The sequence below is a fragment of the Campylobacter lari subsp. lari genome, from assembly GCF_013372185.1.
GTDB classification, from domain to species: Bacteria; Campylobacterota; Campylobacteria; order Campylobacterales; family Campylobacteraceae; genus Campylobacter_D; species Campylobacter_D lari.
The window spans coordinates 1,036,179-1,093,849 of sequence record NZ_CP053830.1; the positions used below are offsets into that span (position 1 = coordinate 1,036,179).

At 29.9% G+C, this 57,671-nt stretch carries 63 protein-coding genes and 1 pseudogene (2 of these 64 cut by a window edge); 29 read left to right on the forward strand and 35 right to left on the reverse strand.

Translation table 11 applies throughout. From position 1 onward, the window contains the following. Both CLLT_RS05465 and CLLT_RS05470 read left to right on the forward strand, forming a co-directional pair. Positions 1–36 carry the final stretch of a threonine/serine exporter family protein gene (locus CLLT_RS05465; RefSeq protein WP_012661790.1) on the forward strand. 741 nt of this gene lie to the left of the window's left edge, so 36 of the gene's 777 nt are visible here — the last part of the coding sequence; the start codon falls outside the window, past its left edge; its stop codon occupies positions 34–36. Then, complete coding sequence (locus tag CLLT_RS05470; RefSeq protein WP_039618755.1) at positions 33–551, forward strand: threonine/serine exporter family protein; 519 nt, start codon at positions 33–35, stop codon at positions 549–551. Before CLLT_RS05465 ends, CLLT_RS05470 begins: the two co-directional genes overlap by 4 nt. Here CLLT_RS05470 and argS read toward each other — a convergent pair. The 12 genes from argS to mnmG all read right to left on the reverse strand — a co-directional run bounded on the left by argS (position 548) and on the right by mnmG (position 12,968). Then, positions 548–2,143, reverse strand: a complete 1,596-nt coding sequence (gene argS / locus CLLT_RS05475) for an arginine--tRNA ligase (RefSeq protein WP_074691644.1) — start codon at positions 2,141–2,143, stop codon at positions 548–550. The two genes, CLLT_RS05470 and argS, sit on opposite strands and share 4 nt — an antisense overlap. Before the next feature lie 9 nt (positions 2,144–2,152). Further along, complete coding sequence (locus CLLT_RS05480) at positions 2,153–2,392, reverse strand: twin-arginine translocase TatA/TatE family subunit (RefSeq protein WP_012661793.1); 240 nt, start codon at positions 2,390–2,392, stop codon at positions 2,153–2,155. A 1-nt stretch (position 2,393) separates the two neighbouring features. Next, positions 2,394–3,008 carry a guanylate kinase gene (gene gmk, locus CLLT_RS05485; RefSeq protein ID WP_074691641.1) on the reverse strand — a complete coding sequence of 205 codons (615 nt, stop codon included), beginning with the start codon at positions 3,006–3,008 and terminating at the stop codon, positions 2,394–2,396. Beyond that, positions 3,005–4,570, reverse strand: coding sequence for a hypothetical protein (locus CLLT_RS05490; protein WP_176316454.1), 1,566 nt, complete (start codon positions 4,568–4,570; stop codon positions 3,005–3,007). Before CLLT_RS05490 ends, gmk begins: the two co-directional genes overlap by 4 nt. A gap of 68 nt (positions 4,571–4,638) precedes the next feature. After that, entirely contained in the window at positions 4,639–5,409 is a 771-nt protein-coding gene (gene fliR / locus CLLT_RS05495) for a flagellar biosynthetic protein FliR (RefSeq protein ID WP_074693065.1), read from the reverse strand. Next, positions 5,396–6,031, reverse strand: a complete 636-nt coding sequence (locus CLLT_RS05500; protein WP_012661797.1) for an ABC transporter ATP-binding protein — start codon at positions 6,029–6,031, stop codon at positions 5,396–5,398. Before CLLT_RS05500 ends, fliR begins: the two co-directional genes overlap by 14 nt. Positions 6,032–6,033: 2 nt before the next feature. Beyond that, positions 6,034–7,110, reverse strand: a complete 1,077-nt coding sequence (gene tsf, locus CLLT_RS05505) for a translation elongation factor Ts (RefSeq protein ID WP_012661798.1) — start codon at positions 7,108–7,110, stop codon at positions 6,034–6,036. Then, positions 7,110–7,895, reverse strand: coding sequence for a 30S ribosomal protein S2 (rpsB, locus tag CLLT_RS05510; RefSeq protein ID WP_012661799.1), 786 nt, complete (start codon positions 7,893–7,895; stop codon positions 7,110–7,112). Before rpsB ends, tsf begins: the two co-directional genes overlap by 1 nt. Before the next feature lie 173 nt (positions 7,896–8,068). Beyond that, positions 8,069–9,196, reverse strand: coding sequence for a c-type cytochrome (locus CLLT_RS05515; protein WP_070255592.1), 1,128 nt, complete (start codon positions 9,194–9,196; stop codon positions 8,069–8,071). 2 nt (positions 9,197–9,198) lie between these two features. Continuing rightward, positions 9,199–10,443 carry a cytochrome b gene (locus CLLT_RS05520; RefSeq protein WP_012661801.1) on the reverse strand — a complete coding sequence of 415 codons (1,245 nt, stop codon included), beginning with the start codon at positions 10,441–10,443 and terminating at the stop codon, positions 9,199–9,201. 1 nt (position 10,444) lies between these two features. Further along, complete coding sequence (locus tag CLLT_RS05525; protein ID WP_012661802.1) at positions 10,445–10,948, reverse strand: ubiquinol cytochrome c oxidoreductase, 2Fe-2S subunit; 504 nt, start codon at positions 10,946–10,948, stop codon at positions 10,445–10,447. A 166-nt stretch (positions 10,949–11,114) separates the two neighbouring features. Next, entirely contained in the window at positions 11,115–12,968 is a 1,854-nt protein-coding gene (gene mnmG / locus CLLT_RS05530; protein ID WP_074693064.1) for a tRNA uridine-5-carboxymethylaminomethyl(34) synthesis enzyme MnmG, read from the reverse strand. Between the two features lie 123 nt (positions 12,969–13,091). Here mnmG and ribE point away from each other — a divergent pair, with 123 nt between their 5' ends. From ribE to CLLT_RS05545, 3 genes are read left to right on the forward strand one after another with little or no spacing between them, the layout of a single operon-like run. Next, positions 13,092–13,700 (forward strand): riboflavin synthase, encoded by a 609-nt coding sequence (gene ribE / locus CLLT_RS05535; protein ID WP_012661804.1) that lies wholly within the window; start codon positions 13,092–13,094, stop codon positions 13,698–13,700. Then, a complete protein-coding gene (gene pgeF / locus CLLT_RS05540; protein WP_074693062.1) occupies positions 13,664–14,344 on the forward strand; it encodes a peptidoglycan editing factor PgeF in 681 nt (226 codons plus the stop codon). Before ribE ends, pgeF begins: the two co-directional genes overlap by 37 nt. Beyond that, positions 14,337–14,543, forward strand: a complete 207-nt coding sequence (locus CLLT_RS05545) for a hypothetical protein (RefSeq protein WP_074693060.1) — start codon at positions 14,337–14,339, stop codon at positions 14,541–14,543. Before pgeF ends, CLLT_RS05545 begins: the two co-directional genes overlap by 8 nt. A 2-nt stretch (positions 14,544–14,545) precedes the next feature. On the opposite strand, the gene CLLT_RS05550 is transcribed toward CLLT_RS05545, so the two are convergent. Both CLLT_RS05550 and dccR read right to left on the reverse strand, forming a co-directional pair. Further along, positions 14,546–15,799 (reverse strand): sensor histidine kinase, encoded by a 1,254-nt coding sequence (locus CLLT_RS05550; RefSeq protein ID WP_159427741.1) that lies wholly within the window; start codon positions 15,797–15,799, stop codon positions 14,546–14,548. Then, complete coding sequence (dccR, locus tag CLLT_RS05555) at positions 15,762–16,427, reverse strand: two-component system response regulator DccR (RefSeq protein WP_012661808.1); 666 nt, start codon at positions 16,425–16,427, stop codon at positions 15,762–15,764. Before dccR ends, CLLT_RS05550 begins: the two co-directional genes overlap by 38 nt. Before the next feature lie 136 nt (positions 16,428–16,563). Between dccR and CLLT_RS08065 the strand changes: the two are divergent. The 14 genes and pseudogenes from CLLT_RS08065 to lepA all read left to right on the forward strand — a co-directional run bounded on the left by CLLT_RS08065 (position 16,564) and on the right by lepA (position 31,480). Beyond that, a pseudogene (locus tag CLLT_RS08065) lies at positions 16,564–17,152 on the forward strand (bacteriohemerythrin). A gap of 67 nt (positions 17,153–17,219) precedes the next feature. Then, the gene (locus CLLT_RS05565; RefSeq protein WP_012661811.1) at positions 17,220–17,783 is read left to right on the forward strand and encodes a bacteriohemerythrin; all 564 of its coding nucleotides are present in this window, start codon (positions 17,220–17,222) and stop codon (positions 17,781–17,783) included. A gap of 10 nt (positions 17,784–17,793) precedes the next feature. Then, the gene (locus CLLT_RS05570) at positions 17,794–18,015 is read left to right on the forward strand and encodes a ribbon-helix-helix protein, CopG family (protein WP_012661812.1); all 222 of its coding nucleotides are present in this window, start codon (positions 17,794–17,796) and stop codon (positions 18,013–18,015) included. A gap of 377 nt (positions 18,016–18,392) precedes the next feature. Then, positions 18,393–19,628, forward strand: a complete 1,236-nt coding sequence (locus CLLT_RS05575; protein WP_074692569.1) for a major outer membrane protein — start codon at positions 18,393–18,395, stop codon at positions 19,626–19,628. Between the two features lie 289 nt (positions 19,629–19,917). Beyond that, positions 19,918–20,355 carry a c-type cytochrome gene (locus tag CLLT_RS05580; protein ID WP_012661814.1) on the forward strand — a complete coding sequence of 146 codons (438 nt, stop codon included), beginning with the start codon at positions 19,918–19,920 and terminating at the stop codon, positions 20,353–20,355. 16 nt (positions 20,356–20,371) lie between these two features. Continuing rightward, the gene (locus CLLT_RS05585) at positions 20,372–21,484 is read left to right on the forward strand and encodes an ABC transporter substrate-binding protein (RefSeq protein ID WP_012661815.1); all 1,113 of its coding nucleotides are present in this window, start codon (positions 20,372–20,374) and stop codon (positions 21,482–21,484) included. A gap of 10 nt (positions 21,485–21,494) precedes the next feature. Continuing rightward, positions 21,495–22,610, forward strand: a complete 1,116-nt coding sequence (locus CLLT_RS05590) for an ABC transporter substrate-binding protein (RefSeq protein ID WP_074692985.1) — start codon at positions 21,495–21,497, stop codon at positions 22,608–22,610. Between the two features lie 20 nt (positions 22,611–22,630). Then, positions 22,631–23,527, forward strand: a complete 897-nt coding sequence (locus CLLT_RS05595) for a branched-chain amino acid ABC transporter permease (protein WP_012661817.1) — start codon at positions 22,631–22,633, stop codon at positions 23,525–23,527. A 1-nt stretch (position 23,528) separates the two neighbouring features. Beyond that, on the forward strand, positions 23,529–24,560 hold the full coding sequence (locus CLLT_RS05600; RefSeq protein ID WP_074692984.1) for a branched-chain amino acid ABC transporter permease: 1,032 nt from the start codon (positions 23,529–23,531) through the stop codon (positions 24,558–24,560). Next, complete coding sequence (locus CLLT_RS05605) at positions 24,557–25,327, forward strand: ABC transporter ATP-binding protein (RefSeq protein WP_012661819.1); 771 nt, start codon at positions 24,557–24,559, stop codon at positions 25,325–25,327. Before CLLT_RS05600 ends, CLLT_RS05605 begins: the two co-directional genes overlap by 4 nt. Further along, positions 25,314–26,009 carry an ABC transporter ATP-binding protein gene (locus tag CLLT_RS05610; RefSeq protein WP_012661820.1) on the forward strand — a complete coding sequence of 232 codons (696 nt, stop codon included), beginning with the start codon at positions 25,314–25,316 and terminating at the stop codon, positions 26,007–26,009. Before CLLT_RS05605 ends, CLLT_RS05610 begins: the two co-directional genes overlap by 14 nt. A 3-nt stretch (positions 26,010–26,012) precedes the next feature. Continuing rightward, complete coding sequence (ccsB, locus tag CLLT_RS05615) at positions 26,013–29,243, forward strand: c-type cytochrome biogenesis protein CcsB (RefSeq protein WP_012661821.1); 3,231 nt, start codon at positions 26,013–26,015, stop codon at positions 29,241–29,243. 11 nt (positions 29,244–29,254) lie between these two features. Continuing rightward, on the forward strand, positions 29,255–29,680 hold the full coding sequence (locus CLLT_RS05620) for a hypothetical protein (protein ID WP_012661822.1): 426 nt from the start codon (positions 29,255–29,257) through the stop codon (positions 29,678–29,680). Positions 29,681–29,689: 9 nt separating this feature from the next. Next, the gene (gene lepA, locus CLLT_RS05625) at positions 29,690–31,480 is read left to right on the forward strand and encodes a translation elongation factor 4 (protein WP_012661823.1); all 1,791 of its coding nucleotides are present in this window, start codon (positions 29,690–29,692) and stop codon (positions 31,478–31,480) included. A gap of 29 nt (positions 31,481–31,509) precedes the next feature. Here lepA and CLLT_RS05630 read toward each other — a convergent pair whose 3' ends face one another. Beyond that, complete coding sequence (locus CLLT_RS05630; protein WP_012661824.1) at positions 31,510–32,130, reverse strand: hypothetical protein; 621 nt, start codon at positions 32,128–32,130, stop codon at positions 31,510–31,512. Positions 32,131–32,404: 274 nt separating this feature from the next. Between CLLT_RS05630 and CLLT_RS05635 the strand changes: the two genes are divergently transcribed. Next, a complete protein-coding gene (locus CLLT_RS05635; RefSeq protein WP_041570386.1) occupies positions 32,405–33,733 on the forward strand; it encodes an MATE family efflux transporter in 1,329 nt (442 codons plus the stop codon). On the opposite strand, the gene CLLT_RS05640 is transcribed toward CLLT_RS05635, so the two are convergent. The 4 genes from CLLT_RS05640 to thiD are packed head-to-tail and all read right to left on the reverse strand — an operon-like array spanning position 33,714 to position 36,563. Further along, on the reverse strand, positions 33,714–34,355 hold the full coding sequence (locus CLLT_RS05640) for a uroporphyrinogen-III synthase (protein ID WP_049752001.1): 642 nt from the start codon (positions 34,353–34,355) through the stop codon (positions 33,714–33,716). The two genes, CLLT_RS05635 and CLLT_RS05640, sit on opposite strands and share 20 nt — an antisense overlap. Continuing rightward, positions 34,352–34,978, reverse strand: coding sequence for a thiamine phosphate synthase (thiE, locus tag CLLT_RS05645; RefSeq protein ID WP_012661827.1), 627 nt, complete (start codon positions 34,976–34,978; stop codon positions 34,352–34,354). Before thiE ends, CLLT_RS05640 begins: the two co-directional genes overlap by 4 nt. Then, positions 34,965–35,747: a hydroxyethylthiazole kinase gene (thiM, locus tag CLLT_RS05650; RefSeq protein WP_012661828.1), complete on the reverse strand. Its 783-nt coding sequence runs from the start codon at positions 35,745–35,747 to the stop codon at positions 34,965–34,967. The genes thiE and thiM overlap by 14 nt, the downstream gene beginning before the upstream one ends. 3 nt (positions 35,748–35,750) lie before the next feature. Further along, positions 35,751–36,563, reverse strand: a complete 813-nt coding sequence (gene thiD, locus CLLT_RS05655) for a bifunctional hydroxymethylpyrimidine kinase/phosphomethylpyrimidine kinase (RefSeq protein ID WP_012661829.1) — start codon at positions 36,561–36,563, stop codon at positions 35,751–35,753. 204 nt (positions 36,564–36,767) lie between these two features. On the opposite strand from thiD, the gene CLLT_RS05660 reads away from it, so the two are divergent. Continuing rightward, a complete protein-coding gene (locus tag CLLT_RS05660; RefSeq protein ID WP_012661830.1) occupies positions 36,768–37,232 on the forward strand; it encodes a low molecular weight protein-tyrosine-phosphatase in 465 nt (154 codons plus the stop codon). A 182-nt stretch (positions 37,233–37,414) separates the two neighbouring features. Here CLLT_RS05660 and CLLT_RS05665 read toward each other — a convergent pair whose 3' ends face one another. From CLLT_RS05665 to ribA, 3 genes are read right to left on the reverse strand one after another with little or no spacing between them, the layout of a single operon-like run. Next, on the reverse strand, positions 37,415–37,777 hold the full coding sequence (locus tag CLLT_RS05665; RefSeq protein WP_012661831.1) for a hypothetical protein: 363 nt from the start codon (positions 37,775–37,777) through the stop codon (positions 37,415–37,417). Then, complete coding sequence (gene rsmG, locus CLLT_RS05670; protein WP_041570388.1) at positions 37,771–38,358, reverse strand: 16S rRNA (guanine(527)-N(7))-methyltransferase RsmG; 588 nt, start codon at positions 38,356–38,358, stop codon at positions 37,771–37,773. The genes CLLT_RS05665 and rsmG overlap by 7 nt, the downstream gene beginning before the upstream one ends. A gap of 2 nt (positions 38,359–38,360) precedes the next feature. Continuing rightward, entirely contained in the window at positions 38,361–38,921 is a 561-nt protein-coding gene (ribA, locus tag CLLT_RS05675; protein WP_012661833.1) for a GTP cyclohydrolase II, read from the reverse strand. A gap of 69 nt (positions 38,922–38,990) precedes the next feature. On the opposite strand from ribA, the gene hemB reads away from it, so the two are divergent. The 4 genes from hemB to CLLT_RS05695 are packed head-to-tail and all read left to right on the forward strand — an operon-like array spanning position 38,991 to position 43,071. Beyond that, positions 38,991–39,971 (forward strand): porphobilinogen synthase, encoded by a 981-nt coding sequence (gene hemB, locus CLLT_RS05680; protein ID WP_012661834.1) that lies wholly within the window; start codon positions 38,991–38,993, stop codon positions 39,969–39,971. A gap of 2 nt (positions 39,972–39,973) precedes the next feature. Further along, positions 39,974–40,459: a DUF2603 domain-containing protein gene (locus CLLT_RS05685; protein WP_012661835.1), complete on the forward strand. Its 486-nt coding sequence runs from the start codon at positions 39,974–39,976 to the stop codon at positions 40,457–40,459. Continuing rightward, positions 40,446–41,801 (forward strand): oxygen-independent coproporphyrinogen III oxidase, encoded by a 1,356-nt coding sequence (gene hemN / locus CLLT_RS05690; protein WP_074692982.1) that lies wholly within the window; start codon positions 40,446–40,448, stop codon positions 41,799–41,801. Before CLLT_RS05685 ends, hemN begins: the two co-directional genes overlap by 14 nt. Before the next feature lies 1 nt (position 41,802). After that, a complete protein-coding gene (locus tag CLLT_RS05695) occupies positions 41,803–43,071 on the forward strand; it encodes a (Fe-S)-binding protein (RefSeq protein ID WP_074692980.1) in 1,269 nt (422 codons plus the stop codon). Between the two features lie 3 nt (positions 43,072–43,074). On the opposite strand, the gene CLLT_RS05700 is transcribed toward CLLT_RS05695, so the two are convergent. From CLLT_RS05700 to CLLT_RS05710, 3 genes are read right to left on the reverse strand one after another with little or no spacing between them, the layout of a single operon-like run. Next, complete coding sequence (locus tag CLLT_RS05700) at positions 43,075–43,284, reverse strand: hypothetical protein (RefSeq protein ID WP_012661838.1); 210 nt, start codon at positions 43,282–43,284, stop codon at positions 43,075–43,077. Between the two features lie 37 nt (positions 43,285–43,321). Next, positions 43,322–44,329 (reverse strand): alanine racemase, encoded by a 1,008-nt coding sequence (locus tag CLLT_RS05705; protein ID WP_074692979.1) that lies wholly within the window; start codon positions 44,327–44,329, stop codon positions 43,322–43,324. Next, positions 44,329–45,300, reverse strand: coding sequence for a L,D-transpeptidase family protein (locus CLLT_RS05710; protein WP_012661840.1), 972 nt, complete (start codon positions 45,298–45,300; stop codon positions 44,329–44,331). Before CLLT_RS05710 ends, CLLT_RS05705 begins: the two co-directional genes overlap by 1 nt. A 126-nt stretch (positions 45,301–45,426) precedes the next feature. Between CLLT_RS05710 and CLLT_RS05715 the strand changes: the two genes are divergently transcribed. From CLLT_RS05715 to CLLT_RS05725, 3 genes are read left to right on the forward strand one after another with little or no spacing between them, the layout of a single operon-like run. Further along, the gene (locus CLLT_RS05715) at positions 45,427–45,846 is read left to right on the forward strand and encodes a copper chaperone PCu(A)C (protein ID WP_074692977.1); all 420 of its coding nucleotides are present in this window, start codon (positions 45,427–45,429) and stop codon (positions 45,844–45,846) included. Then, complete coding sequence (locus tag CLLT_RS05720; RefSeq protein ID WP_074692975.1) at positions 45,846–46,292, forward strand: hypothetical protein; 447 nt, start codon at positions 45,846–45,848, stop codon at positions 46,290–46,292. The genes CLLT_RS05715 and CLLT_RS05720 overlap by 1 nt, the downstream gene beginning before the upstream one ends. Before the next feature lie 3 nt (positions 46,293–46,295). Further along, complete coding sequence (locus CLLT_RS05725) at positions 46,296–46,853, forward strand: SCO family protein (RefSeq protein WP_074692974.1); 558 nt, start codon at positions 46,296–46,298, stop codon at positions 46,851–46,853. Positions 46,854–46,864: 11 nt separating this feature from the next. On the opposite strand, the gene CLLT_RS05730 is transcribed toward CLLT_RS05725, so the two are convergent. From CLLT_RS05730 to mapA, 6 genes are all read right to left on the reverse strand, one after another. Continuing rightward, a complete protein-coding gene (locus CLLT_RS05730) occupies positions 46,865–48,067 on the reverse strand; it encodes an ABC transporter permease (RefSeq protein ID WP_074692972.1) in 1,203 nt (400 codons plus the stop codon). A 62-nt stretch (positions 48,068–48,129) separates the two neighbouring features. Further along, positions 48,130–48,576 (reverse strand): hypothetical protein, encoded by a 447-nt coding sequence (locus CLLT_RS05735; RefSeq protein ID WP_012661845.1) that lies wholly within the window; start codon positions 48,574–48,576, stop codon positions 48,130–48,132. Beyond that, the gene (locus CLLT_RS05740) at positions 48,552–49,070 is read right to left on the reverse strand and encodes an LPP20 family lipoprotein (RefSeq protein ID WP_012661846.1); all 519 of its coding nucleotides are present in this window, start codon (positions 49,068–49,070) and stop codon (positions 48,552–48,554) included. The genes CLLT_RS05735 and CLLT_RS05740 overlap by 25 nt, the downstream gene beginning before the upstream one ends. Positions 49,071–49,130: 60 nt before the next feature. After that, the gene (gene gyrA, locus CLLT_RS05745) at positions 49,131–51,707 is read right to left on the reverse strand and encodes a DNA gyrase subunit A (RefSeq protein ID WP_012661847.1); all 2,577 of its coding nucleotides are present in this window, start codon (positions 51,705–51,707) and stop codon (positions 49,131–49,133) included. A gap of 36 nt (positions 51,708–51,743) precedes the next feature. After that, positions 51,744–52,316 (reverse strand): ComF family protein, encoded by a 573-nt coding sequence (locus CLLT_RS05750; RefSeq protein WP_012661848.1) that lies wholly within the window; start codon positions 52,314–52,316, stop codon positions 51,744–51,746. After that, entirely contained in the window at positions 52,313–52,960 is a 648-nt protein-coding gene (mapA, locus tag CLLT_RS05755) for an outer membrane lipoprotein MapA (RefSeq protein ID WP_012661849.1), read from the reverse strand. Before mapA ends, CLLT_RS05750 begins: the two co-directional genes overlap by 4 nt. Before the next feature lie 205 nt (positions 52,961–53,165). Between mapA and CLLT_RS05760 the strand changes: the two genes are divergently transcribed. Further along, complete coding sequence (locus CLLT_RS05760) at positions 53,166–54,527, forward strand: DASS family sodium-coupled anion symporter (RefSeq protein ID WP_012661850.1); 1,362 nt, start codon at positions 53,166–53,168, stop codon at positions 54,525–54,527. 30 nt (positions 54,528–54,557) lie between these two features. Here CLLT_RS05760 and CLLT_RS05765 read toward each other — a convergent pair whose 3' ends face one another. The 4 genes in view from CLLT_RS05765 to thiF are tightly spaced (at most 1 nt apart) and all read right to left on the reverse strand, a layout consistent with a single transcriptional unit that may run on beyond the window. After that, complete coding sequence (locus CLLT_RS05765; protein WP_074692706.1) at positions 54,558–55,160, reverse strand: thiamine phosphate synthase; 603 nt, start codon at positions 55,158–55,160, stop codon at positions 54,558–54,560. Next, positions 55,150–56,283, reverse strand: a complete 1,134-nt coding sequence (thiH, locus tag CLLT_RS05770; RefSeq protein WP_074692704.1) for a 2-iminoacetate synthase ThiH — start codon at positions 56,281–56,283, stop codon at positions 55,150–55,152. Before thiH ends, CLLT_RS05765 begins: the two co-directional genes overlap by 11 nt. 1 nt (position 56,284) lies before the next feature. Further along, positions 56,285–57,043, reverse strand: a complete 759-nt coding sequence (locus CLLT_RS05775; RefSeq protein ID WP_012661853.1) for a thiazole synthase — start codon at positions 57,041–57,043, stop codon at positions 56,285–56,287. Beyond that, a protein-coding gene (gene thiF, locus CLLT_RS05780) for a thiamine biosynthesis protein ThiF (protein WP_115613995.1) crosses the window boundary here: on the reverse strand, positions 57,043–57,671 show its 3' portion. It continues 172 nt past the right edge of the window; the window shows 629 of its 801 coding nt (coding positions 173–801); its start codon lies off the right edge, out of view; its stop codon occupies positions 57,043–57,045. Before thiF ends, CLLT_RS05775 begins: the two co-directional genes overlap by 1 nt.

Genomic DNA, 57,671 nt, shown 5'->3' on the forward strand with positions numbered 1-57,671 from the left:
ACTCTTAGTATTAATGATTTTGGGATTTTAAGATGATTGATTATTCTTCTATACTTTGGGATATGTTTTTTGCGGCTTTAACAGGTTTTGGCTTTGCTTATGTGTGCAATCCACCCTTTAAAACACTCATACTCTCAGCCATATTAGCCGCTATAGCTCATGGCATGCGCTTTACTTTGATGGGGTATTTTGGCTTTCAAACCTTGGCTATTGCAACCTTTATAGCTTCTTTTAGCATAGGCTGTCTTGGTTTGTTTTTAGCTAAGATTTTTAAAACACCTGCTGAAATCATAGCTTTTCCCGCTCTCATTCCTATGATACCTGGAATTTATGCATATAAAGCCATATTATATTTGATTTCTTTTATACGCTCAGAGGATATTAGTGAAAAGACTAATTTCTTGATTCAATTTTTCGATCATTTTTTCACAACACTTTCAGTAACACTAGCCTTAGCAGTAGGAGTAAGTGTGACTTTGCTTTTGTTTTTTGAGCAAAGCTTTATGATGACAAGAAGTATTAAAAAAAGCAAGAATCACGATCAAAATTAATCGTGATTCATTTTATTTTTTGCTTCTATTCCCATAAGCGCAAAAGCTGTTTTAATACTTAAAGCACATACGGCAAAAAGTTTTAAAAGCTCATCTTCGTTATCTGAGCCAACTACTTTATTTTCATTATAAAATTTATGAAATAAAGAAGCTAAATTTTTTAAATAATCAGGAATTTTTTGCAAGGCTCTTGACTCAAATGCATCATTAAGCACTGCTTTTAAATTTAAACTTTCAAATAAAAGATTCATACCATCTTCATTTAAACTCTCAAATTTAGCATACATAACATCATCTACACTCTTACCTGCTTTAGCAAATACTTGATGAATTCTAGCATGAGCATAATTAATATAATACACAGGATTAGAGCTATCTTCTTTTTTAAACTCGTCTACATCAAACTCTAAATGTGTATCGCATTTTTTACTAATAAAAATATATCTTAGCACATCACTACCAAGCTCTTCTAAAACATCACCCATTAAGATGAAATTTCCTGCTCTTTTACTCATTTTATAAGGCTCGCTATTTTTTAATAATGAGACCATTTGTGCTAAAATAATTTCAAGATTTTGACTATCATGACCTAAAAATTCCATAGCAGCTTTCATTCTAGCTATATAGCCATGATGATCAGCTCCCCATATATTAATACACTTATCATAACCACGGCTCATTTTATCTTTATGATAAACTATATCAGCAGCCAGATAAGTTCCTTTTCCATCATCTTTGATAATCACACGATCTTTTTCATCGCCTTTAACACTTGATGCAAGCCAGATTTTACCATCTTGTTCATAAGTACCACCATGATCTTTTAAGGCTTTTAAGGTATTTTCTAATTCACTATAATAGCTTGTTTCACTTACATAAGTATCAATAAATATCTTAGCATCGGCCAAATTTTGCTTGATAATTTTAAGCATTTTATCCTTAGCCCAAAGTGCTAATTGCGGAATGTTTTCTTCTATAAAGAAATCTTTTTCAAAATCAACAAAAGCTTCTTTTGCTACATCTATGATATATTCGCCTTTATAATACTCATCAGGATATTGAACTTGCTCTTTTAAACAATGCTCTTTTACTGCAAGCAATATAGAAAGACCTAAAAGATAAATTTGATTACCCGCATCATTAACATAATATTCTGTATCAAATTTATATCCTAAATGTCTAGCAACCCTAGTTAAAGTATCGCCAAAAATAGCCCCTCTAGCATGTCCTATGTGTAAAGGTCCTGTCGGATTTGCACTCACATATTCAAGCAAAAAACTCTGCTCTTTTTTATCATCTTTTGCAAAATTTTCACTATCACTCAAAGCTTGCGTAGCCAAAGAATTTAAAAAAGCTTTTGAAAGTTTAAAATTTACATAACCATTTAAAGCCTCTACACTTTCAAAACAATCACAATCTTTTAACTTAACAACAATATCATTGGCAATTATCATAGGATTTTGCTTTAATTCTTTAGCCAAAGAAAAAGCCAAAGGTGTGGCAAAATGAGCTAGATTTTTATTCTTAGGATTTTCTAAGATAAAATCTCTTCCTAGTTTTTCTTTAATTTCTTTATAAACTAAAGTTTTCAATATATCGCCTTAAGCTTTTTTTACTTCTTCGTTATTTTCTTTTGCAAGAATATCTTTTTCATTGATTTTTTCAATTTTTTGAGCATCTTCTTGAGTGATTTTTTTATCATCTTCTGTGTTCATTTCATCTTTAAAAGTTTTAATACCTTTTCCTAAACCTTTAGCAAGCTCTGGAATTTTTTTAGCACCAAAAAGTAACACTACTATAAGCAATATAATCAACCATTGAGTTCCACTTGGCATATGCATTTTATTCTCCTTTATTCCATTGAATTTGAATTTGTTTTAAATCATGTTTTGTACTTTTTAATTTTGAAGCTTCAAAAACCGCTTCTAACTCCCTATAGCTTTTTTCAAGATCATCATTTATGATTAAAAAATCATATCGATCCAAATAAGCCATTTCATCACTAGCATTTTCTAATCTTTTGCTGATATCTTCTATTTTATCAGTATTTCGCTTAAGCAATCTTTTCTCAAGTTCTTTTTTATTTTTGGTTGTAATAAAAACAGAAGTAATATATTCAGGCATTTTCTCTTTAGCTATACAAAAACCTTGCACATCGATATCAAAAATGACACTTTTACCCTCTTGTAATGCTTTTTTCACAGGAATTAACGAAGTGCCATAATAATTTTTATGCACCAAAGCCCATTCTAAAAAATCACCTTTTTCTATACCTTGTTTAAATTCTTCTTCACTAACAAAAAAATAATCTACTCCATTTTTCTCATTTTCCCTAGGAGTTCTTGTTGTGCTTGAAATAGAAAAATAAATATTATCTTTTTCTTTAAAAAGCCTTTGAAGCAAAGTGCTCTTACCTGCTCCACTTGGCCCTGAGATGATTAAAATTTGACCACTCAATGTTTATCCTCATCAAAGCTTATATTAATGTTTATATTCATTTTCATGCCTTTTAAGGCTGCTTTTAAAGTATCATCGGTAATACTTGAAGTGATGGTTTGAGCTATGCTTTTACTAAGCTCACTTACCATTTCATCTTCTTGTAAATTTTCTGCTTTTTCTTCAGTGTTTACCTTGCTTTCTTCTTTCTTTTCTACAACAGCTGGAGCAAATTCTTCTCCTAAAGCCAACATAATATCATTTTCATTTAAATTTGCAAATTCATCTTGCATTTCTTCTAAAACTTCACTCATATTTTCCTCTATATTTTCCTCTATATTTTCCTCTATATTTTCCTCTATATTTTCCTCTATATTTTCCTCTATATTTTCCTCATTTACATCGGCTTGTGATTTCATTTGCAAATCTTCACCCTTGCTTAAATCTTGCATATCAAAATCACTCATTAAATTCTCATCAATACCACCAAATTCTTCATCTAATTCATCAATAGCGGCTAATTCTTCTTTTATTTTATCTTGAGTGCTTAACTCCTCTTCTGGCTGAAAATCATCTATACTTTCATCTTCAAAAACCTCTTCTACTAAAGGTTCATTTTCTTCTACAATACTATCATCATCTTTTGCTTCGCCAATAAATTGAGCATCTTCAGGTAAATCGTCAAAACTCATCTCTTTTTCGCTCATTTCTTCAACCACAGGTAAATCGTCAAGAGAATCAAATTTGGCGGGATTTTCTTCTACATTTTCTTCTACATTTTCTTCTACATTTTCTTCTACATTTTCTTCTACATTTTCTTCTACATTTTCTTCTACATTTTCTTCTACATTTTCTTCTACATTTTCTTCTATATTTTCTTCTATATTTTCTTCTATATTTTCTTCTATATTTTCTTCTATATTTTCTTCTATATTTTCTTCTATATTTTCTTCTATATTTTCTTCTATATTTTCTTCTATATTTTCTTCTATATTTTCTTCTATATTTTCTTCATGCTGTTCATCTGCTAATGTTAACTTATCACCTAATTCCCTATCAACATCAACTTCATTTGATAATTTAGATTTATCTTCAGCTTCTAATGAATTATCTAAATTTTCTTCAAAAAAATCTTCTTGCAGACTTAAATCATCTTCACTTAAACTTTCTTCATGTTCAGACAAATCAATACCAGCCAAAAGTTCATTTCCATCTAAAGGCATATCTTTATCAATCAAAACATCCTCATCAAAACTTAACTCATCTTCCTCTAAAGTATTATCCTTATCTTCACTTAAAGTTTTTTCATTACCCAAAAGTTCTATAAAATCAGTCGGTAAAAAAGGCTTATATAAACACTCTACACCTTCTACTTGCTCTTGGTTTCTAGGCAATAAATAAATCAATCTATTGCATTTGCTTTTCAAATCATCTAAATTAGCTTCAATATCATGATCTATGATGATAATATCATAAAAATCTTCGAGTTCTTCAGTATTTGCAAGCTCTTCAAATTCATAACCTAGCTTTTGAACTCCTAAGCTAATTAATTTTGAAACAGCTACATTAGAATTTATCAGCATAACCTTCATCTGTCATCTCCCAAGTTAAAGAAATGTATTATTTTAAAACATTTTTAATTATTTATTGCTTATATATTGAAAAACAATAACTCCATATACTCAAAACTTTTTAACATTAAATTTTTAAAATACTGCATCATGATGAGTAAAATAGCAATAAGTACTGCAAAAGATAAAAATATCTTAATAGGATAACCCACCACTAAAAGATTAAATTGTGGCATAGTTTTCATAAGCATACCAAAAATAACATCCGATAATAAAGATATTGCTAAAATAGGAAAAGCCATGGAAAAACCAAGCACAAAAATATTTACCATAGCTTTATTTAAATAAAGCATTAAATTCTCATGCGGATAAAATCCACCTAAACTAATATATTCCAATGAATTTGATATAAAAAGTAAAATCAAATGATGTCCATCAAAAGCTAAAAAAACTAACAATGCAAGTAAATTTAAAACTTGGGAAATCACTGGTGTATTGGCACCTGTAGCCGGATCTAAAATACTAGCCATAGAAAAACCCATGGTAAAAGAAATTTGTTCACCTGCCATTTGTAAAATGGCAAAAATCATTTGCAAAATTAAACCCGCAACCATCCCAAAAAGCACTTCACTTAAAAGATATAAAATAAAAAAAGAGTCAGGTGTATTATTTTCAAGTTTTGCCAAAGGATATAAAAACATTGTTAAAAATAAAGCTAAAGTTGTTTTTACTACCAAAGGTATGCTATTGTGAGAAAAAAAAGGGAAAAATACTATTAACCCGCTCATTCTGGCAAATAAAAGCATGAAAATTACAACATTTTCATCGCCTAAATAATTAACAAATTCCATAATTACTTAAATGATAAATTCTATCACATTTTTTAGCAAGTTCTTGGTCGTGAGTCACAAAAACTAAGGCTGCATTATTTTCTTTAACATAATCAATCAAAATATCTAACACATTTAAAGCATTTTTAAAATCTAAATTACCAGTAGCCTCATCAGCAAAAATGATTTTTGGTCTTTTGCTTAAAACTCTAGCTATACTTACTCGTTGCTGTTGTCCACCGCTTAATTTTGTGATCTTTTGATTCATTAAATCAACAATATCAAGTTTTTTTAATAACTCATAATCGATATTTTGCTTACTCAAAATACTTGCAAGCTCTATATTTTCAAAAGCTAAAAAGCCTTTAAATAAATAATGCATTTGAAAAATAACCCCAAAATCTTTTCTACGAATTTCTAACAAAGCTTCATCGTTTAAGGAATACAAATCCTGATTATTGTAAAAAACTTTTCCTGATTGAGGTTTTAATAAGGTAGATAAAATATGTAAAAGAGTGGATTTGCCGCACCCACTACTTCCACATATTGCAATACAATCTTTTGTATTTAAAGTAAAATTTAAATTTTTAAAAAGCGGAATATCAAAACTATGGCTTAAATTTTCCGCTTTTAAAAGTTCCATTTTTAACCAATTTGTGCAGCAACTTCAGCAGCAAAATCTTCAGTTTTTTTCTCTAAACCTTCACCCACTTCAAAACGGATAAATTCTACTATTTTAATAGTTCCACCAAATTCTTTTTCTTTTTCTGCAATTACCTGTTCAACGGTTTTTTTATCATCCATTGCATAAAACTGTCCCATTAGAGTAAGTCTACCATCAAGTTGAGAATTATCCGCTATAAAGCTATTTAGTTTACCTGGGATAATATTAGGCCAAATTTTTTCTGGTTTTCCTTGTGCTTGAAGTTCAGCTTTAATAGCTTCTTCAGCTTCTTGGATTATCTCTTGAGTTAATTGCTTTCTACTTGCGAATTTTGGAATTTTAAGTTCTGGTTTATTAGGATCTTTTAATCTTCTTCTTTCTTCATTTTCTTTTTCTAACTCTGCAACTAAAGCTTTATATTCATTTTCTACAAAATCCATATCAAGCTCTTCATAAGATAAATAACTTGGTTTCATTGCAGCAATATGCATACAAAGGTGTTTTAAAAATTCTCCACACTTATTAGCCGTAGCTTCACTATCACAAGCTGCAGCAATAATAACACCCACGCGTCCATTAGAATGAACATAACCATTTACCGCTCCATTAGCTCCAGCTTTTACGGTAGCAAATCTTCTTACAACTAAATTTTCACCTATAGTTGCAATTTGATTTTTTAAATATTCTTCAAATTTAACACCATTAATCTCACTTGAATGCAACTGCTCAACATTTTGAAGGCTTTTAGCTTGAATATGTGCTGTTGTATCTTTTGTTAAAGCAATAAATTGTTCATTTTTAGCAACGAAATCAGTTTCAGAATTAATTTCACTTACAGTTGCACATTTTAAATCATCGCTTACTTTTACACTTACCAAACCTTCAGCAGCCAAGCGATCAGCTTTTTTATCAGCTTTTCCAAGTCCTTTTTCTCTTAAAAGTTGCACTGCTTTTTCAAAATCACCATCTGTATCTTTTAAAGCATTTTTACAATCCATCATACCTGCGCCGGTATTTTCGCGCAGTTCTTTTACCATTTGTGCAGTGATTTCAGCCATTACTCTTTATCTCCTTCAAAATCTTCTTCACTCATAGCTTCTTCTAAAACTTCTTTTTTTTCTTCTTCAGAGATTGGTTGTTCTTCATTTGCTTCACCATCTTGCTCTCTTAAAGCTTTACCTTCATTGATTGCTTCAGCCATTTCTTGGCAGAAAAGTTGAACTGAGCGAATCGCATCATCATTTCCTGGAATTGGGAAATCAACTAAGTCAGGATCGCAGTTTGTATCTAGTGGAGCAACCACAGGGATTTTTAATCTATTGGCTTCTTGTACTGCAATTTTTTCTTTAACAGTATCAATAACAAAAATCATATCAGGTTGGGTTTTCATATATCTAATACCACCAAGATATGCTAATAATTTTTCTTTTTTTCTAGTAAGCATCAAAGCTTCTTTTTTAGTTAAAAGCTTAATACTTCCATCTTCTTCCATTTTTTCTATAACTTCTAATTTTCTAATTGATTGGCGGATAGTTCCAAAGTTAGTCATCATACCACCAAGCCATCTATGATTTACATAAGGCATTCCACATTTTTCAGCGTATTCTTTTATAGCGCCACCAGCTTGTTTTTTAGTGCCAACAAATAAAATTGTTTTACCTTCAGCTGCAGCATCGCGAACGATATTGTATGTGTATCTAAAGTATCTAAGTGTTTTTTGTAAATCAATTACATAAATACCTTTTCTTTCTCCAAAAATAAATTTTTTCATTTTTGGATTCCATCTTCTTGTTTGGTGTCCAAAGTGTACACCACACTCTAACAAATCTCTCATGCTTACCATGAAATTCTCCTTGAAATAAAATAATTAGGTTTATTCCTCCGCATTCTTTAACCCATAAGCAACCTAATAAGGAAATTAATGCGTGTGAAATGAAAAAATATTATATCAAATTTTATTTTATATTTAGCTTATTATTGAAGAAAAAGAACGCCACGAGGCGTTCTTTGGATAAATTAGTGTAGTTTAGACCAAACTGATCTTTTCCAACCTATAGCAAAAATACTTAAGATAGCAAAGAATATCATGATATAAATTCCTGTTTGCTCTCTTTCTTCTTTTTTACTATCACCAACTTTTTCAAGATAATCAATAACTTGAGTTTGTGCTTTTTCATTCAAACCAACTCTTGGCATAGCAGTTCCATGAATTTTCTTTTGAGGTTCATTGATGAATATTTCAAGATAATGCGCACCTTTAGAACGAATCATCATAGATAAATCTGGAGGCGTCATACCAAGATAATTTTTTAAATCACTCATATTTGAGCTTGAAATAAAGCCGTCATATTTTACATCATGGCATCTTCCACAAGCATTTTCAAATGTATGTTTGTTTTTAGCAAAATCAAATTCTTTTGCAATTAAAGCTGTTTTTGCTTGTTCTGAAAGCTCTTGATTTTTAGCATATTTTTCTTCTAAATCAGCTTTTAATTTTGCATCGAATTCTTTTTCATATTCACTAGCTGTGTTTTTAAAGAATGTAATTAAATCTGCTAAATCTTGATTATCTTGTGCTTCATCGCCACTTAAAGGATAAGCAGGCATTAAGAATGGATTTTCATCGTTAAATTTATGTGAAATTTGCAAAGCCTTAACTGGATCAACAATCAATGCTGCTAAAAATTTCTCATCATAAATAGCGCCTGCATCACTCAAATCAGGAGGCGTTACACCCAAAGAAGAATCTGTAATAGTAGCAGGAATTCCAGCAGCTTTTACACCATGGCATGCAATACAATTTCCTTCAAAAAGTTCTTTTCCTTTTTGCGCATTACCTTTGCTAAAATCGATTTTTGCGATTTTTTCCCACAATTGCTTAGTAGCTTCTTCTTGGCTTTTTGCAAGCTCTAATGCTTTTTGAGCATTAGCTATAGCTTTTTCATTTCCTGAATTTTTAGCATCCATTGCTGCTTTTTCTTTTAAAGCAACTTCACCTTTGGTAAATTCTACATCAGCTTTTGCAAAGTCAAAATTAACCGGAGTTGAAGGAGGATTCATCACTGAATGCGCATAAGGCTCAACTCCCCAATAAACTAAACCTGTGAAAAAGACAACTACAAAAAATATTTTTAATTCTCTCATTATTAGCCCCTTTTTCTTTCCATGATAGTAATAATTGGTAAGACTACTAACAATAATAGTAAAAATACCATAGAAGCGTAAAATCCTATCCAAGCATTAATTCCTGTTGGAGGAAGCTTTCCATAAACTGTTAGTACAATTAAATCTATCAATAATACCCAAAACCATACAAAAAACATCGGTCTTTCATGTGCTGGTTTTACAACATCACTTCTATCAAGCCAAGGCAATAAGAAGAAAATAATTTGTGCTATACCAAATGCTGCAAGTCCTATATCAAAAGCCTTAATGCTTCCAACATCAAAGAAAAATCCTCTTAAAACTTCATAACTCCATAAGAAATACCATTCAGGATAAATATGAGGAGGCGTTTTTAATGAATTTGCTGGATCGAAATTGATTGGATCCATTGCAAAATTGAATTTAAAACATACCAAGTAAAAGAAGAAAATCATAAATAAGGCAATATACATAAAATCTTTAGCTAAAAATCCTGGCCAAAAAGGAATAACTTTAGAACCTTTTGTATCACCTGCTAAATATTTTTCAGCCTCTAAATCAAAATCAATTTCTTCTGAAATTTCATTATTTACATGAGGAATTCTTAAAGAATAAAAGTGGAATGCAATAATTGCTAAAATCACAATAGGCAATAAACACACATGCAACATAAAAAATCTAGTTAAAGTTGGATCTGAAACCGCAAAATCCCCTCTTATCCAAATAACCAACGCATCACCTATAAAAGGAATTCCGCCAAAAAGCTGAGTAATAACTTGAGCAGCCCAAAAGCTCATTTGTCCCCAAGGTAACATATATCCACTAAATGCTTCTGCTGAAAATACAACAAATAAAAGCATACCGCTAACCCAAATCATTTCACGGCCTCTTTTATAAGAGCCATAATAAATTCCTGTTAACATATGGATATATATGATTAAAAATACAACCGAAGCAGCCACACCATGCATATGACGCCAAAGCCAACCATATTCAACCTCTTGCATGATAGTTTTATTTACACTATCAAATGCTAAAGCAACATCTGGCTTGTAATACATTACTAAAAATAGACCTGAAATAAATAAAATAGCAAAAAGAGTAGTTAAAATAACACCCATTGCCCATAAGAAGTTAATTTGTTTTGGTATCCAATATTGAGCCATTAAAACATTAAAAAGCTTATTCACAGCTAATCTTTGATCAAGCCAATCTACAATACCATTTGCTTTTTTTATCTGTGCCATATTAAGCCTCCGCGATCATTTTTTTATATTCTGGACCTTCTTCGCCTAATACTAATTTTGTTCCATCAATTCTAAAAGGAGGAATGTCCAAAGGTCTTGGAGGAGGACCAAATACATTTTTACCACTAGTGTCAAATTCACCACCATGACAAGCACACTTAAATAATTTTTCGCTTGGAGCATAAGCTGGAATACAGCCTAAATGTGTACAAAGTCCAATAACTACAGTATAAGCAACATCACCTACAACAACATCTCTATTGCTATCTTTTGCCATATCTGCATCTTTTTTTAAGATAAATATAGGCTTCTTACGCCATTCAATTGTTCTAAGCTCGCCCTCTTTCATGTCAGTTAGATCTACAGTAGTAATACCTGCTGCTTTTACACTTGGGAGTGGATCCCATGTTTTTTTCATTGCAACTAATGAAAAAGCACCACCCACAGCAGCTACTGTTCCAAAGGCAAAGCCCATAAAGCTTCGTCTACTTTCAGATGTAGCCATTTTACTTCCTTTGTTTTGATTTTTTGTAAAACTTAGCAGTTTATCTAAAAAATAATAAATTTTTTCTTTGGTATAAAAAAGCTTGATTTAAGATATGTGAATATTTATTTAGAGATAAAAATAATTGTTTGTTTTAAATCACAACAATAGATAAGTTTATTATTATCTATTGTTTTTTCATTTTGATATAAATATGCAAAATATCCAAAGCAGCTGGAGTAATACCACTAATTTGCGAAGCAGCAAAGATGGTTGGTGGATTAAATTTTTGTAATTTTTCCACTACTTCATTACTCAAACCACTTACACTCTTAAAATCAAAATTTTCAGGAATTTTTAAATCACTTAAATTTTTCATTTTTTCAATTTGTGCTTTTTGCATTGCTATATAATGATAATATTTTGCTTCACTTAATATTTCATTTAAAGAATACTCATCCATATTTTCAAATATTTTATCTAAAGCTTTTAATTTTTCTACATTAAAGCTTGCTCTAGCAACAATTTTTTGCAAATTTATTATAGAAGTGATTTTTTCTTCTTTAATGCTTTGTAAAAATTCATTATTTTTATTATTTGGTGTCCAAGTTGTTTGAAGTAAAAAATCAAGTCCTTTGCTAACATTTTGCTTTATATTATTAATATAAGCAAAATCATCATCACTTAAAAGTTTAAAATTATAACCATATTCTCCAAGTCTTAAAATGGCATTTTCTTCTCTTAAAAGTAGTCTATATTCAGCTCTTGAAGTAAACATTCTATATGGTTCTTTTGTACCTTTTAATACTAAATCATCTATTAAAACACCTATATAAGCTTCATCTCTACCTAATACAAAAGGATCTTTATTCTCTATAGATAAAACCGCATTAATTCCTGCCATAAATCCTTGCGCAGCAGCTTCTTCATAGCCAGTTGTTCCATTAATTTGCCCAGCACAATATAAATTTTTAATCTTTTTAGTTTCTAAAGTATGTCTTAATTCTGTTGGATCAATATAATCATATTCTATAGCATAACCAAAACGCGTAATTTTAGCATTTTCAAAGCCTTTTATGCTTCTTAGCATAGCAATTTGAACTTCATAAGGCAATGAAGTAGAAAAACCATTAATATAATATTCTGTTGCATCTTTAGTTTGTGGCTCTATAAACAAATGGTGGCTTTCTTTATCGCTAAAGCGATTTATCTTATCTTCAATAGAAGGACAATACCTTGGCCCTATGCCTTCAATTTGTCCTGTAAAAAGTGGTGCGCGGTAAAAATTATCTTTTATAATCTCATGAGTTTTTAAATTTGTTCTTGCTATATAGCATGGAAGTTGATTAGGAGTAAAATTTTTTGTTTTAAAACTAAAAGGTTTTGGATTTTCATCTCCATTTTGAATTTCTAAAACACTAAAATCAATGCTTTTAGCATCAACCCTAGGGCAAGTTCCTGTTTTTAATCTTCCTATTTTCAAACCACTTTGTTTTAAGTATTCACCCAAACTAACAGAAGCAAGCTCACCTACTCTACCAGCTTGTAGTTTTTTCTCTCCTACATGAATAAGTCCATTTAGAAAAGTCCCTGTGGTAAGAATAATTTTTTTAGCAAAATATGTATTTTCTAAATTTGTTTTTACACCTTTAACCTCATCATTTTCTATAATTAAAGATAAAACTTGTTCTTGAGAAATTTCTAAATTTTGTAGTTTTAAAAGTTTATTTCTAGCACAAATTCTATAAGCATCCATATCAATTTGTGCTCTACTTCCACGAACAGCAACACCTTTGCTTTCATTTAAAATTCTAAATTGAATTCCAGCTTCATCGGTAATTTGACCCATAAGTCCGCCCATGGCATCAATTTCTTTAACCAAATGCCCTTTTGCCAAACCACCTATAGCAGGATTACAACTTGCAGCACCAATTTGTTCTACCAAAGTTGTTAAAAGTAAAGTTTTTTTACCCATTCTAGCAGCTGCTGCGCTTGCTTCTATGCCAGCATGCCCACCACCAATAACTATAACATCAAACATATTTTGCCCTCATTTTTATAAAAAAGGCAAAAATTATATAATATTTTTTAAAATAAAACACTAAAAATACTTTTTGAAATTTAAAAGTTTTAGATAAAATCTCATAAAAATTAAAGGTATTGAATGTTTAATGGATTAATCCGCGAATTAGCCTTTGTCAAATCATATCAAAACAACACTTTAAGATTAAAAGCAAGCTACAAACCAAAACTAGGTGATAGCATAGCAGTTAATGGTGCATGTTTGAGTGTAACAAAACTTTTTGATGATGGTTTTAATCTTGAACTTTCTTATGAAACAAGAACTCACATAGCTATTGAAAATTTAAAAGACTATGTACATATTGAACCTGCACTAGCTTATGGCGATAGAATAGATGGACATTTAATGCAAGGACATATTGATGGTATAGGTGAAATTACTAATATTTCTAAAAAAGAAAACGGAGTTGATTTTTATATTAAATGTCCTGATGATATACAAATTTATATGGCAAATAAAGCAAGTGTAGCCATAGATGGAGTGAGCTTGACTATCAATGAAGTCTTAAAAAATGGTATTCGCTTAACTATCATTCCTATAACTTTTAATGAAACCTTGTTTAAAGATTACACCATAGGAAGACGCGTTAATATAGAAAGTGATCTTTTAGCAAGATACATACACAGACAATTAAATTATAAAAAAGAAATTTCATGGCAACAAATAGACAAGATTACATCACTTTATTAGAAAATGACTTTGCAAAAGCTTTTGTAGTTTTTGATAAAGATTATAATATTTTTAGAGAAAAAATTATTCCTCATAGCGTGTTTGACTTTGATACTAATATACAAACTTGTGTTTTTTTAAATCAAATTCATTCTAATATAGTTAGTGTTTATGATGATAATTTTAATATAAATTGTGATGGAATTATTAGCGATAAAAAAAATACTGCTTTGTGTATTTTAAGCGCTGATTGTTTGCCTTTGCTTTTATATGATGAGGATAAAAAAACAATTTGTGCTTTACATTCTGGAAGAAAGGGTTGTTTTGAAAACATCTTAAAAGAAGCTGTTTTAAAAATGCAAAAAAACTTTAACACTCAAACCAAGAATTTAAAACTTATTATTTCAGCAGGAATTTGTGCTAAAAATTATGAAATTAATGGCGAGGTTTTAAATTATAGCAAAGAAAAATTTGCACCTTTTTTACATGAAAATAAGCTTGATTTAAAAGCATTAGTTAAATTTCAAGCAAAAGAATTAGGTGTTAATGATATTTTTGATATCAATCTTTGCACTTTTGATGATGAGAGATTTTTTTCTTATAGAAAAAACCAAACCACAAAACGCATAGTAAGTGTAATTTATCTAAAGGATGAGCATGTATGAAGTAAAAAATTTACTCGCTTTAAAAATTTTACAAAAGGCTAGAGAATTTGGCGATAATGACTTAAGCAATGAACTTTTAATAAATCAAATATTAAATCACAAATACACCACTTTAAATACTGCCGAATCAAAAGAGATTGCAAATTTTATAAATACCTTAATTGATGCAAAAGAAAAAGCTAAAATGAGCAATAAATAATTTTAATTTTTCCAAGTTAAAATAAATTTTGTTCCTTTATTTAGCTCACTTTCTACTTTTATGTTAATGTTATGATCTTTACAAATTTTATCCACCAAAGAAAGTCCTATACCAAAACCACCTTGATTTTCATTAAACCTTAAATAACGCTCAAAAATATTGGCCAAATTTTCTTTTGCTATACCACAGCCACTATCTTCTATTATAAGTCTTTGCTTCAAAAGCATTATTTTAATATGTCCATTTTTTACATTGTATTTTATAGCATTATTAACAAGATTATCAAACATTTTAAAAAACTGCTCTTTATTGGCATAAATTTTTCCATCATCTTCCAAACTAAGCTCTAAATTAATATTTTTTTGCTCCAAAAATATCTTAAAATACTCCATTCTTTCTTTAATCAAATCTTTTAAAAATATCCAATCTTTTTTTGCTTCATAAGCTTGAGAAAAATTCAAAAAAGTTAAATCTGAATACAAATGGCTCAAAGTCAAAGCAGCTATTTTTACACGCTTTAAAGCTTTAACCTCTTCAAAATTCTTTTTTCTTTCTAAATTCTCTACACTCATTAGTATCGCGCTAATTGGAGTATTAATCTCATGAGTGGTATCTTTTATAAAATTATTTAAAAATCTTATTCTCATTTCTAAAGGCTTGAGTGCAAATTTTAGTATAAAATAGGCCATTATACTCACAAAAATCAAAGAAAAAACCATAGCCAAAGCTACTTTAAACCTTATAAATCCAAGTTCTTTAGAGATATCACCACCTTGTACCAAAACCCTCAAACGATTAACATCGCCTAAAACTTCTAAAGCATTTTGATTTTGAGTGTTTGCAAGCAATAAATTATTTAAATTTACATCAGCTACATAAATTAGAGTGTTATTATTGTAAATATTTGCATTATTAAGTTTAAAAAATGTTGTTTGAGCAGGCAAGTCAAGATTAGAAAAATAAACTTTTGTTCTATCAAATATTGCAAATTTTATATTAGAAATTTGAGCAATTTTTCTAGCACCTTTTTCTATAGGCTCAAAACGAAAATTTTCCATTTGTAAAATTACAAAACGATGTTCTTGTCTTAATTTTATACTATGCTCAGCTATTAATTCTTCTATTAACTTTGCATACCATACACCAAAAAGTACTATAAGAATACTTCCTATACTCACCAAATACAAAGAAAGAATTTGCCATGCAACGCGCTTGGCCTCATACATAACAATACCCTCTTCCTCTTTGGTTGACAATACTATCTTTGCCCAAAATTTTTCGTAAATTTTTTACATAAGCTCTTAAACTAAGCTCACTTGGCTCTTGATCATACTCCCAAATTTCTTCAAAAATACAAGCAGTATCTATAAATTTACCTTTATTTTTTAAAAGCAAAGATAAAAGTTTTAATTCTTTTAAAGGTAAAGATAAAGGTTTATCATTCTGATATAGAGTTTGAGAAATTAGCGCAAATTTAAAACCATTCCCCAAATCTTCATAATCTTCATTTTTATGAGAAAATGATCTTTTTAAAATAGCATTGATTCTAATTTTTAATTCTTGTAATTCAAAAGGCTTTTTAATATAATCATCACAACCACTTTCAAAACCTTTTTCTAAATCCATAGTAGTATTTAATGAGGTCATAAAAATGGCTGGTGTGTATTTACCAGCTTGTCTTAAATTTTTAAGCACACTAAAACCATCACCTTGTGGAACCTTAACATCTAAAATCCATAAATCAAAATTTTTTTCATAAGCTTTATCTTGTGCATCTTGAGCATTATCCACTAAAGTAACCACAAAACCTTCTTCTTCTAAAAATTCACTAACAATTTCTCCTAAATTAATATCATCTTCTAATAAAAGAATTTGTGTGGCCATTTTTAACCTTTTTATTATGTTTTACTCAAAAACATTATATTTTTTTTGTGTAAATTAAGTGTGAATTTAGCAAAATTAAAGACAAATATTTATAAAATATTAACTATTAAATAAACCGCTATACCTAGGATTTATTATGCTGCCTGAATGGGATCAAAAATACAATATCAACAATGTAAAAATTGACAATCAACATAAAAAACTTTTTGAACTTGCTGCTAAAGTTGAAGAAATTTCTGATCGACCTATTTATCAAGTAGAATTAAAAAAACTTATTGCTGAATTTTTTCATTATATTAAAATTCACTTTCAAGACGAAGAATCTTATATGGCTGAAATTAACTATCCATATATAAGCCAGCACAAGCTAATGCATAAACAAATAACAAAATCCATGATACAACTCATACAAAGTATAAAAAAGTACCAATGACTTAAAAGAAAAACTATATATAGTAGTAAATTCTTGGCTTTTAGAACACATCATCCAGCATGATATGATGATAGAGCATTGGAAGCGAAGCACTCAAGAGCAAAATATAACAAATTTAAATCAAGAAGAAAAACCAAAAATAAAAAAATTTTTATATCAATGTCAATGCGAAGAAAAAACTCATAAAGTTCCTTATGATATTCATTTAAAAATACAATACTCCAAAGCGCAATTTAAATGCAAAGAATGTTCTACAAATTTAATTCTGCAAAAGGAAAAAATCGAAAATTAATTATAATTTAAAAAATTGTAAATTATAATGTTTGACAAACTCTGCCAAAACAAACAAGGGGTTAAATATGCTACCAAAGTGGTGTGATAAATACAGCATTCACAATAAAGAAATCGATGAACAACACAAAAAACTTTTTGAGCTTGCTGCTAATGTTGAGATGATTTCGGATAAACCTATTCATAAAGGACAGATTAAATTTTTACTTGCGGATTTTTTCAATTACATGAAAGAGCATTTTGCCGAAGAAGAAAAATACATGGAAAAAATAGGCTACCCTGAACTTGTAAACCATCAAAAAATTCACAAAAGTATCATTCAATCCATGATAGATTTAATTCAAAATATAAAAAGCACTAATGATTTAAAAGAAAAACTTAATATAATTGCATCCAAATGGCTTTTAGAACATATTTTAAGAGAAGATATGAAAATAGAAAAATGGCATCAAGCCCAACTTAGCAAAAAAGACAAAAAGACAAACTTGGGAGAATTACAAGAATTTTATGAATACATTTGCTCCTGCGCAGATAAAATTCACAAAGTTCCTTATGATATTCATCAAAAAATACAAACAAGCAACACAAATTATAAATGCAAAGCTTGCCAAGAAGCAATAAGACCAAAATAAAGGCTAAATAATGAATAAAAGATACACTCTAACTCTTTCAGAAGAACTTTACGAACGCTTAAATCAAACTGCAAAATTTTCTAAAAAGAAAAAAGCTGAAATTTTACGCAATGCTTTAGAAAACTATCTTGATGAAATGGAAGATTTCGTTCCTGCTATAGAAGCTTTAGAGGATCTAAAAGAAGGAGATAGTAAAAAATTGGATAATATTATAAAAAAATTAAAATGCTAGCAACCCAGTTTCCAAACATTAACTATCAAAGAGCATAATTACATCTGTAAAAGCAAACATTCATAGATAACTCCTTAGTTTTTAAAGATCTAGTTTTTACTAGATCTTTAAAGATATTTAGTTTTAAATATGAATGAGATTATTTATAGAATATAAAATTAGGAATAAAATTAAATTATAATTTTAAAAATTTAATATAATATAGTTTGATTATCTAAACTATAATCATTATATACTAATAATTTATAGTACAACAACATACTATAACTTCAAATATATCCCAATAAATACATATATTTTTATTTACTTTAAGAATTCTCATATAAAACTATGGTATAATACAAGCCATAGTTTTAATTTTAATAAGGAGAATTCTCATGAAACTAGTTAAACTTAGTTTAGTAGCAGCTTTAGCTGCAGGTGCTTTTTCAGCAGCTAACGCTGTTTCACTTGAAGAAGCTATAAAAGATGTTGATGTATCAGGAATGATGAGATACAGATTTGAATCTGATAGAAGAGATATTGGAAATAATCAAACTATCGGTGGTTATAACAATCCTGGTAATAGCAACAACACACATAAGTTTAAATCTCAATTAAACTTCAAAGCAGCTTTAGATGATAACTTCAAAGCTTTTGTTCAATTCCAATATAGCACTAGCGAATTAGGCTATGGCAATACAAGAAATGAAAAAAATGAAATTACTAAAAAAGTTGGAACAAATACTCATTCAACTTTTGCTGTTCAACAAGCTTACTTAGAATACACTAACGAAGCTTATGCTACAAATGTAATCTTCGGTAAAATGGAAGTTGGTTCTATTTGGACTGATGATGCAGTAGGTACAGGAGCTAAAGTTCTTAACAATTCTATCGAAGGCTTAACTTTTGCTGGTTATTGGTTTGATAGCTTCAATGATGAAGATGATGGTGATTTTACTAGCTTAGGAATTAAAAATTCATCTTTATACGGTGCTGCTGTATTAGGTGACTTTGATCCATTTGCATTCCAAGTATGGGCAGCTTATGCTAACAGCTGGGCATTCTTATATGCAGTAGATGCTAGCTATAAATTTGCATTCAACGACATGAACTTCAAAATCCAAGCTCAATACTTAGGAAATAGCTTAGACAGCGAACATACTAAAGCTGGAAGTACTTTAGATGATGGTAATTTCTATGCAGGTAAAGTTTCAGCAGATATTTCTGCATTTGATTTACAAGCTGGTGTAGTTGGTTATGGTGATAAAAATAAATATACAGTTACTACATTGGAAGATTTAGGTAGAGTTATCGCTCCAGGTCAACAAATTTTCTATTCTGATGGCAGTGATTTAAGAGGTAGTACTGGTGAAAACTTCTTCTATTTTGCAGGTTTAGGCTATACTTTTGCTGAAACTTTAAGAGTAGGATTTGACTATATCGGTGGTAAATCTAAACAAGCTACTCATGATATAGACAAATACGAAATGGTTGGAAGCGTATCTTATGCTTATAGCCCAAAACTTACATTTAGCGGATTCTATTCTTACCTAAGTGAAGATTTCAACACAGCTGGTAAAGATAATGCTAACGATCAATTCATCAGACTTGAAGCTCTATACAAATTCTAATTATAAAAGCTAAGCCAAAAGGCTTAGCTTACTATATCTAAGATTATCTCTTCTTTTAATCCCTGTATTTTAATTTCTTTTATTTTTAAATCATTAGGTAGATTTTCTAATAAAGCTTCTTTGTCATGTATATTTTTACTTGCTAGTATTCTTAATATTTTACCCCTATAAGCCTTTGCAAAGTGACTTAAGGTTTTGGAATTTTTTAAAAAAGTGAGGGTAAGATAATATTATTTATTTTTTTTAGATATAATCGAGCTTTATTTATATATTAAAAAAGGTTATATTTATGTTACGCTTGTTTATTGTAAGTGTTTTATTTGCCAATTCACTATTGGCTTTTAATGTAAAATCTTTATTTACTTATACTTTTAATGATAATATTAGTTATGACTTAGAAAAGGCTAAAGAAATATATTTTAAAAACAAATGCAATGCTTGTCATGGAGAAAATGGAGAAAAAAATTCTTATGGTAAAAGAGCCCTTAAAGACTTAAGTCCAGAAGAAATCAAAGGCGCTTTGAAAGATTATGCTAATGGATATTTCAAAAATCAATCAAGCGATAATATCCAAATGAGTTTATATGCTAAAAAACTAAGTGATAGCGATATAAATCACATCATAGCTTATTTAAAGGGACAAAATTTTTCTATAGAGCTTAATCAAAAAGATCTTTTAGAAGAAGAGCCAGCGCCAAAAACTAAACATAACACATTTTTAAAATAGCAAAAAAGGAGTTTTCATGAAAAAAAATCTACTACTAGCTAGCTTACTTTGCGCTAGCTCAATTTATGCTGCAGAAGTAAAAATAGGAGTTGTTTTACCACTTACTGGTACTTTAGCAGCCTATGGTAATGATGTATATGAGGGCATTAAACTAGCCAATACCTTAAATCCAAATTTAAAAAATGGAGATAGTATTAAAATTATAGCTATTGATACTAAAGGCGATAAAATAGAAGCAGCAAATGCTACTACTAGACTTATCTCTCAAGATAAAGTTTTGGGTCTTATAGGTGAAGCTGTGACACCAAATACTATGCAAGTTTTATCTATAGCTGAAGAAAGAAAAATTCCTGCTATAGCTCCAGTTGCCTCAGGGGATAAACTTTTAGATAAAAAAAGCTATGCTAGTAGAGTTTGTTTTATGGATAGTTTTCAAGGAGATAAATTTGCAAACTATGCATATAAAGATTTAAATTTAAAAAGCGTGGTTGTTATAGTTGATCAAAGCAATGTATATTCATTGGGCCTAGCAAGAGCTTTTGAAAAAGAATTTAAGCAAAATGGTGGAAAAGTACTTAAAAAATTAACCATTTCTTCAGGTGATAAAGACTTTAAAGCCATTGTTTCGCAACTTAAAAGTATCAACCCTGATTTTGTTTATATGCCAATTTATCATCCAGAGGCTGCCTTAATAGCAAGACAAGCAAAGGCGGTTGGATTTAACAAACTTTTAAGCGCAGGAGATGGAGTAAATAATAAAACATTTATTGAGCTTGGTGGAGATGCTGTAAATGGAGTGGTATTTACCGATAGTTTTGATTATAACAATCCTCCAACAGCTTTGTCTAAAAATTTCATCAATGCCTATGAAAAAGATCATGGCACCAAAGAACTTCCAGCATTTTCTGCTATGGGGGCTGATGCTTATTATGTAATGGTAAATGCAATGAATGAATGCGCTAGCAATCTTAATGCACAATGCATTAATGAAAAAATTCACTCAACTAATAATTTTGAAGGCGTGGGTGGAGTTATAAGCATAGATGCTAGTGGCAATGCAAGTCGTTCTGTAGTTATAAAAGAAATACAAAATCAAAAACAAGTATATAAAACTATTATCAATCCTTGAAAGGTAAACTATGAAAAAAATTAGTATAGCTATATTATCTATCATAGCTTGCAATATCATACAAGCAAAAGAAATCAACATTGGCGTAGTTTTACCTCTGACAGGTTCTACGGCAGCATATGGACAAAGTGCTTTAGATGGAGTGAAAATTGCAAATTCTATGAAAAACACACTAAACAATGGAGATAAAGTAAATTTAGTAGTAGTAGATACAAAAGGTGATAAAATAGAAAGTGCCAATGCTAGTACAAGATTAGTTTCACAAAACAAAGCTTATGCACTAATTGGCGAAATGCTAACAGCTAATACTTTGCAAGTAATAAGAATTGGCGAAGAAAAAAAGATCCCAGTGGTTGCTCCTGCAGCTACTGCTGATAAAATTTTAAATAAAAAATTATATGCCAGTAGGGTTTGTTTTATGGATAGCTTCCAAGGCTCATCTTTGGCTAGTTATGTAAAAAATAAACTAAACTATACTAAAGCTGTGATAATCAGCGATCAAAGCACGGATTATTCTTTGGGTTTAACTAGAGCCTTTGAAAAAGAATTTAGCAAGCAAGGTGGAAAAATTTTAGATAAATTTAGAATCACAGCAGGTGATAAAGACTTTAAAGCTATTCTTGCACAAATTAAAAATTTAAAACCTGATTTTATTTATCTTCCAGTATATTATACCGAAGCTTCTTTATTTGCACGCCAAGCAAAAGCAATGGGCATAAATATCCCTATGGGTTCAGCAGATGGAGTGGCTGATGAAACCTTTATTAATCTAGCTCAAGATGCTGCAGAAGGATATTTATTTACTGATAGCTTTGATTATAACAACCCTCCAACACAACTTTCAAAAGACTTCATACTAGCTTATGAAAAAGAAAAACAAAACAAAGAGGTTCCAAACTTCACAGCTATGGGCGCAGATGCATATTTTGTAATTTTTGAAGCTATGCAAAAATGTGTTGATAATTTTAACAGTGAATGTATCAACAACAATATCCATACTACTTCAAAATTTGAAGGTGTTAGCGGAGTAATTAGCATTGATAAAACGGGCAATGCTACGCGTTCAATTGTTATAAAATCAATAGAAAATCAAAAGCAAATTTACAAAGATACGATTCTTCCGTAAATAAAATTTTAAGAGGTTCAATGGATAGTTCTTTAATTTTACAGCAAGTTATAAATGGTTTTAGCTTGGGCAGTATGTATGCACTTATTGCTATAGGCTATACAATGGTCTATGGTGTTTTAAGATTAATTAATTTTGCGCATGGTGATATCATGATGGTAGGTGCATACTCAGCTTTATTTTGTGTTACAAGTATGAATGTGCCTTTTTTAGGAGCTCTTTCTTTGGCTATGTTATTTGCGGCAGCTTTAGGTATAGCTATTGACAGAGTAGCTTATAAACCTCTAAGAAAAGCACCTAGAATTTCTTTACTTATTACAGCCATAGGTATAAGCTTCTTAATACAAAATGTATTTAATGTCTTATTTGGCTCAACACCAAAATATTTTCCTGTACCAAGTTATCTTGAAACGGTGATTAATTTTAATAATATCAGTATTAGTATTAATAATATTTTAGTACCTATCTTAACATTTTTTATACTATTAGTGGTTTTATTTATACTCTATAAAAGCAAATATGGCATTGCTATTAGAGCTTTAGCTTTTGATATTCATACTGTAAATTTAATGGGAATTGATGCAAATCGTATTATCGCTATTGTATTTGCATTAGGCTCAGCTTTAGCTGCTATTGGTGGTATTTTTTGGGCCGTTAGTTATCCTTCTGTTGAACCTAGCATGGGAACTCTTATAGGGCTTAAAGCTTTTGGAGCTGCGGTTTTAGGTGGTATTGGTTCGGTTGCTGGAGCTGTTTTAGGTGGTTTGATTATAGGATTTACAGAAGTTGTTGTTGTTGCTATTTTTCCTGATCTTTCTGGTTTTAAAGATGCTTTTGCATTTATCTTTTTAGTATTGATTTTGCTTTTTAAACCAACTGGAATTTTGGGTATAAATTTTGAAAAAAGTAGGTTTTAAGATGGTTGCAAGAAAAATTACACATTTAAGTTTTTTTATCATAGCACTTGCTTTTCTTTTTATATCTCCTTATTTTTTCAATGATTATAAAATAGGAATTTTAAGTAATATTGCTATTTTTGTTATCTTGGCAGTAAGCTATAATCTTATCAACGGGGTTACAGGACAATTTTCGCTAGAGCCAAATGGCTTTGTAGCTATAGGAGCCTATGTTGCAGCTTTAGTATTGCTTACAAGTGAAAGTAAAATCGACCAGTTTTCTTTAGAAGATCCAAGTAGCTTTATTTTGATGATTCATTCACCAAGTTTTATTGTAGCCTTACTTGCTGCTGGACTTTGTGCTATGCTTTTATCTTTAGTTTTAGCTTTTGCAGTATTTAGAGTTAGAGGGGATTATTTAGCTATTGTAACACTAGGTTTTGGTATTATCATTAAGCTTATGGCGATTAACTTTGCTTCTGTTACAAATGGCTCTTTAGGTTTAAATGACATTCCTAAACACACTACTTTATACTGGAGTGGTGGGATTGCCATATTTTCAGTTATTATCATCTTAAACATTGTTAGTTCAAAATTTGGTAGAGCTATGAAAGCTGTAAGAGATGATGAAGATGCAGCATTGGCAATGGGTATAAACACCTTTAATATCAAAACCTTAGCCTTTAGTACTTCAGCGTTTTTAGAAGGTGTTGGGGGAGGCTTGCTTGCTTGTGCGCTAGCTTCAGTTTCACCTGAGCAATTTGACTTTTTATTTACCTTCCAACTTTTAATCATCATTGTTTTGGGCGGCTTAGGTTCAACCACTGGTGCTATTATCGGAGCTATTTTAGTAATAGGCGGAAGCGAATATTTAAGATTTTTAGATGAAAGTATGAATATTTTTGGTTATGAAACCCCTGCTATGCCTGGTCTTAGAATGGTTGTATTTTCCATTGTATTGATCTTGGTAATGCTTTTTGCAAGAAGAGGAATAATGGGAGATAAAGAATTAACAGATATTTTATTTAAGTTTTCTAAAAGGAAGAAAAAATGATTTTAGAGCTTAAAGAAATTCATAAAAATTTTGGTGGAGTTAGCGCCATAGCAAATACCTCATTTGCCATTAAAGAAAGTGAAATTTTTGGACTTATAGGCCCAAATGGTGCAGGAAAAACCACACTATTTAATATTATTACAGGAAATTATAAGCCAAGTAGCGGAGAAGTCTTTTTTCTAGGAAAAAAAATTAATCATTTAAAACCACACAAAATAGTTCATCTGGGTATAGCAAGAACTTTTCAAAATATCAGACTTTTTTCCAGTATGAGTGTTTTAGAAAATGTATTAATTGGCTTTGATCAAAGTATTAAATATAATATTTTCGAAGCCTTTTTACACCTTGGAAGATTTTCTAAAGCTGAAAAAAATGCAAAAAAAGCAGCTTATGAAATTTTAGAACAACTCAATATTGCCCATTTGGCTGATGAAAAAGCTACTAGTTTAAGCTATGGTCAGCAAAGAAAAGTTGAAATAGCAAGAGCTTTAGCAACAAATCCTAAGCTTTTATTGTTAGATGAACCTGCAGCAGGGATGAATTCTACAGAAAGTGACGATTTGGCTGAGTTAATTTTTAACATAAGAGATAACAAAAAAATTAGTGTTTTGCTTATAGAGCATGATATGAAATTTGTAAATAAACTTTGTGATAGAGTTATGGTGCTTGATTATGGTAAAACTATTTTTGAGGGAAAACCAAACGATGCGGTGCAAAACCCTGAAGTAATTAGTGCATATTTGGGAGATTTTAATGCTAGTAGTTAAAGATTTACATGTTTATTATGGTTTGATTGAAGCTGTTAAAGGTATTGATTTTACTATAAAAACAGGAAGCATAGTTAGCTTAATAGGCTCAAATGGCGCTGGAAAAACCTCAACACTCAATGCTATGCTAAATTGTGTTAAAAAAACCGGTGAGGTAACCTTTTTAGGCTATGACACTCAAAGACATTTACCGCACACCCTAGTTCAAAAAGGCATTGCATTAGTGCCTGAGGGAAGAAGGGTTTTTATCAATCTCACTATAGAGGAAAATTTAAAAATTGGTGCCTTTAATAATGCAGAAAATTATGAGCATTTAAAAAATCAAATGTATAGGCTTTTTCCAAGATTAAAAGATAAAAAAAATGCCCTTGCAGGAACTCTAAGTGGTGGTGAGGCCCAAATGCTAGCTATTTCAAGAGCGCTTATGAGCGAACCAAAACTTTTAATGCTTGATGAGCCTTCTTTAGGACTTGCACCTAAAATAGTTGGAGAAGTTTTTGACATTATAGTTAAACTAAAAGAAGAAGGAATCACCATTTTATTAGTAGAGCAAAATGCATTTTCAGCTTTAAAAATTAGCGATTATGCTTATGTTTTGGAAAATGGTAAAATCGCTATGCAAGCACCTGCAAAAGATCTTATCGGCAATGATGAGATAAGAAAAAAATACCTTGGAGCTTAATTCATGAAAAAACAACTTTTAACTTTTGGGGATATAAAAATTTCTATTTTTTTATTTTTAATTTTTGCCCTATTTTGCGCCCTAGCTACTTTCATAGAGAGCGCTTATAACACTCCAACAGCATGGGCGATGATCTATGGCTCTTCTTGGTTTGGCTTTATACAACTCATACTAGGGATTAATCTTTTAGCTGCTCTTTTTAAATACAAAATGTTTAATAAGAAAAAAATACCACTTTTAATCTTTCATATCTCATTTTTATTTATATTACTAGGCTCAGCGATGACTAGATATATGGGATTTGAGGGAAATTTGCACATTAGAGAAAATGAAAAAAACAATATCATTGAAACTTCAAAAAGCTATATTTACATAGCAACCTTAAAAGATGATAAAGTATATAGCGCTTCAAAATCTGAATATATCGCAACCTTGCCTTTTGTAAATGATTTTTCATTTGATTTAATCTTGCCTGATGAAAAAGCTCAAATTGCATATGAAAATTTAATCTTAGATGCAAAAGAAGTTTTTATTGATGATAACAATTCTGCTCCACTTTTATCCTTAATGCTTTCACAAAATAATGAATCCAAAGAATTGCTTTTTCAAGCAGGAGATATTGAAAATATCAGTGGCATTAATATAGCATTTTTAAATGACTCTGTTCCAAGTCCTTATATAAAAATCGATAAAGAATTAAAGCTTAGTGCTGATTTTGATTTAAAATACATGTCAATGAGTGATGGCAAAGAAAATATTTTAAAAGCAAACCAAAAAGCACAAGCTAAAGATTTAAGATTGTATTCTTTTAATGATATTAATTTAGTGGTTAAATTTGCTTCTTTGCATGGTAAAAAAACCTTAGAAGGTATCAATCAAGCTCAAGATGAAAGTTTTTTTACTTGGTTTAAAAATAGTTGGATAGAGCTAGGACGCAATGCTTTGATTTCTTTATTTGGCGAGGCAAAATACTGGAATAATTCTTTATTAAATAACTTCAAAGATTTTGCTCAAAGCACTAAATATATGCCAACTCAACTTTCAGATAATGCCATTAATGCTTTAAAATTAAAACTAAGCTACAAAGGAGAATCCAAAGAAGTTTTCCTAGTAGAATACAACTCACCTATTCGCATTGATGTAGCAGGTCAACCTTTCTTTTTAAGATGGGGCCCTAAAGGAATAGAAATGCCGTTTGAAATGTACTTAAAAGACTTTGAATTAGAACGCTATCCTGGATCAATGTCGCCTATGTCTTATGCAAGTTATGTAGAAATTGACAATGCTAACAAGAAACTAGAGTATAAAATTTTCATGAATAATGTTTTAGATTATGAAGGTTATAGATTTTACCAAAGCTCATATGATCAAGATGAACTTGGTACCATTCTTTCAGTTAATAAAGATCCAGGTAAAATTCCTACATACATAGGATATTTTTTACTCACACTGGGAATGTTTTTAAATGTTTTAAATCCTCATTCAAGATTTAGAACCTTAGCTAAATTAATCAATCAAGACACCCTGAAAAAAACAAGTGCTATTTTAGCTTTTATATTAGTTTTATTTACAGGCCAAAATACTTACGCAAATGAGCCTATCAAGGTAGATGAAGCACACGCTAAAGAACTTGCTTCTTTGATAGTACAAAAACCTGATGGCAGAATGGTTCCTTTTAATACTTTGGCCATGGAAGTTTTAGAAAAAATTCACAAAACAACGACCTTCCAAGGACAAAGCGCTGAAGCAACAATCATATCAATGATTTTTGATGGTAGTGCATGGTATGATAAAGATATTATTTTTATGCCAAGCAGTCGTTTAGTTAATGAGGAAATTTCTAAAATTTTAGAAATTGAGCCTAGAGCCTATACTAGTTTTAAAGATTTTTTCACTACAGATTCATATAAGCTACAAAAATATGTAGAAAATGCCAATAGAAAAAATCCAAACCGCAGAAGTGTTTTTGATAAAGAAATCATCAAGCTTGATGAAAGAGTTAATATTGTAAATTTAATTTTCTCAGGTGATATTTTTAGATTTATTCCTTTGCAAAATAGCACAAATAATCAATGGGTAGCACCGCGTGAAGCCTATATAGGATTGAAAGGCGAAGAAGGTGTGGAAGTTAAAAGTATTTTAGAAAACTATTTTAATGCAGTTAGTAATTCCATTATACATAATAACTGGGATGAAGCAACTAAAAACTTAAATGCTATCAAAAATTACCAAGAAAAATACGGCCATGAGGTTATGCCTAGTGCTAAAAAAATTAACACTGAAATCTTTTTCAATAAAAGTCAAATTTTCCTAAATCTTACCCCTCTTTATCTTTGTGCTGGATTTTTGCTTTTAATTATAGTTTTTATTAAGATGCTGCTGCCAAAAATCCGCATTGACTTTATTTTTAAATGTGTTTATGTATTTAATATTGTGGCATTTTTCATCCATACTTTAGGTTTGGCTTTGCGTTGGTATATAGCAGGTCGCGCGCCATGGAGTAATGCCTATGAAAGTATGGTTTATATAGCTTGGGCTTTATCATTATCTGGAATTTTTTTCTCAAGAAAAAGTCCTATTGCGCTTTCTTTAACTTCTATTTTAGCAGGTGTTACTTTAGGTGTGGCTCATCTTAGCCAAATGGATCCACAAATTACTAATTTAGTTCCTGTGTTACAATCATACTGGTTGACCATACATGTTTCAGTTATTACTGCTAGTTATGGATTTTTAGGTTTATGTGCTTTACTTGGAATTTTTGTATTAGTTTTATTTTGCATGCTTAAAAACAATGGCAAACATAATGAAAATATTTTAAGAAATATCACAGAAGCCACAAGAATCAACGAAATGGCGATGATCTTAGGACTTTGCTTACTTACAGTTGGAAATTTCTTAGGTGCTATATGGGCAAATGAAAGCTGGGGAAGATATTGGAGCTGGGATTCTAAGGAAACTTGGGCTTTAATTAGTATTTTAGTTTATGCGGCTATTTTACACATTAGAATGGTGCCAAAATGGGCAAATCAATACACTTTTGCACTTTGTTCCATGTTTGCATACTGGGTGATTATTATGACTTATTTTGGAGTAAATTACTTTTTAACTGGTATGCATTCTTACGCAGCAGGAGATTCAGTAAAAATTCCTGATTATGTATATTGGGGCTTTTTATTTATGGTGGCATTAAGCATAGCAAGTTATTTCAAAAAATCTTATGCAAAAAAATTATAGGAAAGTTTTAAATGAATAATTCTCTTTTTATATTTTTGATTATTGCTTTAGTTGTGGTTATTATACTTGGAATTCTTTTGGTTTTATTTTTTACACATAAAGATAAAAACTCAAACAAATCAAACATCACCAAGACTCAAAAAATAAGCAATATAGAAGATTTTATATCTAAAGCCAATAATGCAAAAAATTCTCAAGAAATTCAAGCTTTAATTTTGCAGTTTTTAAATTCACAAAAATTAGGATCTAACCCAAAAGATAGCGCCACCAAAAGAAAACTTGATTTTATTAGTGCTATTTCAGCAAATGCCAATGCCACTCCTAAGAATATTTCGTTTTTAAATAATGAATTAAAAAAAAGATATAAAGCTTTAAAAAAAGAAATAGATGCCTATGAACAAATAGGTCTAGCAAAAAGAAAAATGAGACAATCTTAAGGTTTTTTAATGAAAAATATAAGAAATTTCTCAATCATAGCTCATATTGATCATGGAAAAAGCACGCTAGCTGATAGGATTATTAGCGAATGTGGTGCAATTAGCGATAGATTAATGAGTAATCAAGTTATGGATACTATGGATATAGAAAAAGAACGCGGTATCACTATAAAAGCTCAATCTGTTCGCTTAAATTATAAATTTAACAATGAAGAATATGTATTAAATTTAATCGACACTCCAGGCCATGTGGATTTTTCTTATGAGGTAAGTCGTTCTTTGGCAAGTTGTGAGGGAGCTTTACTTGTAGTTGATGCTTCACAAGGAGTTGAGGCACAAACTATAGCAAATGTTTATATAGCTTTAGAAAATAATCTTGAAATCATCCCTGTTATAAATAAAATAGATCTTCCATCAGCTGATATTGAAAAAGTAAAACATGAAATAGAGCATATTATAGGAATTGATTGTTCTAGTGCAATTTGTGTTAGCGCAAAAACAGGTGTTGGCATAAAGGAACTCATAGAAACTATTATCACAAAAATTCCTGCTCCAAAAACAAATGATGAAGCGCCAACAAAAGCTTTAATCTATGATTCTTGGTTTGATAATTACTTAGGCGCTTTAGCTTTAGTTAGAGTTTATGAGGGAAATATCGCTAAAAATGAAGAAGTGCTAATAATGAGCACAGATAAAAGACATATAGTTCAAGATCTTTTCTATCCACATCCACTAAGCCCTATAAAAACTAAAAAATTAGAATCAGGCGAAGTTGGTGTTATCGTACTTGGGCTTAAAAATGTTGCTGATGTGCAAGTTGGTGATACTATAACACTAACTAAAAACAAAGCAAAAGAAGCTATTGGTGGTTTTGAAAAAGCCAAAGCTTTTGTTTTTGCAGGATTATATCCTATAGAAACGGATAAATTTGAAGATTTAAGAGACGCACTTGATAAATTAAAACTCAATGATAGTTCCATCACTTATGAGCCTGAAACTTCTTTGGCTTTAGGATTTGGCTTTAGGGTTGGTTTTTTGGGTCTTTTGCATATGGAAGTTATAAAAGAAAGATTAGAGCGTGAGTTTAATCTTGATTTGATCGCAACAGCTCCAACCGTTACTTATGAAATTTATCAAACTGATGGAGAAATTTTAAAAATTCAAAATCCAAGCGAACTACCACCTGTAAATAAAATAGATCACATCAAAGAACCTTATGTAAAAGCAACTATCATTACTCCAAGTGAGTATTTAGGAAATTTAATCACTCTTTTAAATCGCAAGCGTGGTATGCAAGTTAAGATGGACTATATCACTCCAGAGCGTGTTTTACTTGAATATGATATCCCTTTAAATGAAATAGTAATGGACTTTTATGATAAATTAAAATCTCTAACTAAAGGTTATGCTAGTTTTGATTATGAGCCTATAGAATTTAGGGTTGGAGATCTTGTAAAACTTGATATAAAAGTAGCTGGTGAAAATGTAGATGCACTAAGCATTATAGTGCCAAATGAAAAGGCTTTAAGTAAGGGTAGAGAACTTGTAAAAGCTATGAAAGAAATAGTTCCAAGACAACTTTTTGAAGTAGCAATACAAGCTAGCATAGGCAATAAAATCATAGCAAGAGAAAATGTAAAATCTATGGGAAAAAATGTTACTGCAAAATGCTATGGCGGTGATATTACTAGAAAAAGAAAATTGTTAGAAAAGCAAAAAGAAGGTAAAAAAAGAATGAAAGCCATAGGTAAAGTTCATTTACCTCAAGAAGCATTTTTAAGTGTTTTAAAAATAGACTAAATCCCTAGTTTGTACACTAGGGATATTAATTAAGCGTTGATATCTAAAGAATTTCCACCCAATTCATTAATTTTTTGAGTTACTTTTTCAATAGCCTTATCCATGGTTTCATAGCTAATATCAGGAAGCTTGCCACCCCACATTTTTTCAGCTTGCTCAAATCCTGTTTTCAACCCTTCTAAACCTTTTTGTAGCTTATCCAAATCACCTCCGGCTCCATTTATAACAAAATCAGCCAATCTTTGAGATGTCTTTGCTACACCAAAATATCCATCTTCCCCAATAAGCTCTTTTGCTTCATCAGCATTTAAACTAAGTATATCTTTACCTTCATATCCTATAGCTTTAAAATCTACATTTGATAAAATAGCTGTTAAAGAATCCTTAGATTGAGCTCCTTGAAAAATTCCAGCTTGAGATAGACTATTAGATGAACTCATACTAAATGCTTGTTGCATAAAACTCATAGTATACAGCTCAGTTATACCTTTTCCGCCTATACTAGCAAGTTTACTAAGCTTATCCTCATCTATATCTTTTGTGCTATTAGCGCTTTTAGTATTAGCATCTTCAAGCTTAGTATTCAAATCAGCCTTCCTGTTGCCAATCTGTGACTCCACTGCCACGCGTGAATACGAATTTATTTGCATCCTTGCTCCTTTGTTTGTGGGTTTATGAAAATCGGATAAAAATTATTAAATTTTATATTAAGAAATTTATAACCACCACTATAATATAATTTCTTTTATTTATTGTATTTTTAAAATTTAGGTGAGATAAATGTTATTTAAAGATTTTTTCATAATCATTGTTGATCCGTATTTTAAAGATATCATAGAAGGCATAGAATCTCTTTATTAAATTTATTTTATTTTAAAAAAACCATATAAATAAAATAATTTTTAATAAGGAAAACCTATGTCAATACATAATTTTTATGCTACATCAAATCCTACCAAACTTTTTATAAAATGCGCTCTACCAAATATGGCTAGTATGGCTTTTATTTATCTTTATGTGATTATTGATGGAATTTTTGTTGGAAGATATTTGGGCTCAGATGCACTTGCTGCTATGAATTTAATGATGCCTTTTATCATGATAAGCTTTGCCCTAGCTGACATGATAGCTATAGGATCATCAGTACAAATAGCTATTAATCTTGGCAAAGAAAAAGTTGAAAAAGCAAGAGCTATTTTTTCTTTTTGCATAGTTCTTATTTTTGCAATTTCTTGCTTAATGGGAATTTTAGGATTTTTCTTAGCACAAGCACTAAGTGCTTTTATGGGAGCTGATGAGAATATTCAAAACTTATCTACTGAATATATGCAAATTTTTGCTATTTTTGCTCCCTTTACTATGTTAGCTTTTGCTATGGATAATTATCTTAGGATTTGTGGGAAAAATTTTTATAGCATGATAGTTAATGTAGTTACTGCTTTGAGTAATATTTTTCTTGATTGGCTTTTTATAGTGGTTTTTGATTGGGGGCTTTTTTCAGCAGCTTTAGCAACTTGTATAGGTATGTTTTTAGGAAGTATTTTAGGGATATTACCTTTTGTTTTTAAGGATTTGGTTTTAAAATTTAAAAAACCAATAATCAAACTACAAATACTAAAAAATATACTCTATAATGGCTCATCTGAATTTTTTTCTAATATTTCTAGCTCTTTTTATACTATCTTAGCTAATGCTTTTTTGCTTGAACTTTCTGGAAATACAGCTGTTGCAGCATTTTCAGTGATTTTATACCTTAGCACTTTTATTTTTATGTTAATTTTAGCAATGTGTGATGCTATGCAACCTGCATTAAGTTATAATTATGGGCACAAAAATATTGCAAGAATTCAAGCTATTTTTAAAAGAATATTTTTTGCTTCTTGGATTGTAAGCATAGTAGTATTTTTACTTGTGTATTTTTTTAATGATATTTTAGTAAACATTTTTAATAAAGATAATAACCAAAATTTTGCCCACATAGCACAAAATGCTTTATATTTGTTTTGTTTTTCATTTTTATTTTCATGGTTTGGAAAAATTTGTGCATCATTTTTTACAGCACTTGATAAACCCTTATTATCATTAGGAATTTCTATTACTCAAAGTCTTATTTTTCCAAGTTTAGCTTTGCTTATACTAACGCATTTTTTAGGAATAAATGGGGTTTGGCTAGCTACTTTAGTGGGTGATATTTGTATGATTTTTATTGCTTCATTTTTTCTATATAAAACTTTTAAGACTCTAAGCTCTTAGCTAATTTTATACAAGAATTTAAATCTTGTTTTTCACATATATATAAATTTTTAAAATTACTAAGTTTTAAAGCCGTGCTTTGGCCTATAACTACGGCTTTATCATTTTCCTCTAAGTTAAAAAATTTAAAAAAAATTTCCACACTCGATGGAGCACTAAATACAAAAACACTTGGATGAAAAATATTCAATTCATTTTCATTTGGCTTTATGGCTATATTTTCATAAACGATAATTTGCTTTAAAAAAATACCTTCCTTTAATAAATTCTCATCAAGCTTTGAACTAATTTGCCTAGCTCTTAAATATAAACATTTTTTATTTTTAAACTCAGGTAAAAATTCACTAGCTAAATTTTTACCATAAGCCATACTAGGATATTTAATATTTTTAAAGCCAAGCTCTTTTGCAAATTCAGCACTCTTTTTACCCACTGCATAAATTTTAATGTCAAAATCAATCTTATTTTTGCTCAAAATCAACGCTTTTAATGCATTTTTAGAGCTAATGATCAAACAATCAAATTCCTTTAAATTAACTTCAAAATCAAAATATTTAATTTCATTTAATCTTATATTTTTGACCCCATCAAATTTTTTATCGCCTATAAAATAAATCATTATTTTCCTATAAAAGTTTTATCAAAATTTGATCTTAAATTTAAAGTTGCCATATAAGGATCACTTGCTTGCATGATAGCTCTAATTACGGCTATACCTTGGATATTGCAGTCTTTAAGCAAATTTAAATTTGTTTCATCTATCCCGCCAATAGCCACAATTGGCAAAGTGCTTAAATTTGAAATTTCTTTTAAACCATCTATACCAAGAATAGCACAATCTTGCTTACTAGGCGTTGCAAAAACAGCCCCTACTCCAAGATAAGTAGCATCTTGAATGTTAGCAAGTTCGCTTTTATGATTGATTGTAAGTCCTATGATTTTATCCTCACCCAAAAGCTCTCTTGCTTTTTTTAAAGGCATATCTTTTTGGCCAATATGCACTCCATCTGCATTAACAGCCATGGCTATATCAATTCTATCATTTATCACAAATGCAGTGTTGTATTTTTCGCACAAAGTTTTAACCTTTAGTGCAAGCTTGTAAAATTCTAAGGTGCTAAGATTTTTTTCTCTAAGTTGCAAAATATCAATTTTTGCTTTTAATGAAGCCTCTAAGATATTTAAAAACTCACTTTCGCTTTTTTCACCCTTGCTTGCAACAAGATAAATTTTAAATGATTTCATATTTTGCTCTTTTTTTAACATCTTCATCATTTAAATTACTCAAAGCATCTATTAAATTTACCCTAAAACTTCCACTTCCATTAGAAATTTCTTCAGCCATCTCACATGCTATGTCAAAACTTAACATCGCCTGCAAACTTGCTTGAAATTTATCTTCTATAACCCCAGCAAAAACTCCACACATAGAAGCACACATACAACCTGCTCCAGTGATTTTAGTAGCCATTATAGAACCATTGTAAATTTTTGCAATTTTTTCACTTGAGATGATAAAATCAACTTCACCACTTACTACTAAAATTCTATTATGCCCTTTAGCATACTCACAAGCCTTATCTAAAAAATGATCATTAACAACAAAAGTATTATCAGTACCCTTTGCTTTTCCATCTAAACCAATAACACTAGCTATCTCAGAAGCATTTGCTTTAATAATGCTTATTTTGTAAGAATTTAATAATTTTAAATTAATAGCATCTCTAGCCATGCTCACACCCAAAGCAACAGGATCTAAAACAATAGCCTTATTTAAATTTCCATAAAATTTAGCACTCTCATACATAGAATTTGCAACTCTTTCATTGATAGTTCCTGTGTTTAAAACCAAACAATTGCAAATTTTAGAAAATTCTTCTTGTTCTTGTATAAAATCAGCCATTATTGGGCTTGCACCTATAGCTATACTAGCATTTGCACAATCATTTACCGTCACATAATTTGTTATATGATGAATCAAAGGTTTTACTTTTCTTATTTTTTCAATATACATTTTTTATTCCTCATCAAATTTAAAAAAATGATTTGTAGGGCCACAACCCTTGCCAAGCTCTAAAGAATGTAAGATAGCATTATAAACATATTCTTTAGCAAGTTTTATAGCCTCATGTTTATTTTTACCTAATGCAAGATTACTTGCTATGGCTGAGCTTAATGTACAACCCGTACCATGCGTATTTTTTGTATTTATTTTTTCACCTTTAAAAATGCTAAATTCTTTTCCATCATAAAAAATATCATCGGTATTTTTTTCATTATGCCCACCTTTAATCAAAACACTCTTAGCACCAAGCTCAAAAAGCTTTATAGCTGCTTTTTTCATATCCTCTTCATTAAGTATTTTAAAATCGCATAAAAATTCAGCCTCAGGAATGTTTGGAGTAAGCACATCAGCTAAAGAAAGAATTTCATCTTTAAAAAACTGACAATTTTCCAAAGGCATTAGCGCATAACCATTTTTAGCAAACATCACAGGATCAATTACAATATTTTTTGATTGAAATTTAAGCAAATTTTCTTTTACACAAGTTATGATTTCTTTTGAGCCTAACATTCCAATTTTCACAGCTTTTGGCTCTATATCTTCATAAATTGCTAACATTTGTTCATCTATTATTTTAGTTGGTATATCAAAACAAGAAATAACCCTAGCAGTATTTTCTGCAACCACGCTTAAAACCACACTCATACCAAATAAATTATGAGCACTAAAAGTTTTTAAATCAGCCTGCAAGCCAGCCCCACCACTACAATCACTTCCAGCTATTGTTAGTATAGGAATTTTTGTTTTTGTTTTTGCTTGTATCATTAAATTATCCTTTTATAAAAAAGGAAAGTTTTTGCAAGAAATTCAAAGTTTGCATTACCAAACTTCTCAAGGGTCGAAGCCAAACTTCCTCTCAGCAAAAGCTCCCCATTGGCTAAAAATTATATCTTAGTTTTAATTAATTTTAAAAAATATTTCAAATTACTGCTATAATTTTGAAAAAACTACACATTTTTTGAGGAAAAAATGACTAAGATTATTTTTATATGTTTAGGAAATATTTGTCGCTCTCCTATGGCTGAATTTATCATGAAAGATCTTTTGATAAAAGAAAATTTAAGTGATAAAATTAGCGTTTGTAGCGCTGGAACATCAGGCTATCATGATGGAGAAGATATGCACATAAAAACCAAAGTCATGTTAAATAATAAAAATATCAACTCCAAGCCATTTTGCAGTCAAAAACTAAACTTAAAAATGTGCGAAGAAAATGATTTGATAATTGTTATGGATAATTCTAATTACAATGATGTAGTTAAAAATTTTCCAAATTTTAAACACAAAATTCGCAAAATCACTTCTTATGCTTTAGAATTAGGATATGATGAAGTTCCCGATCCTTGGTATAGTGGAAATTTTGAAGAAACTTATACTATACTTTCTAATGCTTGTTCTAATCTTTTAAAATCGCTTTATAAAAATTTAAAATAACATTTAATTTGTTTTTTAATTTTATTACTTTAAAAAATTTACCTCAAGGCATGTAAAAATTTTTTGCTTAAAAATTATAAAACCAACCATCAATCTTAATACCGTTATTATACACTTGATAATGCTTATCATTAATCTTGTTTTTGCAAAAAACTCCAAGCTAATACTCTTAGAAATTTAACTTAATTAATATAAGATTTTAAACAAACTCCATCTACATTTAATTCATAAGCTTTTTTTAGATTATTTTTTAAAGCATCAAGCAAAAATACAATTTTAGAATCAAACATATAAAACTCGGCCATCTTTGATGCGATTTTTGCCAAATTTTCATCTTTTATTAAAATGTATTTAGCACCCAATGCATTAGAAAGTAAAATTTCTTCTTCATTTTTAACAAAAATACCAAAATCTACTTTTTCATCTTTTGCATTTTTAATAACCGATTCATCATATTCAAAACAATTCACATTGGTTTTAATAAAAATATTTTCATAATGACTAAATTTTTGCATATTTATCAAAGGATGTCCAAAAATTAACATAGCTTTTCCTTTACTTTTAAAAGACAATAATTTCTAAAACCACGATTGAAAATTTTATAATCTTTCATTCCTTGTAGTTCATCATAAACCTCACTACCTTTATAAAGTAAAAATGAAGTTTTTTCATCGTAAAAACCATTTGAAATTTCAATCAAAGGTTTTATATCCATCAAAGCTCTTGAGGTGATTAAATCTACTTTAAAAGATGGATGATTTTGTAATTTTTCTTTTATAATATTTATATTTATCAAATTAAGCTCAGTTTTAATCACTCTTAAAAAAGAAGCCTTTTTAACGCTGGGCTCAAATAGAAAAAAACTACTATTTTCCAAAATGCATGCTAAAAATATCGCAGGAAAACCAGCCCCACTTCCAATATCAACAATCTTTTTTTTATCAGTCAAATCGCAATAGTCTAAAATTTTTATACTATCAATGATATTACCATCTATATCTTCAAGATGAGTTAGATTATGCACAGCATTAAATTTTTTTAGCAACTCTTTATAAAGTATGATTCTTTGGTAAAAATCATCTTTATTTGCAAAATCTTTTAAAAAATTTAATTGCTCTTCATAAATTTTCAATTTAAATGCCCCATTTGCGTATGTTTAATTTCCAAATAATCTTTATTAAAACGATTTGCTTCAATTAAAATAGGAATTCTTAAATTTACTTTTCCTTTTAAAGAGCTAAGTTTTTCAGGATTATTAGTCAAAAGATTAATCTTAGTAATCTTATAATGATTAAGTATAAAATCTACTATTTCATAACTGCGTTCATCTGCCTTAAATCCTAATTGATGATTCGCCTCTATAGTGTTAAAACCTTTATCTTGCAAAGCATAAGCATTAATTTTATTAAAAAGTCCTATGCCTCTTCCTTCCTGTCTTAGATAAATCACCATGCCGCCATGCTCTTGGATATATTTTAATGAAAAGTCAAGTTGCTCGCCACAATCACATTTTAAACTTCCTAAAACATCACCTGTTAAACATTCTGAATGGATTCTAATATTAACTTCTTTTTCTAATTTTCCTTTAAAAATACAAAGATGTTCTTTGTCATTTTCTTTAAAACTTTGTATATTAAATTCTCCAAAACGAGTGGGAAGTTTTGCTATTTCAGAAATTTGAATAGTCATTATTTTCTTCACCTTTTTACAAAAAATATGCTAGAATTTAAGCAATTTTAACAAACAAAAAGGAAATTTATGTTTAAACGCTTTAGAAGATTAAGACTAAATGAAAATATTAGAAGTCTAGTAAAAGAAAATACTTTAAATTTAGATGATTTAATCTACCCCCTTTTTGTTGTAAATGGCACTAATATTAAAAATGAAATCGCATCTATGCCAGGTGTGTTTCAAATGAGCTTAGATGAAATTTTAAAAGAATGCGAAGAGCTAATTAATCTTGGTATTAAAGCTATTATTTTATTTGGTGTGCTAGAAAGCTCTAAAAAAGATAGCTGTGGAAGTGATGCATTGAATGATGATGGTTTGATTGCTACAAGTCTAAGGGCCATTAAAGCAAAATTTCCGAATTTAGTAGTGATTACTGATCTTTGTTTTTGTGAGTATACTGATCATGGTCATTGTGGTATTATTGATCCAAAAAGTAAAAGCGTGGATAATGATTTAACTTTAGAAATTTCAGCTAAACAAGCTCTAATTCATGCCAAAAACGGTGCTGATATGATAGCACCAAGCGGTATGATGGATGGCATTATTGAAACTTTAAGAAAAACTTTAGATGAAAATGGTTTTGAAAATTTACCTATTATGGCTTATTCTACCAAATTTGCCTCAGCTTATTATGGACCTTTTAGAGATGTGGCTGATTCTGCGCCAAGCTATGGGGATAGAAAAACCTATCAAATGGATTTTGCTAATGGCAAAGAAGCCTTATGCGAGAGCTTAGAAGATGAAAAACAAGGTGCTGATATTTTGATGGTTAAACCAGCACTTGCGTATTTAGATGTAGTTAAAGATATAGCAAATCATTCCAAGCTTCCACTTTGTGTATATAATGTAAGTGGCGAATATGCTTTATTAAAAGCAGGTCAAAAAGCAGGTGTGATTGATTATGAAAAAATAGTGCTTGAAACCATGCTTGCATTTAAAAGAGCAGGAGCTAAGCTTATCATAACTTATCATGCAAAAGAAATTGCAAAATTATTAAACAAGGAGTAAGATTGGATAGTCTAAGTAAAAAAAGTTCTCAAGATATCATTAATGAATTATCAAATTATTTGGGTATAGAAAAACACAATCAAACCGTATTTCATCTAACTCATATAAATGAAAAAGAAAAAAAATTAAGCTTAAAAAATGGCCATGAATTAGCACCTGAACCATGGTTTATAGTAGATGAAAACGGTGAAGTTAAAACTATGTTTTCAGTAAAAACCCTAATTGAATTTTTACAAAATGCCAAAGAGGTGCAAAAAGATAATTTTGAACTTAAATTAGAAAAGGCTATTTACCAACAAATTCCTATTGATTTTAACGATGTTTGGACAGTTGCTATGGATGAGATTAAACATCAAGTTGCTAAAGGTGTAAAAGAAGTAAATATTGATTTAGATCAACTAATTAGCAATATTCATGCTAAACATCCTAATTTGTTTATCAATATGAAAGAAATGATGCAAAAGGTAAAACCAAATGAAAGATTATAAAAGCTTTGTCAAATACTCCAAAGCAGGCCCAAGATATACATCTTATCCTACTGCAGTGGAATTTAACACTCAGTTTAAATATGAAGATTATATACAAATTTTAAAAGAACAAAAAGCACAACTATCTTTGTATTTTCATTTGCCTTTTTGTAGGAGTGCTTGCTATTTTTGTGGTTGTAATGTGATATATACTGCTAAAGAAGAAAGCAAAGAAAGATATTTAAGCTATCTTTTTAAAGAACTTGAACTTTTAGCAAATATCATCAACACCCAAAGAGAAGTAGCTCAAATGCATTTTGGTGGTGGAACCCCTACTTTCTTTTCCGCCAAGCAATTGCAAAAATTAATCTTAAAAATAAAAAACATTTTTCCAAATTTTACCCAAGATAGTGAGATAAGTTGTGAGATTGATCCTAGATTTTTAAACGAAGAGCAAGCTGATGTTTTAATTAGCAATGGTTTTAATCGTATTAGTTTTGGGGTGCAAGATTTTGATGAAAAAGTTCAAAAGGAAATTCATAGAATTCAACCCTTTGAATTAACCAAAAATGCTGTGGATATGGTAAGAAAAAAAGGCATAAAGTCTGTAAATATGGATTTAATCTATGGTCTTCCTTATCAAAGTTTAGAAAGTTTTGAACAAACTCTAGAAAAAGCATTGTTAATTAACCCTGATCGTTTTGCTATATTTAATTACGCTCATGTGCCTTGGCTTAAAAAAAATATGAGAAAATTTGATGAAAGTACATTACCAAGCCCTGATGTAAAACTTCAGATTCTAGAATATTGTGAAATTTTCTTAACTCAAAATGGGTATAAAATGATAGGAATGGATCATTTTGCAAAACCTCAAGATGAGCTTTTTAAAGCTTTAGAAAATGGTAGTTTACATAGAAATTTTCAAGGCTATACTACTAAAGGTGGGACTGATTTAATAGGCATTGGCTTAACAAGCATAGGTGAAGGGCAAAGACATTATATGCAAAATTTCAAAGACATGCCAAGCTATGAAAAAGCCATTGATGAGGGTAGATTACCTTGTGAAAAAGGCATTATGCTTGATGATGATGATGAATTAAGAAAAGCTGTCATTATGGAACTTATGAGTAATTTTGCACTTAATATAAAAAATATAGAAAATAAATTTAAGATTGACTTTTTTGAATATTTTAAACAAGATTTAAAAGAACTTGAAGAACTTAGCGAATTTGTCACTATAGATGAAAATTATATCAAAGTTAATGAAACAGGAGTGCTTTTAATACGCAATATTGCTATGTGTTTTGATAAATATTTAAAACGCATTAGTGAAGATAAAAAAGTATTTTCTAAAACGGTTTAATATGCTAAATGTTAATGAAATTTCTAATGCTTGCGTAAAATGTGGCAAATGCATACCAGTTTGTACTATACATGAGATAAACCGCGATGAGAGCACTTCTCCTCGTGGTTTTTTGGATTTAATTAGCGCTTATAAAAACCAAGAACTAGAACTTGATGAAAATCTTAAAAAAACTTTTGAATCATGTTTTTTATGCACAAATTGCGTTGAAGTTTGCCCAAGTCATTTAAGAGTAGATAGTGCTATTGAAAAAGTACGCTTTGATATAGCACAAAAATTTGGTATAGCATGGTATAAAAAACTTGCTTTCTTTTTTTTAAGACACAGAAAGACTTTAGATATCCTAGCAAGATTAGGCTATGTTTTTCAAAGTTGTGCTTTTAGCTTGCAACATAAAAATTTAGGCATGAAAGCCAAATTTAACCTACCTTTAATCAAAAAAAACCGCTTGTTACCTTCTTTAGCTAAAAAAAGTTTTTTAGCCTCTAATCCTGATTTTATAAACAATCAAGGTGAAAAGAATATAGGGCTTTTTATAGGTTGTTTGTCTAATTATTCTTACACTAATACAGGTTTTGCCTTGCTTGAAATTTGTAAGCATCTTAAAATTAATGTTGATTTGTTAAAAGATCAATCTTGCTGTGGCGCTCCTCATTATTTTACCGGAGATTTTAACAGTGTAGAAAAATTAGCTAAAAAAAATATCGTTTATTTTGAGGAAAAATTAAAAACACTAGATTATATCATTATCCCAGAAGCGACCTGCTCTGCGATGATTGATATAGACTATGAACATTTTTTCCATATGCAAAATAATGAAGAATGGGCAATAAGAGCTAAAAATATTTCTGATAAAATACTACTTGCAACAAAATATTTTTATGAATACACTAATTTAGAAGAACTTTTAAAAACAAAGAAAAAAATAAATACAAAAATTGCATATCATGACCCTTGTCATGCAAGAAAAATGCAAGGGGTTTTTAAAGAACCAAGAGCTTTGCTAAAGCAAAACTATGCTTTTAAAGAACTTATTAAGTCAAATGAGTGCTGTGGCTTTGGTGGAGTTAGCATGCAAACTGATCATTATGAAAAAGCTTTGCAAGTTGGCATAAAAAAAGCCCAAAACATACAAAAAAGTGATATAGAAATCATTAGCGCAGAATGCTCAGCTTGTAGAATGCAAATTTCGAATGCATTAGAGCATGAAAAAATTTCCACAAGATTTTTACACCCATTAGAACTTATAGCTAAAACGCTTCAAGATTAAAAACTAATCTTGATGCTTAATATCTTCAATGTTTGATCTATTTTTTTCTATTAAAATTCTATTTTGCTCTATGTTTTCACTATTTTTCTTGCATTCATTTTTTAAAATCTCTATATTTTTATGCAAAATCTTTATTTTTCTTTCATAACGATTAATCAGCAAAAACACTATAAATAAAAATAAAATTAAAATAGCCCAATTTAAAAATGCCATACTTATCCTTTCTTTAGATATATTAGTACTTTTTATCTTAAATTACAATTCTTTTTAAATTTGGAGAAAGTTTTACTAAAATTTCATAATTAATAGTATTAAAAAAACTAGCCATAACATTGGCATCATTTAAAACACAAATTACCTCACCATCATTCTCACAAGAAAAACTATCCATAGACATTTTTCCAAGTATTTTTTTACCATTAGGAAGAAAAAAATCTTTTTTACCATCATAACGCAAAAGCCCATCAGCATAACCTAAATCATAAGTTGCTATTTCGATATCTTCTTTTGCACTATACATTCCACCATAACCAACACTTTGACCTTTTTTTAACACTCTTTGGCTTAATTTTTCAGCCCATAAACTCAAAACCTTACGCAAGTCTTTACTAAAATATGCATAACCAAATTGCACAAGCCCCACTCTACAATACTCATCATCTTCTAAAGTATTTGCTCTAAATAAAGCTTCAGAATTATGAGAATGAAATACTAAGCTCTTAGCCTCTTCTTGTAATAAATTATAAATTATCTTTTTTGCGTATTGAAAATTTTGTTTTTGTACAAAATAACTTGCATCTACTTCATCGCTTCCTGCAAAATGCATCATCACTCCATGAAGTATCAAATTATTACTTTTTAACCCTTGCAGCACTTCTTGAATTTCTTCAGGTAAAATTCCATTTCTATGCATATTTGTATCTATGACTAAATGAATTTTTGTATTTTTTTTAAGCTTTTTTATATTATTTTTATCATTTAAAGCATAAATAAATTTTTCACTTTCATTGCCATGTGGATGATGAGATAAAATTAGGATATTATCAAAAATATTTTCAAGCTCTTTTGCTTCAACTTCATTTTTTACGGCTATAAAATTTATACCTTTTGCTCTAGCTATAGGAGCTAAAAGTTTAGCTCCATGACCATAAGCATTATCTTTAAAAACACAAATTACTTTTTCATAAACTCCAGCCTTAGAGGCTATTAGGTCAAGATTATACTCATAAGCTAAGCGATCAATTTTTATATAAGCCATTATTGTTCAGCTAAAATTTGCATTTTATCTTCAACTAGCTTAACATAAAGAACTTTTTCTCCTTTGAATTTATAATTAGTACTACGATAATCTTCATAAAATCCTATTCTGAAAATTTTCTCATTTTTATCATTTGGATAAGGACTTATGCTAAGATCTGAAAATTTAATAGTTTTTTCTTCTTTTTTAGCAAAAATTCTTTGCTTGTTTTTTGCAAACTGCTCATATGAAAATTTATTATTATGTTTGAATATTTTTTGATCATAAAAAGATAAGTATTTACTAATATCACTTTTTTGCCAACTATCCTTCCAAGCAAATAAATTTGCTAACAAAATAGCAACTTCTTCATGGTTTGCTCTTACTTTATTTTTTTCTTCTGTCATTGCATATGATTTTCTATCAGCGACTAATTTATTAAAATCTTCTAGCAAATCATTTTGTACAGCAATGCAACCTCTAGTTTTATAAGTATCCAAACGCGTTCCATCTAAAGGGTACCCATGAATCCAAATTCCACCACCTGTTTTACCCAAAGTTTTATCTAAAACATTTGGATAAGTTGTTGCAAAAGCAAATGGTCCATAATATGGATCACCAGGATAAAATTTCTTTCCAAGCTCATAAAAACCTATAGGAGTTTTTAAATCCCCTTCTATTTCTTTATCTCCAGCCAAGCCAGTTAAGACATCTTTTTGAATAAATTTCTTTTCTACTTTTCCATCATTATAGTGATAAACCCTGATGATTTTATCGCTTTTATTGGTCAATACAATAGCTACATTTTCTTCATAGTAACCAAGGCTAACATTTTTATCTTTTATCTCATCAAGCCAAAAATCTTTCTTGCTTAATTCTTGCTCTAACACCTTTTCAACTGCATCAATACCTTGATTTAAATAAATTTTTGCAAGATCACTTGCATTTACAAATACAACCAGACTAAATAATACCAATATAGTTTTAAACAATTTATACCTTTCTATTAAAATTTAAAACAACAAAGAGATAATTATAATATTTTTACAATAAATATATTTTTAATTTTTTCCGTGTATAATGTTTATTGATTAACTAAAAAATATAAAGGAATAATAATGAAAAAAATACTTAGTTTGGCTATATTAAGCACCTTTGCTATTGCAAATGAAATCGCTATAAATGATCCTTATATTAGACAAACTCCGCCAAATTCTAAAACAACAGCAATTTTTTTAGAACTTAAAAACAACTCTGATAAAGATATAAAACTAATAAAAGCTCAAAGCTCATTAAGTGATACAACTGAAATTCACGATCATATCATGGAAAATGGTAAAAAAATGATGGTGCAAATCCCTCAAATTACTATAAAAGCTAATTCAAGCACTGAACTTAAACCAGGTGGCATGCATATCATGATACTAAATCTTAAAGAGAATATCACGCCTCAAACCAAAGCTAATTTAACACTTTATTTTGATGATAATAGCACAATTGAACTAAAAGATATCAAGTCAAGAAGCATTAAAAAATAATGAAAAATCTACTTGCCTTTGCCCTAGCTATAATTTTTGCTATATGCGGGGCTTATTTTTATACCAATTCAACAAATTCTGGAAAAAAAAGAGAATTACTCACCACTCTAACGCCTTTAACATGCGATCTAAACACCCAAGAGTGTGAGTATAATTTTAAAGATAAAAAAGTCTTGATAAATTTAAATCCAAAGCCTATAGCTACACTAAATGAACTTGATTTAAATATCACTAATTTAGGTGAGTTTAAAAAATTAAATGCTAGAGTTTATGGACTTAATATGTATATGGGAGATATTGTTCCACAATTTAAGAAAATCAACAACACCTACCATGCTAAATTAGTTTTAAGCTCTTGCACACTAGAAGTGATGCGTTTTAGAATAGAACTTTTTGATGATGAAACTCCACTAGATTTTTATTTTGACTTTGATGTAAAAAGGTAAAGTATGAAAAAAATAAATATTTTTTTATTAATTGTGGTAATTTTTGGGGTGTTTTTTATATCAGTGCAGTATTTTGAAAATAACAAATATAATTTTCACTTAAATTCTGAAAAAGGCATACTTAGTTTAAAAGATTTTATCGGTAAAAAATTGATTGTATATTTTGGCTATACTTATTGTCCTGATGTTTGCCCTAGCGAACTTGCATTAATTGCCAATGTTTTAGAAAAAATGCCAAATAAAGAAAAAGCTCATGTGGTATTTATCTCACTAGATCCAGCAAGAGATAACAATCTAACTCAAACTAATCAGTGGGTAAAATATTTTTATCCAAATTCTACTGCTTTAGTTGCCAAAGATGAAAAGGAATTGGAAAAAGTTGCTAAAAATTATGGTGTGATATATGAAAAAATCAATCTCAAAGATTCTGCTATGGGATATTCTATAGCACATAGTGGTGAATTTTATCTGATCGATGAAAATGGAAAATTTATTAAAACTATAAAAGATATTAGTTATGAAAACTTTTTTAACGAAATTCAAAAATTCTTAAACGAATAAATTTTTACAATTTATTCGTTTCTTAAAGTATCTAAAATATCTACTTGAGTTGCTTTTTTGGCAGGATAATAAGAAGATAAACTTACAATCACAATAGCTCCAAAAAGTGTAGCGCAAAAATCAACTAAAGAAAGCTCTAATGGCAATTTACTCATACCATAAACATCACTTGGCAAAGAAATAATGTCAAAATTTCCAAGTACCCACAAAGCTATAGCTGCAAGAATCACACCTGCTATAATGCCACTTCCACCTATTAAAAACCCTAAAGAAAAAAAGGTTTTTTTAATCTCTAGTTTACTAGCACCTAAGGAAAGCAATAAAGCTATTTCACTGCGTCTATTCATTACTATCATAAGTAATGAACTAACTATATTTAAACTTGCAACTAAAATAATCAACATTAATACTATAAACAAAGCCCTTTTTTCTAAAGCAAGCGCTGCAAAGAAATTCCCATTTTGCTCCCACCAACCTATGCTAGCATATCTTGCACCCAAAAAATCTTCAATTTGTTTAATATCTTCAAAAGGTTTATTTGAATACACATGCACTCCATCGTAACTTCCTTGGGGATATGATAAAATTTTAGCTAAGGCTTTAACATCTGTATACATATAAGCTTTATCATAGGCTAATAGTCCTGAAGAAAAATCAGCCTTAACATCAAATCTTTTAACCTGTGGGATAAGCGAAAGTCCACTAGCATTAAGATTAGAAAAAATTAGAGTTATTTTTTCATTATAATCAAGTCCAAATTCATCTTTTAAACCCTTGCCAATTAAAATATCAAAACTGTCTAATTTTTTATTTTCTAAAGCTTGTGCTATGACTTCATTAATTTTTTTTTCATCTTCAAAATTAACCCCAAAAAGCATACCACCTTCTAATTTTAAATCATTTCTTGCTATTACTTGAGTAGCAATATAAGGACTAAATAATAAATTTGGGAATTTGATTCTTAACTCTTGCAGTATTTTATCATCAACACTTGCTCCAAAACGCGGTAATATAGTGATAGGATAATTCATCGTAAAAAGCTTTCTTTCAAATTCCTTATCAAAACCATTCATAATAGCCATTGCAACTAAAAGCACGCAAAGCCCTATGCTCACACCTAAAAAAGCTAAAATTTTTGAAAGCATGATAAAGGGTTGATCTTTATCAAAACGCAAATATTTAAATAATAAATAACGAGAGATACTTTTTTGCATTTTCTACTCTTAATATTTTTTTAAGTATTTTAACTTGATTTTTATAAAAGCTAGCTTTGTATTCATTTAAGATAATATACAAAGGCGCTATTATCATGAAATTCAACTATAAATCTTAAAGGTAAAATTCTCACATAAGTTTCACTTTGCGCACTTGCTTGTTCACTTTTTACAAAGTCTTTTACATCTATTTTTGAGTTCAAAAAGCAATCAATTAAATCATTTTTATGAGTATTTAAAAAGTTAAATTTATCTAACTTTGTCATTTTCTCTTCATCTACCATGCCAAAATCATTACGTACTAAAGATTTCAAGTCACTTGGTGTATAAACTAACTCACAAGCGTATTCTAAATTCTTTTTTTTACTCTTGGTCATAGCCATAGAAATAGTTTCATTTTGATGAAAAAGGATTAAATTTTTATTAGAGAGTTCTGCCCAAAATATAAATTCATCTTGGGCAGTAGCATTAAAAATTATAAGGATTAATAAGCAAACAATTCTTTCCACTTGTCAGCATCAATTTTAAGTTCTACATTTACTCTATAAAGGCCATCTTTAAAGTCTTGGTCAACTACACTTGCATTTTTAATCAAACCATTTACTTGTGCTGTGATGGTTGAACTTTTAAGCATTGCATCTTTTACTGTATCTTTACCATTAACTCTTACGCCATATAACTTACTAGCTAACTGTCTATAAGCATCAGTAATCGCTGCTCTTTTAGCTAAAGCCAAAGCTTGGCCAACAGAAACTGTATTCAAAGGAGCAATGCCCTCACCTACTGCTGTGAAAGTTAGATCATTGTCTGTACTTGTATCATTTGCAAGCATTTTTTCTTCTCTAATGATATTACGCACATCATCTTTATCTACTTTTTGAACTACAACATCAGAATTCGTAGCTTGAGTAGCTTGAGTTTGAGTAGGTTTCATACCTCTTTGATCTAGCGCACACGCACTAAAACCTAAAGCCAAACAAAACATAAAAATAACTTTTTTCATTTTTACACCTTCAATTTATTTGATATTATTTGAGATAGCAAAAAGCATTCCAGAATTTTACTATTCTAAATTTAAATCTATATTAGTTTCAGTATCTAACTCCTCATCTTCTTCTTTAGGACACTTAGCAATACTTACAACCTCATCATTTTCCACATTAACAACTATAACACCACTTGTATTTCTACCAGCTTTTCTTATGCTTTGCATGTCAACTCTAATCATCTTACCGCTAGTTGTTAGCGCCATTAAATCCATGCTTTCATCCACTATGACAACACTGATTAAATCTTTTGTTTTTGCATTAAGCTTCATACAAATAACGCCTTTTCCGCCTCTACTTTGTAGTCTATACTCTCCAGCATCGGTACGCTTACCTATACCTTTAGCACTTACACTTAAAATTTCTTGAGCATCATTTTCTATAACAACAGCACCTACAAGCTCATCATTTTTTTCTTTAAATTTAATAGCAGTCACACCTCTACTAACACGACCAATTTCTCTAACTTTAGCAAGTGGGAATTTAATACACATACCTTTTTTAGTAACTGCAAAAAGCATTTTACCAACTGCTACATTTTCTAACTCTTCGTTATTCTCAAGCACTTCATTTTCTAAATTTTCCTCATCTTCTAATGCTTGATTTGACATTTCATTTTCATCTCTTGCAACAATTATCGCAGTAACAAGCTCATCATTTTCATCTAAATTTATAGCTTTTACACCAACACTTCTTATATTTTGATATTCGCTTAAATTTGTGCGTTTTACGATACCATTTTTAGTAAAGAAACACAATGATTTACTCTCATCAAAATCAGTTGTAGGGATAATTGCCATGATTTTTTCATCAGCTTGCAAATTTATAAGATTTACCACAGCTTTTCCTTTAGCAGTCCTACTACCTTCTGGAATTTTATAAACTTTTAACCAATAAAGCTGACCACGATCTGTTACAAACATTAAAGTATCATGAGTGTTTGCTGTAAAGAAGTTTTCTATAAAATCATCATCATAAGTTGTAACTGCAACCTTACCTTTGCCACCGCGTTTTTGTTTTTCATATTGCTTACTTGGAACGCGTTTAATATAACCACGATGAGTGATAGTAACCACCATATTTTCATTAGGTATTAAATCTTCTATATCAATATCATCATAATCATCTTCAATTTGAGTAATTCTTGGTACATCAAATTTAGATCTTATTTCTTTTAGCTCATCTTTGATTAAATTTTCAAGCAAAGCTTCGCTTTTTAAAATTTCATCAAGCCTCTCTATTTCAGCTAATAATTCTTTTAATTCATTATCTATTTTTTCTCTTTCAAGTCCTGTTAAACGGCCAAGTTTCATATCTAAAATCGCGTTTGATTGAAGCTCACTTAGACCAAATTTTTGCATTAATAAATTTTTAGCTGTTGGATTATCTGGAGAATTTTTTATCAAGGCTATAACTTCATCAATATTATCTAAAGCTATTTTTAAACCTTCTAAAATATGCGCTCTAGCTCTTGCTTTTTGAAGTTCAAAAATAGTTCTTCTAATGATCACAGTTTTTCTATGATTTAAAAATAATTTTAAAAGTTCTATTAAAGAAAATACTTTTGGCTCTTTATTATGTATGGCAAGCATTATTACACCAAAGGTACTTTCCATGGTTGTTGATTTAAATAAATTATTTAAAACTATCTCACTCATAGCATCGCGTTTTAGCTCAATTACTACACGAATTCCTTCTCTATCGCTTTCATCTCTAACTTCAGCAATACCTTCAATTTGCTTTTCTTTGGCTAAATCAGCAATTTGCTCTATCAATCTTGCTTTATTGGTTTGATAAGGAAGTTCATCGATGACTATTATGTCTTTATTTGCTCTTTTTTCTATATGGGTTTTAGCTCTTACTTTAACCCTACCACGACCAGTGCGATAAGCTTCTATAATGCCTTTTTTACCATATATAATCCCACCAGTTGGAAAATCAGGCCCTTTGATAAACTGCATTATTTCTTCTAAAGAACTTTCTTTATTGTCTATTAAATATAAAAGCCCATCGATTAATTCATTTAAACTATGCGGTGGGATATTTGTAGCCATACCAACAGCTATACCACTTGATCCATTAAGCAATAAATTTGGCACCCTAGCAGGTAAAACATCAGGCTCACTCATAGAATCATCATAATTTGGTACAAAATCAACCGTATCTTTATCAATATCACGCAACAATTCTTCAGCTAAAATAGTCATTCTAGCCTCAGTATAACGCATAGCAGCAGCGCCATCCCCATCAATAGAGCCAAAGTTACCTTGTCCATCAACACTTGGATAACGCATAGAAAAATCTTGTGCCATTCTAACCAAAGCATCATATACAGCAACATCACCATGCGGATGATACTTACCTATAACATCCCCTACTATACGAGCTGATTTTTTATATGCACTACGACTTCCAACGCCTAAATCATTCATAGCATATAAAATTCTTCTATGAACAGGCTTAAGTCCATCCCTTGCATCAGGCAAAGCACGGCCTATAATAACACTCATAGAATAATCTAAATAACTACTTTTTATAGAACTTTCTATATCTATATTTTCAATATCTGAATCTTTAGTAAAAATATTTTCCATAAAAATCCTTAAAATTAATCTTTATATTTTAGCAAATTATTCTTTTGCATTAGCTAAAACTAAAGCAAAAAGTACTTTAATATTATTTTTTTCTAAAAGCTCTCTTGCTTCAAGCAAGCTTAATCCCGTAGTTACCACATCATCTACTAAAATTACAGGGTATTTTGGGCGCTTTAAAAGCTTATAAGATCTTTTATTATCTTTGCGAAATTGCAAACTTTTCCCACTATATTTAAATTCTGAATTAGCTTGCAAAGTATGATACATAGGTTTTATGAATTGAGTTTTTAAATACTTGGTTAAAATAGCAGTATGAGAGTAATTTTTATATGTTTTATCATCTAAGGCTATGGCATTAATTTCACAAGAGGGTTGAAAAAAATCTTTAAATTTGGCAAAGCTTAATTTTGCAAGTGCATTTAAAACAAAATAGCCTTGAAATTTGTGTTTAAAATAAATCAGATGCTTAATTTGTTCATATTGATAAAAATAATAAACTTTAAAATTACCCTCAAGTTCTCTTATACCTAAAGAATATTCTAAAAGTTCTTCTTTGCAAGCTGGACAAAAGCTTGCAAAGGAAAATCCATGACAGCTAAAACACCTCACAAAGAACTGATAATATCTGCAGATTTATTAGCTACTTGTTTTATAAGGAGCTGAGTGAAGAAAGGCAGATCTTTAATATTATAAAAACCTTTAACTTCTTGCTTGGTTTTAATGTTAATAGTTTTATTAGTGTTAATATCTTTTAATGTTAACTGACTAGCGATAATTGAAAATAAAGAATTAGAATCGAATTTAGAATAAAAATCATTAAAACTTAAATCTACTCTTAGAACATAAGGGGAATCTTGTGTATTTTCAACCACTACTATACCTCTATTCTCTAATTCTTCTTTTAAAAACACATAAAAATAGTAGTTAAAATTTTCATTAATATAATAATTACTTCCATTAGAAGAAGAATATTTCAAATTCTCATTTAAATCATACACTCTATGAATATAAACTTTTTTCAAAGAAGCGCTTTTATCAATTGTTCTTTTATTCGTGCAATACTTAAGTCCTACATCACTAATATACACAAGACCTTTAATTTTTGCTTCATATGCTTTAGAATCAGAAGGATTGTAACACTCTGCTTGAATTTTTATAACTTCATTAACCTTAGCTATACCTTGATTTTTAGGGTTTATAGCACAAGCACCAAAAAACAAAGTTAAAATACATACGAATATTTTTTTAAACATTATCTTTCCTTAAAAGCAATCATCTTTTTGATTAAGATGATTTTTAATCAGCAAAAATTATACCAAAAACAAATGAATTTTGCTAAAAATTACTTTTTTTCACACAAAAATAATTTTGTAAAAAAAATTATATAAAAATTAATATTTAAAAGAAAATTCATTTAGAATATGTTACAAAACTACAATATTTTAAAGGAGTTACTAAATGAGTTCGAACACAAAAACACTCATAGTCATTGCTGATTTAGTGTTATTTATCGCTTTGCTTTATTTCTCACCCTTTGGTGAAACAAAAGTAAATCAAGGCTTATCTTTACTTATTTTCGTTGCCATACTTTGGCTTAGTGAAGCACTACATGTTACCATTACCGCTATTTTGGTTCCAGTGTTAGCTGCGATCTTAGGTTTACTACCCACATCAAAGGCATTAAGCAGTTTTGCTGATTCAAATATCTTTTTATTCTTTGGAGGATTTGCGCTAGCTGCTGCGATGCATCATCAAAAACTTGACAAAATGATAGCTTATAAAATTCTTTCTTTAGCTAAGGGGCATTTAGGGTTGTCAAGTTTATATATTTTTATCACTACTGCTTTTTTATCCATGTGGATGAGTAATACCGCAACAGCAGCCATGATGCTTCCGCTTGCCATTGGTATGCTAGCTTCATTAGATGAAAAAAACGACAGAAATACCTTTGTTTTTGTACTTTTAGGTATAGCTTTTAGTGCAAGTATAGGTGGTATAGGAACCATAGTTGGAACCCCGCCAAATGCTATAGTAGCAACCCAATTAAACATAAGTTTTGCTCAATGGCTACAATATGGAATTCCAATTATGTTAGTATTTTTGCCAGCTATGATTTTAATTTTATTTTTTGTTTTTAGGCCTAAATTTAACATGAGAATTGATTTTCAAACAGATCATATAGAATTTACAAGAGCTAGAATCATCACTTTAATTATATTTTTAATAGTTGCTTTAGCTTGGATTTTTAGTGGTAAACTAGGGCCTATTATTACAGGAATTTTTGGACATAAAATAGCAAATCTTGATGCAATCATTGCTTTACTTGCAGCAATTTTAGTATGTGCTTTTAAAGTGATTGATTGGAAGAGTATACAAAAAAATACTGATTGGGGTGTTTTGATGCTCTTTGGTGGAGGTATTACTCTAAGTGTTGTATTAAAAGATTCTGGCGCCAGTAAAGTAATGGCTGACACAATCATTTCATTTATAGAAAATGGACATTTATTTGTCATAGGATTGATTGTAGCATTCTTCATAGTATTTTTAACAGAATTTACCTCTAACACAGCTTCGGCTGCTCTTTTAGTGCCTTTGTTTATTTCTATCGCAGAAACTTTGGGAGTTCCCGCTTTAGGGCTTGCTTTAATTATTGCTATAGGTGCTTCTTGTGCTTTCATGCTACCAGTTGCTACACCGCCAAATGCTATAGTTTTTGGCACAGGCCATATAAAACAACAAGAAATGGTTAAAGTTGGAATTATACTAAATATTTTCTGCTCTGTAAGTATTGCTATCATAGCTTATTTGTTTTGGCTTTAATCTTTTTAGTCCTTCTTGGACTAAAAAGATTTACAAATACATCTTGCAACTTAAAATATATTCATTTAAATCGTTATTTTTATACAAAGCTTCTCTTATACATACGCCTGCTAAATTTAATTTTTTTAAGTGATTTATAGTTTGGATATTTATCCCACCTATGGCATAAATGGGTATTTTTGAAACTTTTAACAAATCTTTTAAATTCTTGATGCCTTTTGGAGTTAAATTAGCCTTACAAGAGCTTTCAAATACATGCCCAAAAAAAGCATGATTTACTTTAAGCTCATAAGCTAAATCTAATTCTTCTTTAGAATGAATGGAAGTGCCTAAAAGCTCAAATTTTTTATAGCTTTGTGGGTAATTTTGTAAAATAAATAAAGGAGCATGAAAAAAATGATGATTTAATTTTAAACAAACTTCATAATGATAATGTAAAAAGCAAATTTTTTGAGTTTTATTGAAAATTTTTAATACTTCTTTGGCTAATTTAGCATATTCTAATTCATCTAAATGTTTTTCTCTAAGCACCAAAGCATCAATACTACTTTGGCTTAGTTTTTCAATAAAATTTAAAAAATCTCCTTGAGTATTTTGACTATCACTAATAGCAATGATTTTTTTATCCCACATAAATACTATCGCTCATTACAGCTTGTAAATTTGCATTTTTCAGCATAGTCAAAACCTCATCAACACTACGCATATCACTAATTTGAAACTGATCATCACCTTTTTTATCACCTTGATGCTCACCCACCCCCACACTCACTCCAGCACTCATTTTAGTAGCTCCTAGTTTAATAACTCCGTCTCTAAATCCTGCTCTTTCACGCGTAGAAATCGTAATACTTGCAAAAGGTAAAAACAATCTATAAGCACACAAAACTTGCAAAAGTCTTGTTTCACTTACATCTTTTGGATGAATTTTTTTATTATTGATAATAGGTCTTAGTCTAGGGATAGATAAAGCTATTTCAGCATGAGGGTATTTTTGCTGTAAAAAATACGCGTGTAAAGCCGTAGCAAAAGCATCTTTTCTAAAATCATCCACGCCAAGTAAAGCTCCAAAAGCCACTCCTCTCATACCTGCTTTCAAAGCCCTTTCTTGTGCATAAAAGCGATACTCAAATACACTTTTTTCACCTTCGATATGAATTTTAGAATAAGTTTTTTGATTATAAGTTTCTTGATAAACACTTACATACTCACAACCCTTTTCATGAAGCAATGCATACTCATCTATATTCATAGGATAAACTTCAATCCCCACAACTTTAAAATACTCTTTTGCTATCTCACAAGCTTTAGCAAGGTATTCTACGCTAGCATACTCCCTACCTTCGCCTGTTAGAAGCAAAATTTCTTCTAAACCACTTTTTTTAATCTCTTGCATTTCTTTGTGAATTTCGGCCTCATTTAGCTTAGCTCTTTTAATATTATTTCCTTTTTGAAATCCACAATAAGTACATTTACTATTGCAAAAATTAGAAAGATATAAAGGCGTAAAAAGAGAGATGGAATTTCCAAAGTGTCTTCGAGTAACATAGCTTGATTTTTGTGCCAAATCTTCTATGAAATCTTCTGCTGCACTTGAAAGCAAGGCTTTTAAATCATCTAAGTTAAGATAATCTTTAACTAAAGCTTGCTTTACATCAAAAGCGCTAAATTTACTTTCATCAAATTCTTCAACTTCTTTTAAAGCCTTAGTTAAAATTTCACTTTCAATGCTTTGCATATGAGGATATTTTTGCATTTTAATCTCTTAAAAAACCACTCAAAGGCGAGCTTGCACTTGGCATGCTTTCATTTGCTATGCCTGCTAAATACGCATTATGTCCTGCATCTACAGCCAAAGCAAAAGCCTTTGCCATTTTTGCTACATCTTTAGCTTGAGCTATAGCAGTATTTGCCATCACTGCGCTTACTCCCATTTGCATGGCTTCACAAGCTTGTGCTGGATTTCCTATACCTGCATCTACTATAATAGGTAAACTAATTTCATTAAGTAAAATTTGTATAAATTCTTTAGTTTTTAAGCCTTTATTGCTTCCTATAGGCGCCCCAAGAGGCATTATAGCCCCAGCTCCCGCACTTGCCATAGCACGCGCTGCATATAAATCAGGATACATATAAACCAAAGGTGTAAAACCCTCATTTGCTAAAAGCTCTACTGCTTTTATACTTTCATAATTATCGGGTAATAAATATTTACTATCGCTAATTACTTCAACCTTAATCATATCTCCACAACCAAGCTCTCTTGCAAGTCTTGCTATACGCAATGCCTCATTAGCATTTCTTGCGCCTGAAGTATTTGGCAAAAGCTTGATATGCTTTGGGATAAAATCAAGTATATTTTCTATGCCTTTATCATTGACCCTGCGCAAAGCTAAGGTGATAATCTCAACTTTTGCTTCTTCAATGGCTGATTTTATAAGCTCAAAAGAAAATTTCCCAGAACCTAAAATAAACCTAGAATTAAACTCATATTTTCCTATTTTTAATTTTTCCATTACTCACTCGCTAAAAGTTCTAAAACTAAATTTGCTTGATGTCCTGCGCAAATATTTACACGCGGAGCCATAAGTCCATTACCTACTTTTGCCTCGTTTTTTAAATCACCACAAACATAAAAGTTTTTTGCAATTTTTTTTGTTTGTATGCTGTTGCTATCGCCATATCCTGCTAAACCAGAAGCGCAAATTAATGTTTTTTGAGGATAGTGTTGGTGAAAATTTTGCGCTAAAAGAGCTTTATATTTTGCATTATCAAAAGCTTCGCAAACTATATCATCATTAGTAAAAAGATTAGTTATATTTTCTTTTTCTATTTTTAAAACTTGCGCAAATACCTCTATAAAAGGATTAATTTTAGCAATTTGATCTTTTAAAGCTTCAGCCTTAAATTTACCCAAATCTTCCACCATATAAGCTTGGCGGTTAAGATTGCTTGGCTCCACCACATCAAAATCAATCAAATGAAGCCTACCAACTCCACTTCTTGCTAAATTTATAGCTATATGCGAGCCAAGCCCACCAAGCCCACACACTGCCACACTTGCCTTTTTAAGTTTATCATGAAGCTTTGGAGTATGTCTTGCCCTCATCATCGCATCAAGAGCTTCATATGGTGGTAAAGTAT

Bases quoted from the DNA above. Each gene is read 5' to 3' on its own strand.
- CLLT_RS05700 (WP_012661838.1), bottom strand. From the start codon at position 43,284: ATGGCATTTTTAAATTGGGCTATTTTAATTTTATTTTTATTTATAGTG.
- CLLT_RS05595 (WP_012661817.1), top strand. From the start codon at position 22,631: ATGGATAGTTCTTTAATTTTACAGCAAGTTATAAATGGTTTTAGCTTG.
- thiH (WP_074692704.1), bottom strand. From the start codon at position 56,283: ATGCAAAAATATCCTCATATGCAAAGCATTGAAAGTGAAATTTTAACT.
- CLLT_RS05610 (WP_012661820.1), top strand. From the start codon at position 25,314: ATGCTAGTAGTTAAAGATTTACATGTTTATTATGGTTTGATTGAAGCT.
- CLLT_RS05665 (WP_012661831.1), bottom strand. From the start codon at position 37,777: ATGTTAATTTTTGGACATCCTTTGATAAATATGCAAAAATTTAGTCAT.
- CLLT_RS05760 (WP_012661850.1), top strand. From the start codon at position 53,166: ATGAGTTCGAACACAAAAACACTCATAGTCATTGCTGATTTAGTGTTA.
- CLLT_RS05730 (WP_074692972.1), bottom strand. From the start codon at position 48,067: ATGCAAAAAAGTATCTCTCGTTATTTATTATTTAAATATTTGCGTTTT.
- CLLT_RS05630 (WP_012661824.1), bottom strand. From the start codon at position 32,130: ATGCAAATAAATTCGTATTCACGCGTGGCAGTGGAGTCACAGATTGGC.
- CLLT_RS05515 (WP_070255592.1), bottom strand. From the start codon at position 9,196: ATGAGAGAATTAAAAATATTTTTTGTAGTTGTCTTTTTCACAGGTTTA.
- lepA (WP_012661823.1), top strand. From the start codon at position 29,690: ATGAAAAATATAAGAAATTTCTCAATCATAGCTCATATTGATCATGGA.
- CLLT_RS05520 (WP_012661801.1), bottom strand. From the start codon at position 10,443: ATGGCACAGATAAAAAAAGCAAATGGTATTGTAGATTGGCTTGATCAA.
- CLLT_RS05575 (WP_074692569.1), top strand. From the start codon at position 18,393: ATGAAACTAGTTAAACTTAGTTTAGTAGCAGCTTTAGCTGCAGGTGCT.
- CLLT_RS05620 (WP_012661822.1), top strand. From the start codon at position 29,255: ATGAATAATTCTCTTTTTATATTTTTGATTATTGCTTTAGTTGTGGTT.
- thiD (WP_012661829.1), bottom strand. From the start codon at position 36,563: ATGATACAAGCAAAAACAAAAACAAAAATTCCTATACTAACAATAGCT.
- mapA (WP_012661849.1), bottom strand. From the start codon at position 52,960: ATGTTTAAAAAAATATTCGTATGTATTTTAACTTTGTTTTTTGGTGCT.
- CLLT_RS05775 (WP_012661853.1), bottom strand. From the start codon at position 57,043: ATGGAAAAATTAAAAATAGGAAAATATGAGTTTAATTCTAGGTTTATT.
- CLLT_RS05765 (WP_074692706.1), bottom strand. From the start codon at position 55,160: ATGTGGGATAAAAAAATCATTGCTATTAGTGATAGTCAAAATACTCAA.
- CLLT_RS05600 (WP_074692984.1), top strand. From the start codon at position 23,529: ATGGTTGCAAGAAAAATTACACATTTAAGTTTTTTTATCATAGCACTT.
- hemN (WP_074692982.1), top strand. From the start codon at position 40,446: ATGAAAGATTATAAAAGCTTTGTCAAATACTCCAAAGCAGGCCCAAGA.
- CLLT_RS05605 (WP_012661819.1), top strand. From the start codon at position 24,557: ATGATTTTAGAGCTTAAAGAAATTCATAAAAATTTTGGTGGAGTTAGC.
- CLLT_RS05585 (WP_012661815.1), top strand. From the start codon at position 20,372: ATGAAAAAAAATCTACTACTAGCTAGCTTACTTTGCGCTAGCTCAATT.
- ccsB (WP_012661821.1), top strand. From the start codon at position 26,013: ATGAAAAAACAACTTTTAACTTTTGGGGATATAAAAATTTCTATTTTT.
- ribE (WP_012661804.1), top strand. From the start codon at position 13,092: ATGTTTAATGGATTAATCCGCGAATTAGCCTTTGTCAAATCATATCAA.
- tsf (WP_012661798.1), bottom strand. From the start codon at position 7,110: ATGGCTGAAATCACTGCACAAATGGTAAAAGAACTGCGCGAAAATACC.
- CLLT_RS05525 (WP_012661802.1), bottom strand. From the start codon at position 10,948: ATGGCTACATCTGAAAGTAGACGAAGCTTTATGGGCTTTGCCTTTGGA.
- CLLT_RS05590 (WP_074692985.1), top strand. From the start codon at position 21,495: ATGAAAAAAATTAGTATAGCTATATTATCTATCATAGCTTGCAATATC.
- thiE (WP_012661827.1), bottom strand. From the start codon at position 34,978: ATGAAATCATTTAAAATTTATCTTGTTGCAAGCAAGGGTGAAAAAAGC.
- fliR (WP_074693065.1), bottom strand. From the start codon at position 5,409: ATGGAATTTGTTAATTATTTAGGCGATGAAAATGTTGTAATTTTCATG.
- CLLT_RS05740 (WP_012661846.1), bottom strand. From the start codon at position 49,070: ATGAAAAAAGTTATTTTTATGTTTTGTTTGGCTTTAGGTTTTAGTGCG.
- CLLT_RS05545 (WP_074693060.1), top strand. From the start codon at position 14,337: ATGTATGAAGTAAAAAATTTACTCGCTTTAAAAATTTTACAAAAGGCT.
- CLLT_RS05580 (WP_012661814.1), top strand. From the start codon at position 19,918: ATGTTACGCTTGTTTATTGTAAGTGTTTTATTTGCCAATTCACTATTG.
- CLLT_RS05500 (WP_012661797.1), bottom strand. From the start codon at position 6,031: ATGGAACTTTTAAAAGCGGAAAATTTAAGCCATAGTTTTGATATTCCG.
- mnmG (WP_074693064.1), bottom strand. From the start codon at position 12,968: ATGTTTGATGTTATAGTTATTGGTGGTGGGCATGCTGGCATAGAAGCA.
- CLLT_RS05570 (WP_012661812.1), top strand. From the start codon at position 17,794: ATGAATAAAAGATACACTCTAACTCTTTCAGAAGAACTTTACGAACGC.
- CLLT_RS05470 (WP_039618755.1), top strand. From the start codon at position 33: ATGATTGATTATTCTTCTATACTTTGGGATATGTTTTTTGCGGCTTTA.
- CLLT_RS05480 (WP_012661793.1), bottom strand. From the start codon at position 2,392: ATGCATATGCCAAGTGGAACTCAATGGTTGATTATATTGCTTATAGTA.
- thiM (WP_012661828.1), bottom strand. From the start codon at position 35,747: ATGTATATTGAAAAAATAAGAAAAGTAAAACCTTTGATTCATCATATA.
- dccR (WP_012661808.1), bottom strand. From the start codon at position 16,427: ATGGCCACACAAATTCTTTTATTAGAAGATGATATTAATTTAGGAGAA.
- CLLT_RS05565 (WP_012661811.1), top strand. From the start codon at position 17,220: ATGCTACCAAAGTGGTGTGATAAATACAGCATTCACAATAAAGAAATC.
- CLLT_RS05715 (WP_074692977.1), top strand. From the start codon at position 45,427: ATGAAAAAAATACTTAGTTTGGCTATATTAAGCACCTTTGCTATTGCA.
- pgeF (WP_074693062.1), top strand. From the start codon at position 13,664: ATGGCAACAAATAGACAAGATTACATCACTTTATTAGAAAATGACTTT.
- ribA (WP_012661833.1), bottom strand. From the start codon at position 38,921: ATGACTATTCAAATTTCTGAAATAGCAAAACTTCCCACTCGTTTTGGA.
- rpsB (WP_012661799.1), bottom strand. From the start codon at position 7,895: ATGGTAAGCATGAGAGATTTGTTAGAGTGTGGTGTACACTTTGGACAC.
- CLLT_RS05660 (WP_012661830.1), top strand. From the start codon at position 36,768: ATGACTAAGATTATTTTTATATGTTTAGGAAATATTTGTCGCTCTCCT.
- CLLT_RS05720 (WP_074692975.1), top strand. From the start codon at position 45,846: ATGAAAAATCTACTTGCCTTTGCCCTAGCTATAATTTTTGCTATATGC.
- CLLT_RS05490 (WP_176316454.1), bottom strand. From the start codon at position 4,570: ATGCTGATAAATTCTAATGTAGCTGTTTCAAAATTAATTAGCTTAGGA.
- CLLT_RS05705 (WP_074692979.1), bottom strand. From the start codon at position 44,329: ATGGCTTATATAAAAATTGATCGCTTAGCTTATGAGTATAATCTTGAC.
- hemB (WP_012661834.1), top strand. From the start codon at position 38,991: ATGTTTAAACGCTTTAGAAGATTAAGACTAAATGAAAATATTAGAAGT.
- CLLT_RS05725 (WP_074692974.1), top strand. From the start codon at position 46,296: ATGAAAAAAATAAATATTTTTTTATTAATTGTGGTAATTTTTGGGGTG.
- gyrA (WP_012661847.1), bottom strand. From the start codon at position 51,707: ATGGAAAATATTTTTACTAAAGATTCAGATATTGAAAATATAGATATA.
- CLLT_RS05695 (WP_074692980.1), top strand. From the start codon at position 41,803: ATGCTAAATGTTAATGAAATTTCTAATGCTTGCGTAAAATGTGGCAAA.